41 protein-coding genes (1 of these 41 running past the window's edge) are annotated in these 57,671 nt (G+C 40.8%); 26 read left to right on the forward strand and 15 right to left on the reverse strand.

Features of this window, described 5'->3' with window-relative positions; genetic code table 11:
• Nucleotides 1–184: 184 nt before the first annotated feature.
• Both pncA and BUC07_RS03385 read right to left on the reverse strand, forming a co-directional pair.
• A complete protein-coding gene (gene pncA / locus BUC07_RS03380) occupies nt 185–790 on the reverse strand; it encodes a bifunctional nicotinamidase/pyrazinamidase (protein WP_073166037.1) in 606 nt (201 codons plus the stop codon).
• Nucleotides 791–965: 175 nt separating this feature from the next.
• Nucleotides 966–3,056 (reverse strand): TonB-dependent receptor, encoded by a 2,091-nt coding sequence (locus BUC07_RS03385; RefSeq protein ID WP_073165576.1) that lies wholly within the window; start codon nt 3,054–3,056, stop codon nt 966–968.
• A gap of 196 nt (nt 3,057–3,252) precedes the next feature.
• Between BUC07_RS03385 and BUC07_RS03390 the strand changes: the two genes are divergently transcribed.
• The 3 genes from BUC07_RS03390 (at nt 3,253) to BUC07_RS03400 (ending at nt 8,666) form a co-directional block, all read left to right on the forward strand.
• On the forward strand, nt 3,253–5,862 hold the full coding sequence (locus BUC07_RS03390; RefSeq protein ID WP_175552453.1) for a glycosyl hydrolase: 2,610 nt from the start codon (nt 3,253–3,255) through the stop codon (nt 5,860–5,862).
• 272 nt (nt 5,863–6,134) lie between these two features.
• Nucleotides 6,135–7,121 (forward strand): 3-keto-disaccharide hydrolase, encoded by a 987-nt coding sequence (locus BUC07_RS03395; RefSeq protein ID WP_073165582.1) that lies wholly within the window; start codon nt 6,135–6,137, stop codon nt 7,119–7,121.
• Between the two features lie 237 nt (nt 7,122–7,358).
• On the forward strand, nt 7,359–8,666 hold the full coding sequence (locus BUC07_RS03400) for an SO_0444 family Cu/Zn efflux transporter (RefSeq protein ID WP_073165585.1): 1,308 nt from the start codon (nt 7,359–7,361) through the stop codon (nt 8,664–8,666).
• Between the two features lie 218 nt (nt 8,667–8,884).
• Here BUC07_RS03400 and BUC07_RS03405 read toward each other — a convergent pair whose 3' ends face one another.
• The 5 genes from BUC07_RS03405 to BUC07_RS03425 form a co-directional block, all read right to left on the reverse strand.
• Nucleotides 8,885–9,547, reverse strand: a complete 663-nt coding sequence (locus BUC07_RS03405) for a dual OB domain-containing protein (RefSeq protein ID WP_073165588.1) — start codon at nt 9,545–9,547, stop codon at nt 8,885–8,887.
• Entirely contained in the window at nt 9,547–10,011 is a 465-nt protein-coding gene (locus tag BUC07_RS03410; protein WP_073165591.1) for a DUF488 domain-containing protein, read from the reverse strand. Before BUC07_RS03410 ends, BUC07_RS03405 begins: the two co-directional genes overlap by 1 nt.
• Nucleotides 10,004–10,807: a DUF488 domain-containing protein gene (locus BUC07_RS03415; RefSeq protein ID WP_073165594.1), complete on the reverse strand. Its 804-nt coding sequence runs from the start codon at nt 10,805–10,807 to the stop codon at nt 10,004–10,006. The genes BUC07_RS03410 and BUC07_RS03415 overlap by 8 nt, the downstream gene beginning before the upstream one ends.
• Nucleotide 10,808: 1 nt before the next feature.
• Complete coding sequence (locus BUC07_RS03420) at nt 10,809–12,236, reverse strand: HAD-IIIC family phosphatase (RefSeq protein WP_073165597.1); 1,428 nt, start codon at nt 12,234–12,236, stop codon at nt 10,809–10,811.
• A gap of 371 nt (nt 12,237–12,607) precedes the next feature.
• On the reverse strand, nt 12,608–14,284 hold the full coding sequence (locus BUC07_RS03425; RefSeq protein WP_073166040.1) for an FAD-dependent oxidoreductase: 1,677 nt from the start codon (nt 14,282–14,284) through the stop codon (nt 12,608–12,610).
• A gap of 97 nt (nt 14,285–14,381) precedes the next feature.
• Between BUC07_RS03425 and BUC07_RS03430 the strand changes: the two genes are divergently transcribed.
• The 3 genes from BUC07_RS03430 to BUC07_RS03440 all read left to right on the forward strand — a co-directional run bounded on the left by BUC07_RS03430 (nt 14,382) and on the right by BUC07_RS03440 (nt 17,767).
• On the forward strand, nt 14,382–14,819 hold the full coding sequence (locus BUC07_RS03430) for a response regulator (RefSeq protein WP_073166042.1): 438 nt from the start codon (nt 14,382–14,384) through the stop codon (nt 14,817–14,819).
• Between the two features lie 151 nt (nt 14,820–14,970).
• Nucleotides 14,971–15,423 (forward strand): response regulator, encoded by a 453-nt coding sequence (locus BUC07_RS03435; RefSeq protein ID WP_073165599.1) that lies wholly within the window; start codon nt 14,971–14,973, stop codon nt 15,421–15,423.
• 46 nt (nt 15,424–15,469) lie between these two features.
• Nucleotides 15,470–17,767, forward strand: a complete 2,298-nt coding sequence (locus BUC07_RS03440; protein ID WP_073165602.1) for a PAS domain S-box protein — start codon at nt 15,470–15,472, stop codon at nt 17,765–17,767.
• 5 nt (nt 17,768–17,772) lie between these two features.
• Here the strand turns inward: BUC07_RS03440 and BUC07_RS03445 are convergent, their stop codons facing one another.
• Nucleotides 17,773–20,268, reverse strand: a complete 2,496-nt coding sequence (locus tag BUC07_RS03445) for an endonuclease MutS2 (RefSeq protein ID WP_073165605.1) — start codon at nt 20,266–20,268, stop codon at nt 17,773–17,775.
• Nucleotides 20,269–20,444: 176 nt separating this feature from the next.
• Nucleotides 20,445–22,157: an alanine/glycine:cation symporter family protein gene (locus tag BUC07_RS03450; RefSeq protein WP_073165608.1), complete on the reverse strand. Its 1,713-nt coding sequence runs from the start codon at nt 22,155–22,157 to the stop codon at nt 20,445–20,447.
• Nucleotides 22,158–22,262: 105 nt separating this feature from the next.
• Here BUC07_RS03450 and BUC07_RS03455 point away from each other — a divergent pair, with 105 nt between their 5' ends.
• A complete protein-coding gene (locus BUC07_RS03455; RefSeq protein WP_073165611.1) occupies nt 22,263–22,511 on the forward strand; it encodes a hypothetical protein in 249 nt (82 codons plus the stop codon).
• Nucleotides 22,512–22,566: 55 nt separating this feature from the next.
• Here BUC07_RS03455 and BUC07_RS03460 read toward each other — a convergent pair whose 3' ends face one another.
• Nucleotides 22,567–24,702 carry a Tex family protein gene (locus tag BUC07_RS03460; RefSeq protein WP_073165614.1) on the reverse strand — a complete coding sequence of 712 codons (2,136 nt, stop codon included), beginning with the start codon at nt 24,700–24,702 and terminating at the stop codon, nt 22,567–22,569.
• Between the two features lie 170 nt (nt 24,703–24,872).
• Nucleotides 24,873–25,118 carry a hypothetical protein gene (locus BUC07_RS03465; protein ID WP_073165617.1) on the reverse strand — a complete coding sequence of 82 codons (246 nt, stop codon included), beginning with the start codon at nt 25,116–25,118 and terminating at the stop codon, nt 24,873–24,875.
• 410 nt (nt 25,119–25,528) lie between these two features.
• Here BUC07_RS03465 and BUC07_RS03475 point away from each other — a divergent pair, with 410 nt between their 5' ends.
• The 5 genes from BUC07_RS03475 (at nt 25,529) to BUC07_RS03495 (ending at nt 36,784) form a co-directional block, all read left to right on the forward strand.
• A complete protein-coding gene (locus BUC07_RS03475; protein ID WP_073165623.1) occupies nt 25,529–29,833 on the forward strand; it encodes a CHAP domain-containing protein in 4,305 nt (1,434 codons plus the stop codon).
• 23 nt (nt 29,834–29,856) lie between these two features.
• Nucleotides 29,857–33,534 carry a fibronectin type III domain-containing protein gene (locus BUC07_RS03480; RefSeq protein WP_073165625.1) on the forward strand — a complete coding sequence of 1,226 codons (3,678 nt, stop codon included), beginning with the start codon at nt 29,857–29,859 and terminating at the stop codon, nt 33,532–33,534.
• Between the two features lie 246 nt (nt 33,535–33,780).
• Entirely contained in the window at nt 33,781–35,121 is a 1,341-nt protein-coding gene (ffh, locus tag BUC07_RS03485; RefSeq protein WP_073165628.1) for a signal recognition particle protein, read from the forward strand.
• Between the two features lie 257 nt (nt 35,122–35,378).
• Nucleotides 35,379–36,254 carry a bifunctional methylenetetrahydrofolate dehydrogenase/methenyltetrahydrofolate cyclohydrolase FolD gene (gene folD, locus BUC07_RS03490; RefSeq protein ID WP_073165631.1) on the forward strand — a complete coding sequence of 292 codons (876 nt, stop codon included), beginning with the start codon at nt 35,379–35,381 and terminating at the stop codon, nt 36,252–36,254.
• A gap of 149 nt (nt 36,255–36,403) precedes the next feature.
• Entirely contained in the window at nt 36,404–36,784 is a 381-nt protein-coding gene (locus BUC07_RS03495) for a DUF3276 family protein (RefSeq protein ID WP_073165634.1), read from the forward strand.
• A 23-nt stretch (nt 36,785–36,807) separates the two neighbouring features.
• On the opposite strand, the gene BUC07_RS03500 is transcribed toward BUC07_RS03495, so the two are convergent.
• From BUC07_RS03500 to crcB, 4 genes are all read right to left on the reverse strand, one after another.
• Nucleotides 36,808–37,410 carry a MarC family protein gene (locus BUC07_RS03500; protein ID WP_073165637.1) on the reverse strand — a complete coding sequence of 201 codons (603 nt, stop codon included), beginning with the start codon at nt 37,408–37,410 and terminating at the stop codon, nt 36,808–36,810.
• 219 nt (nt 37,411–37,629) lie between these two features.
• On the reverse strand, nt 37,630–38,931 hold the full coding sequence (gene eno / locus BUC07_RS03505; protein ID WP_073165640.1) for a phosphopyruvate hydratase: 1,302 nt from the start codon (nt 38,929–38,931) through the stop codon (nt 37,630–37,632).
• Between the two features lie 260 nt (nt 38,932–39,191).
• On the reverse strand, nt 39,192–39,551 hold the full coding sequence (locus BUC07_RS03510; RefSeq protein WP_073165643.1) for a DUF190 domain-containing protein: 360 nt from the start codon (nt 39,549–39,551) through the stop codon (nt 39,192–39,194).
• A 10-nt stretch (nt 39,552–39,561) separates the two neighbouring features.
• Complete coding sequence (gene crcB, locus BUC07_RS03515) at nt 39,562–39,942, reverse strand: fluoride efflux transporter CrcB (protein WP_073165645.1); 381 nt, start codon at nt 39,940–39,942, stop codon at nt 39,562–39,564.
• A gap of 118 nt (nt 39,943–40,060) precedes the next feature.
• Between crcB and dacB the strand changes: the two genes are divergently transcribed.
• The 14 genes from dacB to BUC07_RS03580 form a co-directional block, all read left to right on the forward strand.
• On the forward strand, nt 40,061–41,503 hold the full coding sequence (gene dacB / locus BUC07_RS03520) for a D-alanyl-D-alanine carboxypeptidase/D-alanyl-D-alanine endopeptidase (RefSeq protein WP_073165647.1): 1,443 nt from the start codon (nt 40,061–40,063) through the stop codon (nt 41,501–41,503).
• A 303-nt stretch (nt 41,504–41,806) separates the two neighbouring features.
• Nucleotides 41,807–42,406, forward strand: coding sequence for a Pvc16 family protein (locus tag BUC07_RS03525; protein ID WP_073165650.1), 600 nt, complete (start codon nt 41,807–41,809; stop codon nt 42,404–42,406).
• Nucleotides 42,403–43,278: a hypothetical protein gene (locus BUC07_RS03530; protein WP_073165653.1), complete on the forward strand. Its 876-nt coding sequence runs from the start codon at nt 42,403–42,405 to the stop codon at nt 43,276–43,278. Before BUC07_RS03525 ends, BUC07_RS03530 begins: the two co-directional genes overlap by 4 nt.
• Nucleotides 43,279–43,296: 18 nt before the next feature.
• A complete protein-coding gene (locus BUC07_RS03535; protein WP_073165655.1) occupies nt 43,297–45,219 on the forward strand; it encodes a phage tail sheath family protein in 1,923 nt (640 codons plus the stop codon).
• A gap of 32 nt (nt 45,220–45,251) precedes the next feature.
• A complete protein-coding gene (locus BUC07_RS03540) occupies nt 45,252–45,686 on the forward strand; it encodes a phage tail protein (RefSeq protein ID WP_073165657.1) in 435 nt (144 codons plus the stop codon).
• Between the two features lie 2 nt (nt 45,687–45,688).
• Nucleotides 45,689–46,120: a phage tail protein gene (locus tag BUC07_RS03545; protein WP_073165661.1), complete on the forward strand. Its 432-nt coding sequence runs from the start codon at nt 45,689–45,691 to the stop codon at nt 46,118–46,120.
• Between the two features lies 1 nt (nt 46,121).
• Nucleotides 46,122–46,280, forward strand: a complete 159-nt coding sequence (locus BUC07_RS20860) for a DUF5908 family protein (protein ID WP_175552454.1) — start codon at nt 46,122–46,124, stop codon at nt 46,278–46,280.
• Nucleotides 46,281–46,997 (forward strand): CIS tube protein, encoded by a 717-nt coding sequence (locus BUC07_RS03550; protein WP_073165663.1) that lies wholly within the window; start codon nt 46,281–46,283, stop codon nt 46,995–46,997.
• Between the two features lie 2 nt (nt 46,998–46,999).
• Nucleotides 47,000–48,745, forward strand: coding sequence for a type VI secretion system tip protein VgrG (vgrG, locus tag BUC07_RS03555; protein ID WP_073165665.1), 1,746 nt, complete (start codon nt 47,000–47,002; stop codon nt 48,743–48,745).
• A gap of 8 nt (nt 48,746–48,753) precedes the next feature.
• Entirely contained in the window at nt 48,754–49,047 is a 294-nt protein-coding gene (locus tag BUC07_RS03560; protein ID WP_073165668.1) for a PAAR domain-containing protein, read from the forward strand.
• Between the two features lie 49 nt (nt 49,048–49,096).
• Nucleotides 49,097–49,507 (forward strand): GPW/gp25 family protein, encoded by a 411-nt coding sequence (locus BUC07_RS03565; RefSeq protein WP_073165671.1) that lies wholly within the window; start codon nt 49,097–49,099, stop codon nt 49,505–49,507.
• Between the two features lie 11 nt (nt 49,508–49,518).
• On the forward strand, nt 49,519–52,743 hold the full coding sequence (locus BUC07_RS03570) for a baseplate J/gp47 family protein (protein ID WP_073165674.1): 3,225 nt from the start codon (nt 49,519–49,521) through the stop codon (nt 52,741–52,743).
• A complete protein-coding gene (locus tag BUC07_RS03575; RefSeq protein ID WP_073165677.1) occupies nt 52,731–55,460 on the forward strand; it encodes a hypothetical protein in 2,730 nt (909 codons plus the stop codon). Before BUC07_RS03570 ends, BUC07_RS03575 begins: the two co-directional genes overlap by 13 nt.
• Before the next feature lie 11 nt (nt 55,461–55,471).
• Nucleotides 55,472–57,671: the 5' portion of a PKD domain-containing protein gene (locus tag BUC07_RS03580; protein WP_073165680.1), read on the forward strand. Its footprint extends 2,060 nt past the window's final position; the window shows 2,200 of its 4,260 coding nt (coding positions 1–2,200); its start codon is at nt 55,472–55,474; the stop codon falls past the right edge of the window.

Raw genomic sequence — 57,671 nt, forward strand, 5'->3', positions numbered from 1 at the left:
ATAACAAGCTTTTACCTTCTCTGAGGGTAAAGGTATTTTCATCCCCTTCCAGGGGTTATCCCAAAGCCACGTCCTCTGGGCGTGGTTTTTTACTTAAAAATACAGCTTTCACTTTTAAATTTCACTTTTTTGCTTTGTAAAGTTCTCAACAATTACCGTTTAATTATTTTTTTGAGGGGGAGTTTTATAAGTATTTTGCTGAAATCTCTTTCAGTCCTAACCCCTGCAATTCAGCTTTCATTTCAGCAAACTTTTTATTGTCCAGGGCACGTGTGGCATCTTCAATCAAAGTGGCAGAAAACCCTTCTTTCTGCGCATCTTTTATTGAATAGTAAACACACACATCGGCAGCCAGGCCACAGAAATAAAGTTCAGTAGCTCCTTTCTCGCGAAGGTAACCTGCCAGCCCTGTGCTTTTTTTATGGCCGTTGTCGTAAAAACCACTGTAGCTGTCAATTTCCGAATCCATACCTTTTCGGAAAATGGTTTCGATTTTTGTTGTATTCAGTTCGGGGTGAAATTCAGCACCTTTTGAATCCTGAACGCAGTGATCGGGCCACAGAATTTGATCCATACCACCAAGTTCAATCATTTCAAAAGGTTCTTTCCCTTTGTGGTTCGAAGCAAAACTCATGTGGTTTTGCGGGTGCCAGTCCTGGGTAGCCACCACCAGATCGAATTTTTCCTGCAAGTTATTTACAACCGGAATTATTTCATCACCCGAAGGTACCTCCAGTGATCCGCCGGGTATAAAATCGTTTTGAATATCAATAAGAATCAGTGCTTTCATAACGCTTCGCTTTTTTTGTCCTTTGTTACGATCCAACGACATAACTATTAAAATGTTTGGAAATATCCAGGGAGTTTTACCCCACCCGTCAAGCCGCTTTCCGCGGCTCGACGGGTAACTCAAGTAGCAAATTCTCTTGGAAATATCAGTCGAGCGGACCTTCGCCGCTGAACGGTTAACGTTTGCGCCACCCCAACAGCACCGACACAAAATAGTTTCTCGGGTTTCCCGGGTAGTAGTAGCGGGGCAGACTGCCGCCAAACGAAGGCGCATTCACGGCGAGCATGGCAGCGTGGTGAACATCGAAAATATTTTGTACTCCGGCTTTTAATTCCAGCTTTATGCTCCCAAAATTCTTATTGAATGCGGCTTCAAAGTTGGTTAATCCATACGATTCTGTAAAATCTGAATTGGCATCATCCACCGGCATTTTACCGGTGAAGCGGTGCCAGGCTTTCATCTGAATATTTTCCACAGGGCTGAAATTCACTGCCAGCAGCCAGGTATTACGGGTGGTTCCGGGCAACAGGTTGCCGGAATAATCATTATCACCGTCAACAAAATCCTGAAAATGATAATTGGCAATGGTCGCATTTCCGCTCAAAACGAGCGAAGGGTAGGTTGCCGGATTTAACAATTCCCAGCGCAACGCTGCTTCCAGACCGGGGTGAAGCGATTTGCCAGCATTCACGCCCACATAAGCATCTTCTCCGGTACGGCGGGCCACCAGCAGGTTTTTAATGTAAATGCGGTAATAGCTCACCGTGGCCTGCAACCGGTTGTTCCAGTTTGCCCTGATGCCCGCCTCCAGGTTCCAGCCACTTTCCGGTTTTATGTCTGGATTAATCTGTCCTTCGGGCAACAGTGTCTCTTCGAACGAGGGAGTGGAAAATCCATGGCTCGCATTTCCAAAAACTGAAAATGTGCCGGATACTTTGTAATTGGCACCAATGCGGGGCGAGATGACCGGTTTGTAGGAGCGTTCGCCTGATTGGTCTCCATCATCCGGGAAATTATCGGTGTAATCGAAACGTGTGAGGTTGGCATTGGTACCTGCCGACAGAAAAAAACTGTCGCTAAAATTCAGTTCCAATTGCGCAAAAAGGTTTTCGTAAGCTCGTTTTTCGCTGTTGTTGGAAAGGGCATTTTCGGGATTGTCGTTCGACCAGGTGGACCAGTTGTATTTTTCGCGAAACAGTTCAATCCCCGATGTGAAAGTAGTTTTAACCACGTCGGTATTCCATATTTTCTGGTAGTAGCCACGCAATCCCAGGTAATCTGAATTTTCTTTCAATAGATTGAACGGGCGCGGCTCGTCGGCTTCGCGGAAACTTCCGAAACCGGCCAGCGATATTTTGTTGCGATTGCCGGGAAGAACATTTAGCGAAAGCCCCATTTGGCCTTTGGTGTAGGCTTCGTAACCTTCAATGCCTTTCCAGTTGGCAGCTGCTTTTTCAGGATGTTCCTGAAACGTGGGGGAGTCGAGCGAACTGGGAATGTATCCTTTCATTTTTGTGAATTTCAGCAAAGCCCCCAGCGTTATTTTTTCAGAAAAAGAATAGTTGGAATGCAGCAGAAAATTGCCCCTGTTTGTTGAGTTGTTCTCCCTGAAACCCTGGCTGTTCAGTATGGAACCCAGCGCGTAAAGATCGAGGTTGTTGGTTGTGGTTCCCGCTTCCAGCGTATTTTTATAGGTGTCAAACGAAGCAATTGTGGTTTGATGCTGCACGAAATTGTTTTTCAGGCTTTTGGGTTGAAAAAGCAGGGTGCCGCCCAGTCCGGCACCATACAAACTGGAAGAAGGCCCTTTGATAATTTCTACCCGCTGAATGGCTGAATTTTCGAGATCTTCCAGTGCCGTTTCACCATCTCCGCTGGTCAGTGGGATTTCACCAAAATAGGCCTTGATTTTATTGGTGGCATACGGCGTTCGCGAACCAATACCCCTTATGGTAAGCCGGTTGGTTGAGAGTGTGCCGTGGTGCATTAAAACGCCCGGCACCTGGTTCAGGGCTTCAACCGGTGTAAGCGCACTGCCTGTTTGGAGTAGTTCAGGTACAATCAAATTAACGGGGGCAGGCGTGTTTCTCAAATTGTATGGTGCCCTGAAAGCAGTTACCGTAACCGCATCGATTTCGCCTGATAGTGACGTGGTGTCCTGAAAAGTGACTTGCTGTGTTGTGTCACTTAGTGAAAAATGTGTATTCGCGCTTGTGACAGCACTCACTATCAAAAAAATAATAAGACCCGAATTTTTTAATCCCATGGCAATATTTTACCGTTTAATGATTGTTGATTTCTGTTTTTTGTTATTTTAACAAATTCAAATGTAAAATAAGAACAATGAATAAACGGGATATTTTGTTCGCATTTTTATTAATTTTTTCAATCATTGCGAAGGGGCAATTGTTGAACATCCGCTTATTGGCAGGCATTATTAAATAAAACTTTACAAAATGAAAATGAACAGATTATTTTTTCTACTTTCTTTCTTCATTTTAATTTCATGTTCTTCAGATAAACAACAGTTGACATGGCCGGAAGCCACGGCAGAATCGAAACCCTGGACACGTTGGTGGTGGATGGGCAATGCAGTTGATAAAGAAAATATAAGCCGCGAGTTAGACGAAATGGCCGAAATGGGTATCGGCGGTGTGGAAATAACTCCGATTTACGGCGTGCGAGGCGAGGAAGATCGTTTCATTGAATATTTATCTCCGGAGTTTTCCGATATGCTGCAATTCACCATTGAAAAAGCCCACAGCCTGAACATGGGAGTGGATTTGCCTCCGGGCAGCGGCTGGCGTTGCGGCGGGCCGTTTGTCCCCGAAGAAAAAGGATTGTGGTCGCTACGCGTGCACAAGCAGCAAATCCGAAAAGGGAAAACTGCTGAAAAGCCTGATGTTCCTGTAATTGCAATAGCTTCGTTTGTTGATGAAAACAACGAGGCCACTGCTTTTAATCCGGATGAAAATTTTACGGCTCCGGCAAACGGAACAGTATATTTTGCTGAACGCCTGAAAAACCGCGATATGGTAAAACGCGCCTCCGACGGCGGAAAAGGCTGGGCAATAGACACGTTCAACGAAGAAATTACCGACTGGTACCTAAATGAAATATGGGAACGCCTGGAAATTGACAAAGGGTTAATTCGCTGCTTTTTTCACGATTCGTTTGAATATACCGGCGATTTTACCACTCATTTTACAGAGGAATTTAAAACGCGAAGAGGTTACGATTTGGCCGAATACCTGCATGTGCTGGCTGGTGATTCTGAGGAAGAAGAAATTATAGCACGGGTAAAGTCGGATTACCGCGAAACGTTGTCTGACCTCGTGCTGGAATCTTTTATTGACCCAATGACCGAATGGGCCAACAGTCACCAGAGCCTGAACCGCAACCAGGCGCACGGTTCGCCGGGCAATATTCTCGATTTATATGCAGCCTGTGATATTCCTGAAACCGAAATATTCAGGACTGTAGAACCGGGGACCGTGGATGTTTTTGTGAACAAATTTGCTTCTTCGGCGGCGCATGTTACCGGACAAAAACTGGTTTCATCCGAAAGCTACACCTGGCTCGACGAGCACTGGACGGTAACCACTTCCGACATGATGCGGGCTACCAACCGGTTTTTTCTGGCCGGAATCAATCACATGTTTTTTCACGGAACCTGTTATTCGCCCGATGATGCCGAATGGCCGGGCTGGCTGTTTTACGCTTCTACACAGGTAAACAACCGTAATCCGCTGTGGCGCGAAATGCCGGCGCTGTTTAAATACATCGAACGCAGCCAGACGGTTCTGCAAAAGTCAACTGCCAAAAACGATGTGCTGGTGTACTGGCCCTATTATGATGTGGCCGCCGGAAAAGGACGGTTGTTCAACCACCTCGGGGTGAACAAAGATGCCGGCTGGTTTATTACTCATCCCATTAATGAGCTGTCGGAATCGTTAATGGAAGCAGGATACACATTCGATTACATTTCGGATAAACAACTGTTAAATTGTGAAATGATAGATGATGAAATTGTAACCGGAGGTGATGCCAACTATAAAGCTGTTGTGGTTCCAAAAACAAAATACATTCCGCTGGAAACAATGCAGCAACTCAGGCAATTTGTTGATGAGGGCGGAACAGTTTATTTTGATGAATTTCTGCCTGAAAGCGTGCCGGGAATGTTTAATTTGGAAGAAAGGGAACGGCAGTTGAAAACAGTAAAAACTGACCTCAGTGAGCATGCAGGAAATGTGGTCGATTTGCTGAGCAACGCAGGAATTTCAGGCGAGCAATCGCTTGCTGAAAAAGGATTTCATTTTTTGAAAATGAAAAATGAAAACGAAGACTGGTACATGGTTTTTAACTGCAATTCAACAGCGCTCGATGAGTGGGTGGACCTTCAGTCGACTGCGCAGGAATACCTGTTTTATTTTCCTGAAAACGGCGAAATATCAACCGCAGAAAGCAACAACAACTCGGTACGGATTCAGCTGGAACCGGAAAGAACTGTATTCATCCGTTGCCTAAATAAAAAAGTATATGCGCCCGCTTTTACCTATTTTGAACCGGAACAAAACAGCCGCGAAATTGAAGGGATGTGGAAAATCAGTTTTTTGGAAGGCGGACCGGTTTATCCGGGTGACGTTGCCACCGATCAACTGGTTTCGTGGACTGAAATAGGCGATGAGCAAACTCAAAGGTTTGCCGGGACTGCGCGCTACTCCATCGAATTCAACTGGAATGAAAATCAAAGCTCTGCCTTTTTGAATCTTGGTAAAGTGAAAGATTGTGCCCGGGTGAAACTAAACGGGGAACTTGCAGGGGCACTTTTGGGGCCTTCTTATAAAGTGAAAGTGGACAATTTGCAACAGGGCAAAAACCTGCTGGAAGTTGAGGTTACCAACGTGGCGGCCAACCGCATTCGCGACCTAGATATTCGGGGAGTTGACTGGAAAAAATTTCACGACATCAATTTTGTGAACATCGAATACGAACCATTTGATGCTTCCGGCTGGGAAATTAAAGATGCCGGACTACTTGGGCCGGTAACCCTGACTGGTATTGATGAATGAGCAATCGGCGGTAGTTTTGTTTTGCGTGTTCTGGTTTAATGACAACTCGGCACGGCTATGACTCAGTAAAACTTTCTTTTTAACACTTGCCATGTTATTGGTTAGCATAATGATTTTAATTACACCGGCCAAAAACAACCGTTCAGGTAGGCAGATATCTTCAGAATGAATTGTATTTAAAATTTTCTCCCATTACCGTTTTTATGTAGATTTGTCCTGAAAGTTAAAATTTGTCTGCACGGCAGGCGTTGTTACATTTTTAAAATTTTATCATGATGAAAATATTCAAAAACTTCTTTTTACTGTTTGTGCTAACCTTAGGCATCAGTTTTTCCGCGTTGGCACAATCTTCCGATGATGGTATGGGCGTGATTGGCAAGTGGGATCTTACCATTGTTATCGGGGACGATGATATGGAAGAGCTCGGGCTTTTCCGCCATGGATTAATGAGTGATGCCGGATTTCCCGGTTGGCTGGAAGTTAAACTTTCAGGATTTTCCACTCTTGTGGGGCGTTATGTGGGTTACGAAGGAAGCGCCCGCCCCGTTTCAAAAATCAACTATTCTCCGGAAACCGGAAAATACAATTTTACCATCCCCCCGCAGTGGATGGATATTGAAGATCTCTATTTTGAATTTTCGCTGGAAGATAATAAACTGAAGGGCTACATGATGCTCGACGGCCATAAATTGGAGTGGACCGGTGTGCGGGCACCAAGCCTTAAACGCGAAGAACCACCGGTTTGGGGAAATCCCAAAAACCTGCTGGATGACAATATGTCGAGTTGGATTATTCCGGCAAACAACAAATTTCGTATGGTTGACGGCGTTATGGTCAATCAGGAATCAGGTGGTAACCTGGTGACGAAAGAAAAATTCGATGATTTTAAACTGAGCGTTGAATTTCGTTATCCGAAGGGAAGCAACAGCGGAATCTATTTGCGCGGACGTTATGAAATGCAGATTGTGGACAGTTTTGCCGTCAGCAACATAACTACCGGCGGAATCTATGGATTTATTGCACCGGCATTATATGCAGGAGCAAAGCCAGGGGAGTGGCAAACTTTTGAAATTACATTGGTAGGCCGGCACTTAACGTTAGTGCATAATGGAATCGAGGTGATTTCTAACCGGCCAATTCCGGGAATTACCGGTGGCTCGCTCAACAGCAATGAAGGAACACCGGGACCAATTATGATTCAGGGCGACCACGGCTCGGTTGAATTCCGTAAATTTGTAATTACTCCGGCAGTGAACTGATTCGCTTTGTGGTGATTAATATTTAACAAGGGGATATTCATTATTTTGAATATCCCCTTGTTTTTTTGCATCCGCTGAAAATCCAGGTACAAGACAAAAATCTGTTTTCCTGCATTATAAGTTATTTGCCCCTTCTTCAGCGCATAGATTAAAAAATGATGCAGAGTCTTTTTATTTATGTGGATCTAAAACAAGCATTGAATTTGAATTGTTATTTTTGCAGAAAAAAAGATATTTATGTTGATATATATAGAAGAATATTTTTCAGAGTTGTGGTTCCTTGTGCTCGAAATGGCGCCGTGGCTTTTACTGGGGCTGATTTTTGCCGGTTTATTAAAAGTGTATTTTCCGCAGCGGCACATCGATAAGTATTTGGGAAAATCCAATTTTCGGTCGGCTTTTAATGCATCACTGCTTGGAATTCCAATGCCTTTGTGCTCTTGCGGAGTAATTCCAACCGGGATTTCGTTTTTCAGAAATGGTGCCTCCAAAGGCGCGTCCAACTCTTTTCTGATTTCAACACCCCAAACCGGTGTGGATTCAATTTTGGCAACCTATTCCATGCTGGGCTGGCCATTTGCTGTTTTACGCCCGGTAGTTGCCTTTTTTACAGGCATTGTCGGCGGTGTTTTTACCAATATTTTTGTGAAGGACAAACCTGCAGAGCAGTCATCATCCTATTCAAATTTGAAAATTGATACAGCTGCCATCAACAATGAAAAGGATAACTGCAACGATGATTCCTGTAATTGCGATGAGCCGGAAAAGAAAGACAACAGGCATTCGGTTGTGCGAGCGGCCGATTATGCTTTTGTTGAATTGTTGCAGGACATTGCCAAATGGCTGGTTATTGGCTTTTTGCTGGCTGCCTTAATTTCTGTGGCTTTGCCCGAGGATTTTTTTAGCATGTTCAGTGGAATGGGAATTGTTGAGCTGCTGGTTATACTGGCTGCCTCAATACCGCTCTACATTTGCGCCACAGGGTCAATCCCTATTGCAGCAGTTTTATTAATGAAAGGTATTTCGCCGGGGGCGGCACTTGTTTTTCTGATGGCCGGCCCGGCAACTAATGTAGCCACCATAACCGTGCTGGCTAAAACCATGGGACGAAAATCACTCACTGCTTATTTGGCTTCCATCATAGGAGGAGCACTTCTTTTTGGCGTGCTCATTAACTGGCTGATTCCTGCCGATTTTATTCTGAGCAAAGTAGTGCATGTGCATGGCGAACACCAAATGCTGCCCGACTGGCTGATGTGGACCTCTGCCATTGTGTTGATTGTTTCTATGGTAGGCGGATATTTTTATTCAATCTTTAAAAAGAAAAGCAAAATGGAAAAAACAGAAGGAATAACAGTAAAAGTAACCGGAATGACTTGCTCGCATTGCGAAGCCAACGTGAAAAGAAACCTTGAAGCATTGAAAGGAATTACAAATGTAATAGCCGATAACAACAGCGAAACTGTGAAAATTACCGGAGCCGGTTTCGATCTGGCAAAAGTAAAAGAAACCGTCAACGGGCTGGGGTACCAGTATGTGGGGTAGCCTGACTAACAGTTTTGAGATTGAAAAAGAGGGGTTACATTCCGATGTTGGAACTCCGCAACCAAATCAGGCCAAACACGGCCTTGTTTCCTATAACTTAGCGAACTGCGGTATATGATACCCGTATCAGCCAGCTGGCGGATGGTGTGAGAGGAGCATTGGCGGACTTTTAGTCTATCAGCCGTCTACTCGATTGTGTGCTGTGGCTTTATGTCAAATTATATTTCATAAATCTTACTTACAAATTTATATGCTCGTTTTTCACCTGTTTCAGGATGAGTCCAATCATCAATTTCTTTTGGGATTGAAATCACGATATACGCATTATCAAATGTAACGTCACCCTGTTTTATTTTGTCATAAAAATCTTGGTCTGTCATAGAAATTCCCTTAATTCTGTATCGCGCACCGCTCCAATCAAAATCAATTTTTGCCTTATCCCTTTCATTACTATAAATTCTTACATTATCCACTTTCATTATTGATTCTGACGGATTACTTATAGCATCAAATTCATTTTCATTCAGATATGCTTTATAATTGCTCCAAAAACCTTTATAAGCGTATTTTTGATATGCCCAATCAAGAACTTCCTTGTCTGTTCCGTTTCCATTTTTCAAGTGTCCTTTACCTTTATTCTTGCATGAACCATTATCAATAACCCAATTTTCTTGTTGTTTTCCTTGAGGTATTGGTCTGCCATCAAATTCAATAATGTCAAGAGGTTTTGCAAAGTCAATTTCATGCCCTTGGACTGCACCTGCATGACCATCATCTTTAACTATTCTAATCCATTTGCTAGGGTCATCTAAATCAAGTCCTCCTGGACATAAACCGCCCTCTTTACAACTGACTGCTATTAATAATACTTTCTTTTTCATTACAAATTGCCTCCAAATTTTATAGCACTACTAAATTTATTGAGCAAAACTTCGCTAATCACTCTTCTATGGCATTTTTCAGTAGTGGGCTCTGAGCAAAGCAAAACAACATTATGATATTTGTTAAATTGCTCCACAAAATTCTCAATCTTTGATTCCCTTTCCAATTGTTGCTTAAATGCTTTTTCAAACAATTTGTAATCTTTACTCATTGCAGAACCTTTGGTTCTTACCTCTTTTAATAATTCCTTTTTAGGGGCAAAGTCAACTCTGTGGACGTATTTGCATCCGTCAGCTAGTTTGTCTAAAAAATAAGGTAAGTCCTTTTCAAAAGCAAACCTTGATAACTGTCCATTGGGGTTTAATCTCACATCAACAAGACAATCAATTTTATTATTCCTTAAAATACCAAAAAATTCTTCTGCTGTTTTTTGGGTAAAACCAATGTTAAATAAATTAATCATAATTTTCAAAATTATTATAGTTAGTATTTTTTGCTTTTTTCCATCCGTGCATTAAGTTCCAGTATCTGTCAGAGAAATCATTTACTTTTTCTTGTTGGTTATTACCAAAATAATTTTCAATTTTTGCTGGTTCAAAAATCGTAGAATTTAAAATATCTAATTTCTTAATTTCAGATTTATTAAATATTATTTCAGATAACTGGTTGTTTAAATTTGCATTAGAAACAGTGTCAATTTTAGCACTTTTGTTTTGAATGATATGTTCTACATCTAACCATTCTCCATATTTTTGCTCAACCGTTTTACTTACTAAAAAATACCGATGACAGTCAATTGGTTTTTTCTCGCTACAGATAAGGGCGAGAGTGTAATTATTATCATATGCCGTTTCTATTCTTTTTATTCCATCTGCAAAATATTCATCTTTCCTAAATTTCTGAAAATCGACTATCTCTTCATAATCTAATAGTTCAGCATCTTCGGGTCTGTTGCTCTTTGGAATAGGAAATATATCTTCAAAAAAGATATCTGAAGCTTTAGAAAATACATCTTGCATTGGACTTGCTTTTGCTCCCAATTCTGGCATATGACCATATGAAATAGAAAAATGTTTACTTGCAGCTTTTAAATTGTCGGCATTGCATTGTGGATACTGCTTGGAATAAGGCATAGAGCGAACATCAATTAAATGAGTAACATTAAATTCTTTTAACGTTTTGAACATTTTTTCAATGTCAATAACAGCTCCATTTTGAAATAACGTATAGCCCAGTGTGTATAATTTTCGTCTTTCCATTTTATAATTCTCTCAAATTTGTGTTATCGTCCATTTTATCTGCAATTTCTTTTGAAACTATTATTTCAAATTTATCATTTTTGTCGTTATTCATAAATGCATCCGAATATTTAACCAATAGTTCTCTAACTTTTTGATTGTATTCTGTGTTATGATAATTAATGAATATCTTATTAGCATTAGTGTTTTTTTGTATGTACAACAATATAAACTCTTCAAGACCTATTCCAAAATATCTGCAACTTATTCCCCAGTTGTGAATAAGAAAAGTGTCGTTTGAAATGGTGTAAGTGATTGCTGAGCAGATTCCCAAATTTTCACCATTTTCTCTATGTATCTCAAAATATAATGATTTTGCATCACTATCAAAAAAATCATTATTACGTGAGAATTTGAATTGATTTGATTTAGAATATAATTTAATGGATTCTGTATGTTTTTCGTCCTTGATTACTTTGACAGATAATTTAGGCAAAGTGTTTTGAGTACGTTCCGTTTGAATTATTCTATATTGTTTTCTTCTATTTTGTGAATTTAAGGACAACTCATCTCTTTCAAATATACATCCAGCAATTAATTGAGTTACTAATTCACTATGATTTGACCATTCTGGGACAAATACTTCTGGCAATTTAAGTTTCACTTCATCTCTAACGATTTGATTATCGTCAATAAATACGATTGAATTTGGCAAAATCGAGAGTTGTTCTGCTATTAATTTAATATTTTTACTCTTATCGTTATAATTTGCAATAATATAATCAATCTGATTTCTTATCGGAAAAATGTTTTCATCCAATTTATGTATTGCTGATTCTACCATTTTAGAATCATTTCTTGAACATATTGTGATAAAAATGCCTAACTCATTCGCCAGAGTTTTAACAAATTTCATGAAGGTGATAAATGGAGTCCCTTCTTCAGAATGCAAATTTCCATTTATTTTATCTATTCCGACTTCAGAAAGAGTTCCGTTCCATAATGTATCATCCAAATCAAGAACAATTGCTTTGTATAGAATTTTCGATTTGCTAATTATCTGTGCTACAATCTGTATAATGATTATGCCAACTGGAGGTATATCTGTTTTAACTGAAAGGTCAACAATAGTCGGTAAATTTTGGATTTTATATTCAAAGTTACTAAAAGAATCCTTTGTGATATTTTTGCAACAAATTTCTAAGTGATTAATGCTTTCTTCATTTTCTTCAAATTCTATAGTGAATTTGTTCTCTTTGAGTTTATCAAACAAGTTTGTTAAAGCCGTGTCATTTTTTGTAATAAACCCTTTCAGTCCTGAGATTGAAATAATAAATTCGTCATTATTGTAGCTACGAAATTTTTTGACAAAATCATTTATAAAAACACATAGAAATAAATTCTCAGTTTTTTGATAATTAGCATCCTTTATTTTTTTTGACTTAGTCATTTTTTCTAGTCATTGTATTTCGCCCTTTTTTATCTTATTATTGGTTTTATGTTGCACCGCTGTTCTTTTACCATTGCACACAACTCTGTTGTCTGTAATCCATAATTAAACAATATTTCCACCCATCGAAAATATTATCAACCTTTGTATCTCATGATATAATTCGGCTTCCTTCTTATATTGTAAAAAGAAGTTGAGTAAGCAAGGAATGGGGGGTGGAATTTTCGGTTCGGAATTTAACATAGGTTTTGGTTTTTTTACCGGATGACATTATATTTTAAAAGCAAACCTAAGAATTGCGGGAGAAAAAAGCAAGCGGGAACCGGAATTTTGTTCGATTCCGGCGTTGCATGGTTTGCACGTGTAAGCGGTTATTCACCCACCGCATCTTCCATTGTCAGTACCTGTCCCTTCTCCAGCAGTAGGCTTTTCAGTTTTTCATAATCCACATCCTGGAGGGCGATATTTTCATCAATAGCTATGCTGGCAGCTGCTGCCGCCGATTGCCCCAAAATCATAAATACCGGTTCCATACGTATGGAGCCAAAGGCAATGTGGCTGGCCGATGCACAAACCGGAACCAGTAAATTCCGGCACTCTTCTTTTTGCGGGACAATTGAACCGTAGGCAATTTCATAAGGCCCTGGCAGCCCAACACCAATGTCGCCCTCGTTTTGCACATGTCCGTCTTCAGTAACATAGCGCTGCACATTGTGCGAGTCGATGGTGTAAGACCCCATCCCAATTGAGCGCGGGGTGGGCGTGCGTTTCATCAGCTCGTTTTCGGTCATTACAAACTCGCCAATCATGCGGCGGGCTTCGCGCACGTAAATCTGGTGAGGCCAGTTGCCGTTGTCGGTAAATTCATCTTTGGCGAGGCCCCATTTTTGCATTTCGGTTTGAATTTCTTCCGGTACCCGCGGGTCGTTGGCCACAAACCAAAGCAGGCCTTTCTGGTAGGTTTCGTGTTCTTTGATGATTTCTTTCCGGCGTCCATAACTTGCTTCGGGGTAATCGTAATTCATGCCAATATTATCGCTGCTAAACGGGCCGTGGTTGTTGGTGTCGGTTTTACGGTTGGGTATGGCATCGAATTTTTGGAACCACTCGCGCCAGCCGGCATCGAAAATACGCACCAGAAGTTCATATTGGGTTGAGTCGTAACCTTCCGGTTTGGGAAAAGGAATGCGGTTTTCAGGATGATTGGTCATGCATGTCCGGAAACAGTAGGCCTGAATTCGGTGGTCGCCTTCCCCTTTTTTACCCGGAGGATTATTACTGATGCGTGGCAGCAATCCGCTTGAAGGGTCGTCGGAAACCCAATAGGGATCGATGGGAGTATCTAATACACTGAAATTATGCCCGTGCTGAAAAACACCGGTTTGCACTCCGTTCCAGTTCTCATCATATTTGTCGTTCCCTTCGCGTCCTACATGGTAACTCACACCAGCAGCGGCCATTAAATCGCCCTCGTAGGTGGCATCCAAAAATATTTTTCCCTCGTATGTTTTCCCTGAAAGGGTTGTGATGGATTTAATTTTCCCGTTGGATTTATCCACACCGTTTTTCCGGTCGAGCCATTCATCGCGGAAAACAGTTATGCCGAATTCTTCAATATAATTTTCAAATACCTGTTCGGCCACATGTGGTTCAAAAATCCACATGGTACGCATGTCGCCGTCAATAGCGGGAGTGCCTTGTCCGGTGTTTCCGTATTCGTCTTTTTCCATCCATTTCCAGGCATCGTTTGTTTGGTAATGATTGTAAATGCGGTGGTAAAAATCGCGCGCGAGCCCGCCAATCACTTCTTTTCTGCCTGTATCGGTAAACCCCAGTCCACCCGATGTGAGCCCACCCAGGTGTTTGTCGGGTGAAACCATAATTACCGATTTCCCGGTTTGTGCCACTTCAACAGCAGCAATTACTGCAGCCGATGTGCCTCCATAAATTATAACATCACCGGTATAGTTTTCAGTTGAATTATTGATTGATTTACAGCTGGTAAGAAGAATAGCGGTCAGTAAAAATGTTGTCAGTAATAGTTTCATTTCATTTAGATTTGCCTTAAATATAAAAATAATTTGTCTCTGGATATTCATTAAATTATTCATAACTTTGAAATTAACCATAAAACATAATTTGAACATGAATTACAACGAAATTGAAATTTTGATTGTTGAAGATAACCCAAACGATGCTGAAATGGCATTGCGGGCCCTCAAAAAAAATAACCTCACCAATAAAGTGCTTATTGTTGGCGATGGGGAAGAGGCCCTCGATTTTGTTTTTGCCAAAGGGAAATTCTCGGGGCGCGAACAAACCCACCGGCCAAAAATAATTCTGCTCGATTTAAAATTACCCAAAATTGACGGACTTGAAGTATTGGAGGCGATAAAAAGTAATCCCAAAACCCAGGCTATTCCCGTAATTATTTTAACGTCGTCAAAAGAAGAGAAAGATATGGTTGAAAGCTATCGCCTGGGCGTAAATAGCTATATTGTTAAACCGGTTGATTTCGATAAATTTGTTGATGCTGTTAGAGATTTGGGCCTGTACTGGCTTTTGCTCAACCAGCAGCCATAATCGTATTCAAACTTATTATCTTTTTTGATTTTTTTATATTCTAAAAGTTCAGATTTTAAGAGGTGACGGGCAATTTAGCCCACTTTACAAAAGAATACAATTGTTACATTTGATTTGAAATAAATATTTATAATTTGCAACAAAAACAGCAATGGGAGATTATAACCAAATTGAAATACTGTTGGTTGAAGACAACCCGCACGATGCAGAAATGGCATTGAGAGCCTTAAAAAAGAATAATCTTTCGAATAAAGTACTTGTGGTAACCGATGGGGAGGAAGCACTCGATTTTATATTCGCCAGGGGGAAATTCTCTGGCAGGGACAAAGATTTTAACCACCTCCCCAAAATGATTTTACTCGATTTAAAGTTGCCTAAAGTAAATGGAATTGAAGTTTTAAAAGAGATAAAGAGTAATCCTGAAACACAAGTAATTCCGGTAATTGTGCTCACTTCATCGCAGGAAGATAAGGATATTGTGGAGAGTTACAAACTTGGCGTGAACAGTTACATTGTGAAGCCGGTGGATTTTGACAAATTTGTGGAAGCCGTCCGTCATCTTGGTTTTTATTGGTTATTATTAAATAAACAGCCACAATTGTAAAATCCCTTAATTTAATATATTTGATGCCGAATTAATTGTTTGAAAAATGAGCCTGGAGAATCAGCCCATACGAATCCTGTTTGCAGAAGACCTGCCTGCCGATGCAGAAATGGCACGGCGTGAAATAAAAAAAGGAGGCCTTGAGTTTATTTACAAAGTGGTGGACACAGAACCCGATTTCAGAAAACAACTGGATGGATTCAATCCGCATGTTGTGGTATCTGATTATTCCATGCCCACATTTGATGGAATGACCGCCCTGAAAATTACCCTTGCCCACTCAGCTTTTCTTCCTATTATCATTCTTACCGGCTCAATGAATGAAGAAACAGCGGTTGCCTGCATGAAAGCCGGCGCAACCGACTATGTAATAAAAGAACAGATTAAGCGCCTGCCGTACGCGGTAAAGGATGCCATTGAAAAGAGCCGCGACAAACAGGAAAAAGACAGAATTGAAAAACAACTCCACGATAGCCTTGCTGAATTCAAAGATTTGATTAACGGGATGAACGAAACGGTTTGGATTATTCATCCCGACGGAACGCTTTTAGACGTTAACGAAAGGGCCGGTAAAGTAACGGGATACTCCAGGGAAGAGCTTCTTCAGAGAGGCATTTTCAGAATTGACAACAACCTGAGTGAAGCGGATATTAAACAACTGGCCCGAAACCTACAAACCGAAAAGACACAGTTTTTCCACACTGTTCACACAACTAAAGAAGGGAAGAAAATACCGGTTGAAATCAACTCGAGCCTGATAAAATACAGGGGACAGAACGTTATTCTCAGCGTGGCCAGGGATATTTCGGACCGAATCCGGATTGAAGACAAACTCCGGCTGCTCAGCCGCTCGGTGGATCAAAGTCCGGTAAGCATTGTAATTACCGATGTGGAAGGACACATTGAATATGTAAATGCTGCTTTTACAAAAATTACCGGTTATAGCTTTGAAGAAGTGGAAGGTAGGACCCCGCGAATATTTAAATCGGGCAAACAATTGGGACCGTTTTACGAACAACTGTGGAATACGCTGCTTTCAGGCCATGAATGGCACGGAGAGCTTATAAACAAAAAGAAGAACGGTGAAGATTTTTGGGAAGACATTTCCATTTCACCGATTATGGATAATAAAGGAAAAATCACTCATTTTGTTTCGGTTAGGGAAGATATTACCGAGAAGAAAAAGATGATTGAAGACCTGATGGTTGCCAAAGAACGCGCCGAAGAAAGCGACCGGTTAAAATCAGCTTTTCTTGCCAACATGAGCCACGAAATCCGCACTCCGATGAACGGAATTCTCGGTTTTACCGAATTGCTGAAAGAACCTAAATTAGCAGGAGAAGAAAAAGTTCAGTATGTGGAAATTATTCAGAAAAGCGGTAAGCGCATGCTCGATACCATTAACGATTTAATCGATATTTCAACCATTGAATCGGGTACTTTGGAAGTCAATTATTCAAAGGTGAATGTAAATGAACAATTAAATTATTTCTATAACTTTTTTAAACCGGAAGCTGAAAGCAGGGGCCTGCAAATTTTCTGTCATTCTCCGCTTACTGACGATGAAGCTGATATTGTTACAGATGCTGAAAAATTGAATGCAGCACTTTCGAACCTGATAAAGAATGCCATAAAATACACCAACGAAGGGAAGATTGAATTTGGGTATAAAAAAGAATCAACCCATCAGTTGGAATTTTTTGTAAAGGATACAGGAATTGGTATTGAAAGAGAAAGGCAAAGCTCTGTTTTTAAGCGGTTTGTTCAGGCTGATAACAGCTTGTCGAAACCCTACGAGGGAGCCGGTTTGGGACTTTCGATAGCCAAAGGGTACATTGAAAAACTGGGCGGGAAAATATGGCTGGATTCTGAAAAGGGAAAAGGCTCAAGTTTTTATTTTACTGTGCCTTGCCGTGAAACACCGAATACAAAAATTTCAGAAAAAGCTACGGTAGAAGATTTGCCAATTGATGTCACTTTAAAAGATCTTACCATTTTGGTTGCCGAAGATGAAGAAGTGGGGCGGATGTACCTCGCCGAGATATTGGATGATAAATGTAAAAAACTGTTGTTTGCCGAAAATGGACAGGAGGCCGTTGCGCTTTATAAACAACACCCTGAAACCGACCTGGTGCTGATGGATATTAAAATGCCGGTGATGGACGGTTACACAGCTACAATGAAAATAAAAGAAATTGACAGCGATGCACTGATTATTGCACAAACGGCTTATGCTCTTGCAGGCGATAAAGAGAAAGCCCTGGCAGCAGGTTGCCGCGACTACCTCACAAAACCATTGAAAAAATTGCACATGGAGGCGGTCATTCAAAAATATTTTGGGTAAAAAAATTACAATGCCAGATTTACCACGGTAATTCCGGCACCGCCAAAATCCACATGTTCGTCTTTAAATGTGCGTACCATCGGTTCCGAGCGAAGGTAATTCCGGATGGTTTCTTTCAAAATGCCTGTGCCTTTCCCATGAAGAATGCGCAGTTGCGAAACTTCAAGCATGATGGCTTCGTCGATAAACTCCTGAATGTTTTGAATCGCTTCATCTGCTCGCTGCCCGCGAATATCGATTTCGGGTTTGAAACTCAGCCGCCGTTCCATCAGGTTACTTCCGGCTAAGTGCGAACCTCCCTGTTTTTGTCCTTTCTCCAGTTTCTTTGCCTCATTGCTACTCAGTCGTTCCACCTGTTTGCGGGGAAGTGTGGTAATCATCTGCCCGAATGCTACCACTGCGTTCTTCTCATTCAGCTCAATCAGTTCGCCGGCAGTCTCTTGTCCTTTTATCTTGACTTTGTCGCCGGGTTTTAATTCTATCTGCTTTTCAGGTTCTTTTTTTGGAACCTTATTTTTAGATTCTTGTGGCCGGCGTTGATTTCGTTTTTCTTCCCTGCGGCGGAGTTTTTCCATTTTTGTAGCAATCCGGCTGTCGGTTTCATCCGATTTTTTGGCAACTTCATTTTTTAGCTTGCCCAGTTTTTCGCGTGCCTGTTTGGTTTTTTCTTTGTCGGCTTGTGCTTTTTTTATTTCCTGAATGGTATTTTCAATTCGTTTGTTTACGCTTGCCAGCAGCGCGTCGGCTTCTTCACGCGCTTTTTTCATGATTTCCTTGCGCTGATTCTGGATTTCTTTTAGCTCTTCCGCGTAATTGACTGCTGTATCGTCGAGGATTTTTTCCACCTTCCTGATTTTTTGCCGCTTGGTTTCCCAGTAGCGTTTGTCGCGGTTTATTTTGCGCAGGTTCCGATCAAAATCGATGTGTTTTTTGCCGACTTTGTTGGTGGCGGTTTCCAGAATTTCCTCCGGCAGCCCGATTTTCCGGGCAATTTCAAAAGCAAACGAACTGCCCGGTTTCCCAATTTCAAGTTTGAAAAGCGGGTTCATGTGCTGCGAATCGTATAACATGGCACCGTTTATAATTCCATCGGTGGCTGAAGCAAAGTGTTTCAGGTTGGTGTAGTGCGTAGTAATTACGCCAAAAGTGCGCAGGCGGTTTAGTTCGCCAAGGATCGATTCGGCTATGGCACCGCCCAACATCGGTTCAGTTCCTGAGCCAAATTCATCAATCAGAATTAATGTTCTTTCGTTGCAGTTCTTCACAAAATATTTCATGTTCATCAGGTGCGAACTGTAGGTGCTCAAATCGTTTTCCAGCGACTGCTCATCGCCGATGTCGATAAAAAGCTGGCTGAAAATTCCGGTTTTGCTCCCTTCCTGCAGCGGAATTAACAAACCACACTGCAGCATGTATTGCAACAATCCCACTGTTTTCAGGCAAACCGATTTACCTCCCGCATTCGGTCCTGAAATCAACAGGATATGATTTTGCGTGTCGAGCTGGATATCAAGTGGTACAATTTTGCGGTTCTCTTTTTTTAGCGCTTTTTGCAAAAGCGGATGCACTGCCTGCTGCCACTGAATAGTAGTAGTGTCATCTATTTCAGGGCGAATGCCGTCGAACTCAACTCCCAGCAGTCCTTTGGCACGTATAAAATCTATTTCGCCGAGAAATTCGTAGGAGTAAAACAGATCTTCTAAGTAGGGACGGATGTCGTTTGAAAAATCGGTGAGGATGCGCACCACCTCGCGGCGTTCGGCATATTCCAGTTCGCGGATTTCGTTGTTCATCTCCACAATTTCGTTGGGTTCCACATACGACGTTTTGCCGGTGCCCGACTCGTCGTAAACAATGCCTTTTATTTTGCGTTTGTTCGATGCCAGAACCGGAATCACCGCCCGGCCGTCGCGGATGGAAACCGATGCCTCTTCATCCACCAGCCCGTCTTTCTGGGCCTGTTTCAAAATGGCGTGCAGTCGTTTCGACATGTTTGAATTCAGCGATAAAATACTTTTCCGTATTTGCGCCAGTTCGGGCGATGCATTGTCGCGGATTTTTCCAAACTTGTTGATGATGGTGTCGATGCGATCGTAAATGTACGGAAAAACTTGCACCCGTTCAGTTTTCTTTTTCAGCAGCGGGAATACTTCTTCTTCCTGTTTTTGAAAAAATTGCACGATGGCACGCACTGCCTCCAGCGAGCGTTTCAGGTCGAACAGTTCGGCGGGCTCCAGGAAACGGCCTTCAATCTTAATTTTCTGAAGTGCCGGGCGCAAATCGTAAAAATGGTTGGCCGGAAAATTTTCAAACTCGCGAATGATACGGCAGAATTCGGTTACCTCGCTTAACTGGTTCGTGACAACTTCAAACTTATCCTGAAACTGCATGTCATCCACCCATTCGTTTCCCATGGTACTGATGCACTTGTTGCGCAACATCTCACGGATGCGGTCGAACCCAATCTTTTCCTCAAAATGTTCAGGATAAATTTTTTGCATGGCTATAAATTTCAGCGCAAAAATAGGGAATTTTTAGTATTCAGTCACAGTCGCAGTTTTCAGAAAGAAAAACAGGTTAAAAATTTGCTTATAAATTCAAAAATCAATTGTAAAGATGAAAGGCCGTTCATCTCTTTTACTGTTAAACTGAGACTGAGACTGAGACTGCCAACTTCCTAAAGTCCCCCCGAATTTTTCCCCGGAAAATGCTCGTGCCACTCTTGCCAGAAAAGTTTCACTTCCGATTTCATCTCTTTGTGCAGCGACAGAATACCAATCAGGTTGGGAATGGTCATCAGCGCAATGGTAATTCCCGAAAGTGTCCAAACAATGGTAGTATCAGTAAACGATGCGAGGAAAAACCCGATAACATAAATAATTCGGTAATAAATAACGCCTTTTATTCCGAACAAATAGGTGACCGCCCGGCCACCGTAATATGACCAGCTGATGGCTGTGGAAAATGCAAACATCAGCAACCCGATGGATACAATGTATTTCCCGTATTCGCCAAACCAACTACGGGTGAAGGCCACAGTGGTTAATGGCGCACTGTGCATCAACGATTTTCCGGAGAGTGTTACATTCTGTCCCGGTGTGAGGTTTCCATCAGCCAGTTCAATCGTTCCTGAATAAGGTTCATCATTCATCCAAACTTTCACATCTTCAGCCACTGAACGGGCATGAAGAATAGTTGGCTGGTTTTGAATTTCCCCATCAGAAACATTCAGCGTACCTGTAAATAGCGGCAAATCTTCTCTTTCCAGCAGGAAGTCGGCCAGTTGTTGTTTTTCCGTTTCATTGGTTTCCGAATAGTTTCCTTTGAGAACAATCATATCTACCGATTGGAACTGGTTCTCAATTTTTTCAGACCACACGCCCGATGATAAAATTACCAGTCCGGTGAGCGTGCAAATAATAATGGTATCGATAAACGGTTCGAGCAGTGCCACCAGTCCTTCCGAAACCGGTTCGTGGGCGCGTGCCGCGGCGTGGGCAATGGGCGCCGATCCCTGGCCAGCCTCGTTGGAAAACAACCCGCGGTTGACGCCCCGGTTAAATGCAAAGGCAATGCTGCCGCCCAGAAACCCTCCGGCTGCTGCTGACCCTGTAAATACATCGCCGATGATGGCAGAAATAGAAGGGATTATGTTATCATAATTGTAGGCGATTACTGCTATGGCCCCGATGAAATAAACCACAGCCATAATCGGCACCAGTCGGGAGGTAACTTTTGCAATGCGCTTGATTCCGCCCAGGATTACCATGGCCAGAAAAACCGAAAGTACCGCGCCGGTAAGGATGTGGTTCAGCCCGAATGTTTCGAACATGGAGTTGGCGATGCTGTTGATTTGCGGCAGGTTGCCGGTGCCAAACGACGAAAGTATGGTAGCCACGGCAAAAATAGCCCCCAGCCATTTTCCTGTGTTGATTACCTTTTTGTTTTTAAGTTGAATGTTGAGCCGCTTCCGCATGTAATACATCGGGCCGCCGGCAATTGAACCGTCTTCCGCTTTTTCGCGGTATTTGTGCGAGAGGGTGACTTCCACAAATTTGGTGGTCATACCTACGGCTGCGGTCACCAGCATCCAGAAAAGCGCTGCCGGTCCGCCCAGGTGAATGGCCAGTGCCACCCCGGCAATGTTTCCGGTGCCAACTGTTCCCGAGAGTGCAGTGGTAAGTGCCTGAAAATGTGAGGTGTCTCCTTCATCTCCTTCTTTGTCGAATTTTCCACGGACAATGCGCAGTGAGTGACGCAGGTAGCGGAATTGCGGGAATTTTAAATAAATGGTGAAAAACAGTCCGGTTCCGAGCAATAAAAAAACGAACCATTGCGATCCGCCGATAAATCCGTCAATAACTGAGAGAAAATCGTTGATTTGATTCATATCAGGCTAAGTTTTGTTTGCGCTAAAATAGCAATTGATCTAAAGAATAATTCTGATTGATAAAAAGATTTTTCATAAATTAGCTTCAAATTTAAAAAACAAGCCATGTTACCAAGATTTTTATTAGCCGACAATTCACTGGAAACACCCGACACTATTTTCGTTGTACACACCGAATCGCCCCGTTTTATTATTGAAGCCGACATTGATGATTTTTGGAGCAACCAGGTCATTCACTGGATTGACGGAGAGCCCGGAGACGAAGACACCGTGGGACAACTGATTGAGGAAGCTGAAGAGTTCCTGGAAAAAGAGTTTGAAAACGAAGAGTTTCTCGACGAGGAAGAAGATTAGTTTGTATTTATACCTTAAGTCATAGTTTCACTCAAAGTGAGGCTATGACTGTCCTTTAATCCTGCTCCACCCCTTTTAGTGAAAGCTGAATCCGTTTCCGTTCCACATCCACCTCTTTCACCCGCACTTTTACATGCTGGTGCAGTTTCACAATTTCATTCGGGTCGGAAATAAACCGGTCGGCCATTTCCGAAATGTGTATCAGCCCCGATTGTTTCACACCCACATCCACAAAAGCGCCAAATTTGGTGATGTTGTTCACAATTCCCGGCACTTCCATGCCTTCGCGCAAATCGTCAATGGAGAAAATACCGTCGGCAAATTCAAATACTTTTATCGGTTTCCGCGGGTCGCGACCGGGTTTGAGCAGTTCGTCTTTAATGTCGTTCAACGTGGGCAGCCCGGTTTCTTCAGTCACATATTTTTGAAGATCGATTTGATTTACCAGCTCTTCATTCTGAATTAAATCGCTGATGTTGCATTTCAAATCCGCTGCCATTTTTTTGACGATTAAATACGATTCGGGGTGCACTGCCGAGTTATCCAGCGGATTTTTGCCATCCGGAATTCGCAGGAATCCGGCAGCCTGTTCATAAGCTTTTGGTCCCATCCGGGAGACTTTTTTCAGTTCGTCGCGCGAGGCAAACAATCCATTTTCTTTCCGGGTTTCCACAATGTTTTCTGCCAGTTGCGGCCCGAGCCCTGAAATGTAATTCAGTAGGTGCTGACTGGCGGTGTTCAGGTTTACGCCCACTGCATTCACGCTTAGCTCGACTACTGAATCGAGGCTGTTTTTTAGTTTCTTCTGATCTACATCGTGCTGGTATTGGCCCACACCAATGCTTTTCGGATCGATTTTCACAAGTTCTGCTAGTGGATCCATCAAACGCCGACCGATGGAAACTGCGCCACGTACCGTTACATCATATTGTGGAAATTCCTTGCGCGCTACCGAGGAGGCAGAATACACCGAAGCGCCGTCTTCGTTCACCACATAAACGCGGATGTCGCGGTTGTAGCGCAACCGTTTTATAAATGCTTCGGTTTCTCTGCCGGCGGTTCCGTTGCCAATAGCAATCGCCTCAATCTGGTACATCTCCACCATTGTCGTGATTTTCTTGGCGGCCAGCTTTTTTTCTTCCTGTGGTTTATGTGGGTAAATATTTTCGTTGTGCAACAAGTTGCCTTGTTCGTCGAGGCAAACCACCTTGCAGCCGGTGCGGTAACCGGGATCGATAGCCAGTGTTCGTTTTTGTCCGAGTGGCGGTGCCAGCAACAATTGGCGCAAATTTTCCGCAAAAACACCAATTGCATCCTCGTCGGCTTTTTCTTTGGAAAGCTGCGAAAATTCGGTTTCTATGGAAGGTTCAATCAAACGTTTGTAGCTGTCTTTCACTGCCATTTCCACGTGGCGCGAACTTTCATTTTGTCCTTTTACAAAAAAGCGGGTGAGGTTTTCCAGCGGGCGGGTTTCATCGGGTTTTACCGAAACACGCAAAAATCCTTCCTTTTCGCCGCGGCGCATGGCCAGCAACCTGTGCGAAGGGCATTTCTTCAGCGGTTCGTTCCAGTCGAAATAATCGCGGTACTTGGCAGCTTCCTCCTCTTTTCCTTTGATCACTTTTGAAGTGATTACGGCCTCTTTTTCAAAGGCCCGCCGCACGATGTTTCGGGCTTTTTCGTTTTCGCTGATCCACTCCGCAATAATGTCGCGTGCCCCGGCCAGAGCATCTTCCGGGGTTTGAATGTCTTCGTTCAAGAACAACTGTGCTCTTGATTCCGGATCGCGTTCAAATTGTTTCATTACAATTTTTGCCAGCGGCTCCAATCCGCGCTCCCGGGCGATGGTAGCTTTGGTGCGCCGCTTGGGTTTGTAGGGGAGGTAAATATCTTCCAATTCAACCGGATCGTAGCAGTTTTGAATCCGGGTTTTCAGTTCGGGTGTCAGTTGTTCCTGTTCATCAATGGTTTTCAGAACGGTTTCCTTGCGTTTTTCCAGCTCCGTAAATTTTTCGTCTTGCTCTTTTATTTGCAAAACCTGCATTTCATCGAGGCTGCCGGTGCGCTCTTTCCGGTAGCGAGAGATAAACGGAACGGTTGCTCCTTCGTTCAATAATTCAATGGTGTTGGTAACCTGTTTTTCGCGGATGCCCAGTTGCCGGGCTATGATTTCGATAATTGTCTGATTCATTTAAATGCTGTTTTGTGCAAAGGTAGGAAAGATTTTTTGGAGCTGGTTTTTCTTTTATAGCAGTTACAGCGGGGCATGAATTCCTAAGTCATTTTTTTTGAAAATGAAAGTGAAAGTTTATTTTGATTGACGGAATTTTCTTATCCTGGAGCTTTTGCGACTGCTTTGAATTATGCTAAGAACAGTAATTTTTTTTGATTTTCCCATCGTTCTTTTGCCTGGTAAATGTCGGTTGTCGGAGACTCTTCAGCATATTCAATCCAGTTTTTAAAGTCATTCTCAGAAATAGCTTCGCCGGGCAAAGAATATGAATTGATATCCGGTTCATTCAGAATACGGATTAACTTATTTTTCTCCAGTTTTTTGAGTTCTTCCAATGAATCTTCACCTGTTATTTCTATTCTTATTGTTTGCATGATTACTCTATGTTTTGATTATCAGGAATTAGATGAAACTAATTCTGTTATTTACAATAATAATCTATTTTTTGAATATCAGAAAATCATTTATTGGTGAAACTTAGGAACAGCTAATTTTAAAAAAAAGGTAATGTCAGAATAATCCAATCATTTGTTTTTTAAGCTGAATCATTTTTTCTATTTTTATAAATTGATAATAAACACGAAACCAATACAAACCAAAACCGGTATGAAAAATCTTTTATTCTTCTTTTTTTTGTTTCCACAACTTCTGTTTGCCCAAAAAGTTATTGTCCTTTCCGTTAATCAGCCGCCCGAATTTGGTTTTTCGGTGAATAAAACCGATATCACTATTTTTTAAAGGTGTTTAATGAAACTATGTTTAATCTTCTATTGCATTTATATTCATGAAAAAGACTAAAACAAACCGATCTAAAAGAGTTTTGCTTGTTATTATTTTAATAATATTTTCAGTTAATTTGTCCTCACAAACTAAAGATTTTGCATATACAATAGGAACTTCAGACGATCAAATTCAACCAGGAACATCAAAATTGTTCTATGTTCAGGTTACAGGAATACCAAGTGGAGCGATAATTACAGATGTTCAAGCAAAATTTGACTACATAGCATATGGTGTCGTTCAGAATTATGTAAGTTGTAGATTTAATAAAGGAACTGACCCCGGTACTTATGGAGGTGTAAGCCTTGTTTCACAAGGAGATTTACCCGAAGGAAATCCTGGGTCATATGGTTATGTCTCAATGACTAATTGGAATAATCAAACCTCTATTAATACGAATTATTACTTTCGGTTTTTTCTTGAGTCTGGTTCAGAATATACTTGTACAATTAAAAAGGTTTATTTAAGAATTACTTATGCGCAACCTGACATAACAGTTATTTCTCCAAATGGTAATGAACTATTATATACCGGTTCAAATTATACAATTCAATGGAACAGTTCTAATGTTACTGGTAGTATTCAAATCGATTTATATAAAAGCAATACTAATATTCAACGACTTGCATCTAGTGCTTCAAATACAGGAACATATCCTTTCAATCCATCATCTTCATTGACAAATGGTAATGACTACAGAATAGGAATTAGTGCCATGAATGGCAGTGTTTGGGATTTTAGTGATTCATATTTTTCTATTATATCAATTAATCCACAAGTTGCGGTTTCACCCACAAGCGGGAGTGACGGGACCACGTTTACCCAGACAGGTTCGGGCTTTACCCCTGGCGGGACAGCCACGTTGTATTTTGACGGACCTGACGGTGCCACGAGCTTAACGAAGAGCGTCAACAGCAGCGGGGAGTACACCAACACCTGGACATGCGATGCCTGCCCAGACGGGGATTATAGTTACTATGCCAAGGACAACAGCAGCAATAAGACCAGCAACACCGTTCCCTTCAGTGTTTTCACAGCCAGCCCCCAGGTTGCGGTTTCACCCACAAGCGGGAGCGACGGGACCACGTTTACCCAGACAGGTTCGGGCTTTACCCCTGGCGGGACAGCCACGTTGTATTTTGACGGACCTGACGGTGCCACGAGCTTAACGAAGAGCGTCAACAGCAGCGGGGAGTACACCAACACCTGGACATGCGATGCCTGCCCAGACGGGGATTATAGTTACTATGCCAAGGACAACAGCAGCAATAAGACCAGCAACACCTTTACCTTCAGTGTTTTCACAGATGACAGCTTTCCTGAGTTTATTGATGTTGTTTTATCATCAGATGCAACTTTACCTGAAAAAATATATTTTAGTGGAACGGTAAAAGATGATTATGGACTGAAAAGCATAACAATAACCGTGAGCGGCCCTAATGTAACCGATTATGAAGCTTTTAGTGATCCCCTATCTGAAGAAACGGCACTGGATTTATCAAGTTATTATTTTGACAGCGGCAACCCGTACTATGCGAACACGGCGGGCAGCTATACTGTAACCCTGACCATTACCGACACCAAGGGGCAGACCCAATCACAAAGTTTTAATATTAACGTATCACAGGATAACCCACCGTCATTTTCGGGTGCAAGCCTTGCTTCAAGTGTGCAGTATCCCGATACGGTTTATTTTGAAGGTAGTGCAACGGACGATCATGGCCTGGAAAGCATAACAATGACCATAAGCGGGCCTAATGTAACCGATTATGAAGCTTTTAGTGAAACATTATCAGGTGAAAAAACACTTGATTTATCAAATTATTACTTTGACAGTAGCAATCCTGACTATGCAAACACCGCAGGGAGTTATACTGTAACCCTATCATTGAAAAATATAAATAATAAAACCACATCAAAAAATTTTAATGTTCAAGTTTTCCAGGAAACGACGCCTAATCTACCTGATTTAACAATTGAAGCATTTAACATTTCAGGTAATTTAGATAAAGGTCGTTCTTATCAAATACCTGTGCAGATTGAACTTAAAAACGGGTATTTATCAGAAGGAAGCTATGTTGATGCTAAATTGTTTTTATCAACCATAAATTATTTAGACAGCGATAAAACACTGTTATGGTCTAGTAATAACGAAAAACCTGATTTCCCAAATTCTGAATTAAATACATCTGGGAATGAAAATGTTAATGCGACAATAAAAGTTTCTGGTGATATAACTGTTGGAAACTATTTTATAATTGCGATTGTGGATGAAGTCAACTATCATCCCGAAAACAATGAAACAAACAATACAAGTGTTTATCCCATTTCAGTCAATGATCCGAATCAACCAATTGATGAACCAATTGATGATTATCCCGAAGTATATAAAAATTCAACCAGTTGCAGTGATGGTGATGATAAGTGTGTTGCAGATATCTGGGCTTTTTATCGCAGAGAATGTACATCATTTGTTTGCTGGCGGATTAACCGTGATTTAGGGCATACTCAATTGCAATCAACAGATCCTTTTAGAAATTATAGTGTTTTTGGAGAAAGCACACATTTAAGCCATGCAAAGAATTGGGCAGGCATATTGGAAGATTTAGGTTACAGAGTTGACGAAATGCCTCAAAAAGGTGCAATCGCACACTGGGATTATGGAACTTATGGACATGTCGCATATGTTCATTCAGTCAATGCTGATAATACAGTAAATATTGAAGAGTATAATTATAGTCTTACTGGTGAATATTCATATCGTAAAAATGTTAATGATGTACAACAATACATTCATATTTTAGAAGGCAAAATCGATGTAGACAATCCACCAACGTTTATTAATGCTTCTTTGCCCTACGAATATGAGATTCCTCAAAAAGAGTATTTTTCGGGTACTGTTAATGACGACAATGGCCTCCAAAGCATAACCATGCTGGTAAACGGGAAAAAAATTTTTACAAATGATCTTTCTGGTGCTACATCGCATGATTTATCAGGTTATTACTTTTCAAGTGGCGATAATAATTATGCAAACGAACCGGGTACTTACATGATTCAGTTAATGGTGACTGACACCAATAATCAAACAACCACTAAGGATTTTGATGCTGAGGTTATAGATTCTCCAAGTTTAGTTACTCAGCGAATTCCATTATATAAAGGTTGGAACTGGATTTCATTCAATGTTGAAAATTCGGATATGTCTGTTCAGTCAGTTATAAATTCTACAAAAACAAATAGTGATCAATTAAAATCTCAAACTGAAGCAACAACATTCTCAGGAAGCAATTGGTATGGAGTTCTGGATATGATTGATTGCGGTAAAATGTACATGCTAAATAGTCATTCCAGCGAACCAGGTGAAATAGTACTTTCTGGAAATGCTGCCGAATGTGGAACAATTGAGCTAACCGAAGGTGCAAATTGGATTGGTTTCTGCCCACAACGATCATTGAATATAAATAATGCACTTTCAGGATTAATATTCAATGACAATGATTACATCATGACTGAACCAAGTAAAGGAAAAACAGCAATATTTAGCGGTGGTACATGGTATCCTGAAAACTATACGATGTATCCTGGTTTTGGTTATAAACTAGTTGTCTCTCATTCGAATAGTTTCAATTATAATAATGAAGGAACCAAGTCCATAGTTTCCCTTAACGATGAAGGTTCAAGTGGTTGGAGTAATCCAACGGGATCGCAATATGTAATGGCCATTAATGCACAGGTAATGATCGACTCTCAGCTTATGGTTACGCCTAGCAGTTTATTAGGTGCGTTCAAAGATGATCAATGCCTTGGTTATAGTGAGATTTTTGATGGTCCTATTGGTAAACAGTTCATTGTAACTATTGGAACAAAAGAAAATAATCTAAATGATATTCAATTAAGATTATATGAACCTGAATTAAAAAGGGAGTTTATTTTGACCGATACGATTAAAATGGTTCCTGACAAAGTTATTGGTAGCATTACATCACCATTAATTTACAATTACGTAAATCCGACTAAAGCAAATCTGCTAAAAGTGGAGGATAAAATTTTAGTTTATCCAAATCCATTCGTCAAAGATATAAATCTGCAATTATATCTTACAATGCAAAGCAATGTGGTAATTCAACTGTATGATGTTGCTGGAAACCTTCATGCTTACATTAAGTTATATCTAAATCCAGGATTGAATACTGTAAATCTTAGCCAAAAAGGAATTTCAGCAGATGAGCTGAATCCGGGTATATATTTTATGAACGTTAACATCAATGGACAATATCAAGTCAAAAAGATTATTAAAACTCGCTAACTGTAATACTAAATAATACCGAGATGAGAAAAAGTACAATCGTCATAATATTATCCTTAACTGCATCTTTGGCATATCCACAACAACCGGGATGGTATGTGGATAAAGGATACCTCAACACAATGGTTGTGCATGCTGTAGTTAAACATCAGGATGCTGTACTTGATTCTGAAGGTAGTATGCTGGGGGCTTTTAAAAATGGTGTTTGTCGAGGATATACCAGTATTTTTGATGGACCGAATAACCGTCAGTTTCAATTAAGTATAGGTTCTGATTTAGCAACCGAGGATGATATTGAATTAAAGGTGTATGATAAAGAATCTAATCAAACCTACAATGTTGAAAGTAGAATTCAATTTGAAAAGGATGTAACGCTCGGAACAATCGAATCACCGCTTGTTTATTTCACATTCGCAAATTCTCCAAATCTTGATTTTATAGAGATCGGAAAATATAAATTTTATGGTGATAAAATAACTGAAATAACCAATTCAGAATATACTATTAAAGGGAATGTCCAAATTAATAATCATTTAAAAATCGACAGTGATATAACAGTTAAGACTGATGAATTAACAATAACAGGAAATGGAATTATATTTCTTGATAATATACCAATTTTTGAGACTGTTGACATATATGATGGAATTTTTGAATTAAAGCTTGCCGAGGGTTTAAGTTTTTCAAAATTCACACCTGAAAATATGGGCATAAAATTAAGTAAATTGCCAGTAATAGTGGAAAGCATCTACTTAATTGAGGAAGGGGTTTTAATAAATGGTGATTTAAAACTTCCGAAACTTTTTAACACGGTTGATGCGGAGATTACGACGCTTGAAGTAACCCGGCAGTATGGATTAAGGTTAATTGGTACTGTTTCACTGAAGGACATTAAAATTCACAGTGTTAAACTTGATACATTAGGATTAACATTTAATACCATAGATGATTATTTTTCTGCATCAGCTTATTTATCCACTCCTTTTTTTGGAATTGGAGCAACTTCAGAAATAATAGGTGGTAAAATGAACTATGTTCAAATAAATGCTGCTCTTCCTTATCCAATACCTTTTGCAACAACTGGTTTTTCAATTTCTGAGATTAACGGTGGAGTGGATGATCTTATTAATCCTCCGATAACTTTACTTGTAGGTATTGATCTTGTTCCAACAGTTCAAGGAAATTTCGAAATCGTCAAATTAAATGACTTATCACTTAGCTACACTTGGGGAAAAGAATTTTACGGTTCAGGAAGTTTGCAACTGTTTGATAAAGACATGGCGAATGTTGATTTAAGTATTCAACGAAATAAGGTTGCTTTTGGAGGAGATGTTTCATTATTTAATGTTTTTAATGGTAGTCTGGTTGCTTCAATTTTTAAAGAAAATAATTTGATTCTTGTAAATGGAAATCTTTGGGCTACTTTAAGTATACCGGCATTAGAAGGATTTCCATTTGATATTTTAAGCGGATTAGTTGGTCTTCCTCATGTTGTGGCCGAAACTGACAATTATCTTATAAATAATATTATAGCAGGTAATACAAAAATTCGCTGGTTCAATTTGAATTATAAAGCAGAATGGTCAGATAGAAAACTTAGTGTTGACTATGGAAGAGGATATGAAAATTGGAATGAAATTTTGTTTGGAGATGAAAATTTACTAAAACTTAAAAATGCTTCTTTGAATCGTTTTGAAGGCCAAAGCCTTATTTTAAACTCTCGCACAGTTCAAAAAGGTTTAAAAAGTTCATCTACTAAATTTGAACAGGTGTATTCGCTGCAACAAAATTCACCAACCATGATTATTCGATTTGAACAACAAGGCCAAATGCCTGATTGTAGTATCAAACTGCCAGATGGATCGGTGGTTTCAAAATCTACGGTAAATAACACAAATCAATTTTATACAGAAAATGAAACAGAAAATAAGATTTTCTTTCAATTTGATGATCCTCCAACTGGAGAGTGGACAATAATTGCAGAAAATATGAATGAAGATATCTTTGTTGATGTAATAGGAGCTGAAATGAATTCTTCCCTGATGCTTGATTCTATTGAGAAAAGTCAAAATGAGATAATTATTCCTTATCGTGGCATTTCAAAAAACAATGCACAATTATCTCTATACTATGACGATGATAACATTGGTTTTAACGGGATTAAAATAGATGAAATAAATTTGGAACAGGAAATAGATAAATACCAATGGAATACTTCAAAAATCTCAAATGGTGCGTATTTTATTTATGGAGTACTTGATGATAATGTAAATGCACCTATCAAAGTTTATGCACCCAATTCGATTCGAATAGAAAGTGAAAATGCACCTAGTCCACCATATGATTTAAATTATATTCTACAAAATGACACCCTAAAACTGCAGTGGAAATATTCTCAAAACGAGGATGTAAATTTTAATGTATATTATAGTGAAAATGATCAGTTTTTAAATACAACAAATTCATTTAATGCAGGAAAAAAGAACCATCTTTTATTGTCAGAACTGATTTCGGGGAAAATATATCATTTTTCAGTTTCAGCAATTAATGAGAATAATGTGGAAAGTAAACTTTCAACAAGTATCAAAGTGACATATCATAAAAAGAATCAGAATAATCCGCCAAATATTAATGAAGTAATCACTCCAGGTTTTGTTTATGTTGACTCAATATTTTTAGGTCAAATTTATGCCAATGATGCAGATGGAGATCAGCTAATCTTTTACACGTATGAAGCCCCTGAAAATTTAAAAATTGATAATTATGGAGTTATAAATTGGCAGCCGACGAAAGAAGATATTGGATTTCATACTTTTTATGTTTTTGTTTCCGATGAGCACAACACTCAAGACAGTGCCAAAATAACAATTACCGTTAAAGACAATATAGTAAGTCTGCCCGAAATTGGGATAAATAAATCTCATTTCACAAGTAATTGTGATTTACCAGTAATAAGTCTTTATGATCTAATGTTGAATAACAATGAAACAGCAGTAGATAGTGTATTCATTAAAATAAAATCAGGTAAAAAATCATACCAACATTTATTATACGAAGAGAGTATGCACTCACAGAATTTTCGAGGAATATTAAAACTGAAAGAAATTAGGGAAAAGCTCAATTTGAATTCCGTAGATACAATAATGATTTCCTATACAAATTATGACTACGCAACTTCCGATTCAGTATTAATTTCAATTTCCAACAAATTTGACGACGATTTAATTGATATAAGTGGAAGCTTTGTCTTAAATTCAGAAGAAGACCTAAAAGTAAGTGCAAAAGATGGGTTTTATTCATACACTTGGTTTAAGGATAGTATGGAGGTTTCCACTGAAAGGGAATATTATATTACCTCGACAGGGACTTACTTTGTTAAAATTGAAGATCAGTATGGTTGTAGTGCTTATTCTGAATCCATAACAGTTACATATACTGGCACCAATAGTTTAGATGAAACCAATGATTTTTTAATCCATTTTAATCAAGCTATAAAACAATTAACTATTGAAAACCATTCAAGATATCAAAATAATGCTTATGTTATTATAAGCAATAGTAACGGACAAATATTGGTTCAAGAAGAAATGTTAAAATTCAATTATATTAATTTGAAAAAGTATTCAACAGGATTTTACAATATCTCTATATTTTTGAAAAATAGGGTATTATTTCAAAAGTCATTAATTATAGTTAGATAAATAAATTAACGTCAATGTCATTTATTCATAAATTCATAAAAAAGGAAGTTTCCTAAATTGAGCAGGATAATATGGAATATTCTGCTCGTATCCCATCTTTATCCTGCAAAATGTTTCGAATTCTTTAGCACTTCCGGATATTCTTCAGTCAAAATGCAATTTCCAAAAAGTTTCCCTGCAACCTTTTACATTCAACTTTAAACTTGTATTTTTGGGACTCATTTTCAAATAGAAAAATTATAACAGATGTTTGACAATTTAACTGACAGGCTGGAGCAATCGTTTAAGATGCTGAAAGGGCAGGGGATGATTACCGAAATCAATGTGGCGGAAACATTGAAAGATATCCGCCGCGCTTTGCTCGATGCCGATGTTAACTTTAAAATAGCAAAGCAATTTACCGATGATGTAAAAGAAAAGGCGCTTGGTCAGCAGGTACTTACTGCGGTGAAGCCGGGCCAGCTGATGGTAAAAATTGTAAAGGATGAGCTGACCCAACTGATGGGAGGCGAAACTGCCGAAATCGAACTGACCGGCTCGCCTTCAGTTATTTTGATGGCCGGTTTGCAGGGGTCTGGTAAAACAACATTTTCCGGGAAACTGGCGAACATGCTCAAACGCAAAAAAGGTCGCCATCCGTTGCTGGTTGCAGGCGACGTTTACCGTCCGGCAGCGATTGACCAGTTGAAAGTAGTGGGCGAACAAATTGATGTGCCGGTTTACACCGAAGACGGAAATAAAGATCCGGTGAAAATAGCCAAAGCGGCCATTAAAGAAGCCAAAACCAAAGGCCACGACGTGGTGATTATTGACACCGCCGGTCGTTTGGCTATTGATGAGCAGATGATGAAAGAAATTTCATCGATTAAAAATGCGGTGGAACCCGACGAGATTTTGTTTGTGGTGGATGCCATGACCGGCCAGGACGCGGTAAACACAGCCAAGGAATTTAACGACACGCTCGATTTTGACGGCGTGGTACTTACTAAACTCGATGGTGATACCCGCGGAGGTGCAGCGCTTTCAATTCGTTCGGTGGTAGAAAAGCCCATCAAATTTGTAGGTACCGGCGAAAAAATGGATGCCGTGGATGTATTTCATCCTACACGTATGGCCGATCGTATTCTTGGGATGGGCGACGTTGTTTCGCTGGTAGAAAAAGCCCAGGAACAGTTCGACGAAGGCGAAGCCCGGAAACTGCAAAAAAAGCTGGCGAAAAACACTTTTAATTTCGACGATTTCCTGAAACAAATCAACCAGATTAAGAAAATGGGCGATTTGAAAGATGTGGTTTCCATGATTCCGGGAATGGGGAAAGCCATGAAAAACATGGACCTCGACGATGATGCATTTAAACATATTGAAGCCATCATCCACTCAATGACACCCGAAGAACGTGAAAATCCGGCAGTGATTAACGGCAGCCGTCGCAAACGAATTGCCAATGGTTCGGGAACTAACATACAGGAAGTAAACCGCTTGCTGAAACAATTTGCGGAAACCCGAAAAATGATGAAAGCCGTTTCGCAGGGCAAAAATGTGCAGCGCATGATGGGAGGAATGAAGCAGCCGGGAAGACGTTTTTAGTTGAGCGAAAATTAAATTGTAAGTTTTGAATTTTATTAAAATACCAATAGACAAAAAACAAATATCAAATAAATTACAATGTTCAATTTTTAAAATTCCAAAATTTTTGAAATAGTTGTGTTTTTGAAATTGATTTTTGGTGTTTGATTATTATTTGTGTTTTGTGATTTGCTTAATTGTTATTTTGCATTTTGCTTAAATAGTCTAATTTTAAAATACAACTTTGTTATTTGCAGGGTTGTTTCAAAATAAAAACTATGGAACTGATTGACGGGAAAAAAGTGGCAGCAGAAATGAAGCAGGAAATTGCTGCGAAGGTTGCCAAACTTAAGGAACAAGGCGGAAAAACACCTCACCTCGCTGCTGTTTTGGTTGGCCACGATGGCGGCAGCGAAACCTACGTTGCTTACAAAATTAAAGATTGTGAGGCGGTGGGGTTTAAATCGTCGCTCGTTCGGTTTGAAGATGACGTGACCGAAGAAGAGCTGCTTGCCAAAGTTGATGAACTGAACAACGATGACGACATCGACGGTTTTATTGTTCAACTGCCACTTCCCGCGCATATCAATGACCAGAAAGTAATTGAGGCCATCAACCCCAAAAAAGATGTAGATGGCTTTCATCCGGAAAATTTAGGTCGCATGGTAATTGGAATGCCCGCGTTTGTTTCTGCCACACCGTTTGGAATTGTTGAACTGTTGAACCGCTACAATGTTGAAACCAGCGGAAAAAACTGCGTGATTGTTGGCCGCAGTAACATTGTTGGTCGCCCGCTGAGTATCCTGATGTCGCAGAAAGCCAATAACTGCACGGTTACGGTTGCCCACAGCCGCACCAAAAACCTGGAAGAACTATGCCGAAGCGCCGATATTCTGGTGGCTGCCATCGGTTCGCCCGAATTTGTGAAGGGCAACATGGTAAAAGAGGGGGCCGTAGTTGTTGACGTGGGAACCACCCGCGTAAAATCAGACAAAACAAAATCGGGCTGGAAACTGAAAGGAGATGTTTTGTTCGACGAGGTTGCTCCACGGTGTTCATTTATTACTCCTGTTCCAGGTGGAGTTGGCCCTATGACAAGGGTTTCGCTTTTGCACAACACCCTGCTCGCTGCAACTAATCAAATTTACCGGTAAATTCTCAGAAATTAGAATCAGTATAAATTAGTTTTCAAATGAACATAATCCCTGGAAATGGAACCCGATTATTGATTTTCAACCGGAATAATTGAATTATTTTTCTATTTTTGAATAACTAACTTGAATAAAATCGAAAATTAAGAAGAATGGAAAGGGTTGACAGTAAGGAAGAAAAGCAAAAGACTGACGAAAAATTCAGGCAGGAAATTTATTCAAATGTGATTAGGGCAGGAAAAAGAACTTATTTTTTCGATGTAAAAAGTACCCGAAACGATGAGTATTATTTAACCATTACCGAAAGTAAAAGAAGGTATTCCGAAAACGGTAAATTTCACTACGAAAAACACAAAGTATTTCTTTATCAGGAAGATTTCGACAAGTTTACCGATAGTTTGACTGACGTAATTAAGTTCATAAAAGAGAACCAGCCCGGAGAGAAAATAGAGAGCCGTGAAACCGAAGAGGTAACCGTTGACAGTGAAGAAAAGGGGAAAGATTTTACCGATGTCGATTTTGAAGATATTTAGTTAATTCTTTCTGTATTTACCTATCACAGAACAAACATGTTCTGGATTCCTGTTAAAACCATATTGATCCCAATTGCACCAATGAAAAATCCGTTTAACCGGAGTAAAACTTCCATGTTTTTATCGAAAGCGGTTTTGAACTTTCTGCCGTCAATGGAATCGCGAAACCTTTTTAACGTATAAAGGGTAAGAAAATTTACCCCAAAAATGATAACCAGGGAAAGAGCTCCAATTACAATCGAGTGTTTCTGCGATAGCAAAATACTGAGTGAAATTGTCCCGGCGCCAACCATAAACGGAAGCGCAATTTCGGAGGCCAGATCGTCGAGGTTTTCCTTGATCATGATCAAGGCTTTCTGGCCGCGAACAATGAAAAAGTAGGCATAAGAAAAAATTATAATCCCGCCGAAAATGCGAAACGATTCAAAGTCAATCTGAAACACTTTTCTGAAAATTGAATCGCCCAGAAAAAAGAACGCCAGGCATATTGCAAATGAAATAAGCGTGGCTTTAAATATTACCCGCATAAAACTTTTATGTGGCAAATCTTTTCGGATTGGTTCCAGGTATAGAAACAATGCAAAGGGGTTGAGCATAACCAGTATTTCAATAATCGACGAAATCATAAAGCGGTCTGTTTTCTTTTTATACTTCTTTTAACCGGCATTCAAATTACATTTATAAACCGGTTTTAATTTTTGCAAATGTAAATTGAAATTTCAGCTTTACAAGCAAGTTTTTCATTCTGTTAAAAAAAACACAAAAAAATCCCTGAGGAAATTTTGAAACCCTCAGGGATAATTAGTTATTCGGTTAAAAGAGAGCGGCTGAAAACCGCATTACTTTTATTTTTTGTAGATTTTTTTGTAACCGTAAATTGCGCTTTCGCCCAGTTCTTCTTCAATGCGAAGCAACTGGTTGTATTTTGCCATACGGTCGGAGCGGCTCAGTGAACCGGTTTTAATCTGACCAGAGTTGGTAGCCACAGCAATGTCGGCAATGGTTGCATCTTCTGTTTCGCCCGAGCGGTGCGATGTAACTGAAGTGTAACCTGCGCGGTGCGCCATTTCAATGGCATCCAGAGTCTCGGTCAATGTACCAATCTGGTTTACTTTAATCAGGATGGAGTTGGCAGCGCCCATTTCAATACCTTTTTGCAGGTATTCCACGTTGGTTACAAACAGGTCGTCGCCAACCAGCTGGCACTTGTCGCCAATAGCCGCGTTCAGTTTTACCCAGCCGTCCCAGTCGCCTTCGTCCATTCCGTCTTCAATAGAGTCTATCGGGAATTTTTCTACCAATTCCGCAAGGTAAGCAGCTTGTTCTTCCTGGTTACGTTTTGCACCATCTTCGCCTTCAAATTTAGCGTAGTTGTACACGCCGTTTTCGAAGAATTCAGAAGCAGCACAGTCCAGTGCAATTGAAACGTCGCCACCATCTTCGGCTCTGCCTGGTTTGTAGCCGGCATTTTTAATGGCTTCGATGATGCTGTTCAGTGCATCTTCGGTTCCTTCCAGTTCTGGAGCAAAGCCACCTTCGTCGCCAACTGCAGTGCTCAGATTGCGACCTTTCAATACTTTTTTCAGGCTGTGGAATACTTCGGCACCCATTCGCAATCCTTCGCGGAAAGAAGAAGCGCCAATGGGGCGAATCATAAATTCCTGGAATGCAATCGGTGCGTCGGAATGTGAACCGCCGTTAATGATGTTCATCATCGGAACCGGCAAAGTTTTTGCGTTGGTTCCGCCAATGTAGTGGTACAACGGAACACCGGCAAATTCAGCAGCAGCTTTTGCAACAGCGAGTGAAACACCCAAAAGTGCGTTGGCTCCCAATTTCGATTTTGTTTTGGTACCGTCGAGTTCCAGCAGTTTGTTGTCAACTGCAACCTGGTCGGTGGCATCCATGCCCACCAATTCTTTGGCTATAATTTCGTTTACATTGTCAACCGCTTTCAGTACACCTTTTCCAAGGTAACGGTTTTTATCGCCGTCGCGTAGTTCCAGCGCTTCGTTTTCGCCGGTTGATGCTCCTGATGGTACAGCAGCACGGCCAAAGGCGCCGCTTTCGAGAAGTACTTCTACTTCTATGGTTGGATTACCGCGAGAATCCAGAATTTCTCTTGCTCTAATGTCGCTAATTAACATGGTGAATTGTTTTTATTGTTTAACTTATTATTTGTTTTTGTCAGAAAACCAGAAAGTTAATTCTGATTCGCAAAATGCAGTTCAAAGATAGTAAAATGTTTGCTTTGGTGTAAAAGAGCGGTTCAACGGATTTTCAATATTTCATATAGTGTTAACCTGATGCGGGCGCAGTGGTTTCTGTTCCGCTGATTTAAAATCCCTAAGTAGAGAATTGTTCTAACAAAAAAGTTTACGGTTCCATATACTTACCGCCAATCTGCTCATTTCCTGTATTTATCCCCAACCTCGTAACGCAACACATCCACTTCCTGGTAGGTTACTAAACCACCCCGTTTGCTTTGTTTCATCAGGTTTGAAACAGTTTCAGCAAACTCGTCAAGGTTTTCTTTAGTGTCCACAATTTCAATTGAAACCGGCATGTCTTCCGACAAAGCAAATATTTTTAGGGTGTGAATGGAATGACTGGCACCAAACGACATGATTCCTTTAAAAACTGTGGCACCTGCCAGTCCGGCTTTCCGTGCTTCAAAAACAATCTCTTCATACAACGGGCGACTGTGGATTTTATCCGATTCGCCCACGTAAACTTTCAGCATTCCTGCTTTACCTGAAATTTCCATGATATTTGATTTAAAATATTACCCGTACCAGTAATACGCCTAAATACACTGCAAGGATTCCTAAAAACAGACTTCCGAAAACATTCAGAAAAAAAGGACCGAAAGTGTTTTCTTTCAGCATGGTGAAATTGTTGTAGGCAAACGATGAAAAAGTAGTGAACCCGCCGCAAATTCCCACTGCCAGAAACATACGCCATTCGGCACTCATCAGGTTTCCTTTTCCGGCAAGGGCGAAGACAACTCCAATAATAAAACTACCAACAATATTCGCGACCAGTGTTCCGTAAGGAAATGTACTGCTCATATCTCTTTCCACAAAAATCTGAACCAGGTAGCGCATGACGCTTCCGATAAAACCTCCGGTGCCAACCAGTAATATAGTACGTAACATTTGCTTGTAATTTCAGATTGCAAAAATAACAGGCCTGTAAATTTTATGTCAGAATACTTTTTTAATGTGCCGTTATCTTTTACAATCTGTTATTTTTAAAGAATCAAACTTACAAAAAATGAAGTTACGAATAATTATTTTTGTTGCAGTACTTTTTTTCAGAAATTGGTCAACAGCTCAACCAGGTTTTGAAGAGTTGATTCAGAACCTGATGGCGCAGGAAAATTACAAGCATGCTACTGCCGGCATTCATATTGTAGATTTAAGTTCGGGCGAAGAAGTGTATGCTTTAAACAGTGACAAACTGATGATTCCTGCCTCTACCATGAAACTGGTTACCTCAGCCGCAGCTCTTCAGATACTTGGCCCTGATTACCGGTTTCAGACAAAAATTGGATATACCGGTGAAATTGTTGATGCCACTTTGCAAGGAGACTTGGTTGTTATCGGAGGAGGAGATCCGGCATTAGGTTCGGAATATTTTACGACGCATTACTATCAGCCAAATTTTTTGCAATCGTGGGCTGAGCAGGTTAATGCAGCCGGAATAAAAAGAGTGGAAGGCAATCTGGTTTTGGACGGTTCGCTGTATGATTCTGAAAAAATCCCTCCCAAATGGATTTGGGAAGACATAGCCAACTATTACGGGGCAGGAGCCAGCGCTTTGACTGCTTATGACAATCTTTTCCGGATAACGTTTCGTTCACCACGAAAAGCAAATCAGCCAACCGAGATTGTTGCTGTTTATCCCAAAGTTGGGGGGCTTACATTCAAAAATGAAGTGCTTTCATCGAATATCAATCGCGATCGTGCCTTTGTTTTTGGCAGTCCGCTCGACGGGAAAAGGGTTATCCGGGGCACCATTCCCAAAAACAGGTCGGCTTTTACCATAAAGGCTTCCAATCCGTTTCCTGAACAAATGCTGGCCGACAACCTTTGGCAACAACTGAATAATGCGGGTATTTTTATAAGCGGCAATGTTGTTTTCAAAAAAGTGAGCGCACATAAATTTCAGAATATTTACATTCAGGAATCCCCGCAACTGGCTGAAATAGTCCGGGTTTTAAATATTGAGAGTGTTAATTTATTTACAGAACATTTGGTAAAACAAATTGCCGTAGAAACCAACGAAATTGGCAACCGGGAAGATGGATTGCAGCAGATAACCGACTTTTACCGCAAAAATAATTTCGATACCAACCAAATTGTGATGGAAGATGGTAGCGGATTATCGCATTTCAACCTGGTAACCCCGCAGTTTTTTACCCATTTGCTAAGTTATATGGCCAATTCAGAACAAATTTTTCCGGTATTCGAGAATTCATTGCCTTCAGCAGGAGAGGGAACACTCTACCAGTTTGACCCTGAAAATTTTTCAGAAGAATCATTACTTGCCAAAAGTGGATCGATGACCCGTGTGCGTTGCTATGCCGGTTATTTAACTGCAAACAGTGGAAAAAAACTTGCCTTTTCTTTTATGTTCAATCATTTTTCAGGCAGCCATTCTGAACTCATAAATTTACTGGGTGATATTTTTATCGCACTGAAAAAGGAATATTGACTGAATTTTAAAAATTAATATTGTTTGATACAAATCCTTGTATGTGAATGCTTTGTGGATAAATTTAATATTTTTTCATGTAAAACATTGACTTTCTGTTTTTCTTGCCGTAAATTGTTTGGCGAAACCGTTAAATCGTGCAGAACGATCATTTGTGTTCTGCTGAGCTCAAAAATCAAGTTGTAAAAATTCCTGAGAGAAATTAAGAAAGAGGAATTGAAACGTGTTGGTTTAATACAATAAGGTCTTTAAGTGTTCTTGTTGTATTTTATTTATTTGAAGCTCATTAAAACTGAAAATATAATGATTTACGAAACCTTACAGATTTTAAAAGAACAGCTTGAAAAATATTTTACTGAAATAGGATTAGAAAAAATTATTGCGCTGGATAATATTGCCTTGTGGGGCTCGGGAGATAATAATGACGAAAAGAAAGTGGAAGGTAAGGTGGTGCTTTCGCTGTTGAAAATTGAGGAAGAAACCACGCTGAAAAACACACCGCATTTCGAGGTAAAAGACAACAAAACAGCGTATAAAAATCAACCGGTAAATTTAAACCTGTATCTTTTAATTAGCGCAAACTGCGACACTTACGACAAATCGCTGCGCAGTATTTCCAAAATAATTGAATACTTTCAGGGGAAAAAGGTATTTACCTCCACCAACACTGTTTACAACCGTAACAATGTTGCATTTGAAGAGCTTAATTATTTCAGGTTTAACCTTGAATTATTTTCTCCTTCGTTCGAAGAACAAAATCATATTTGGGGCACGCTGGGCGGTAGGCAGTTACCATCGGTGATTTACAAAATACAACTTGTACAAATTGATAAAGATAAAAAACTGGCATCATCTGAAGTGATTACTCATATTGGCGGAAACCTAAACGATTTGCAGCAATGAGTTTTTCAGTGAAATACAAGGAACTTTTCAGGGTTGAAATACAGCACAGGTATTTTTTGAATAAAGGAAAAGTGGAGTTTGACGATATGTCAGAAGAGAATAAGGCTAAACAGTTGAAAATGTACAACTTTAACCGGTTTTTTAATATAACGCCTGTCACCGCTGACCTGCAAAAATTGAGTGGTCGGAAGATGGTTTTTTCACAATTTAATTCAGGCTTTGGAATTTGGGCAGAAGAGGATGCCAATAACCCGCAAAAACCGTTTATTCCCATTGAAGACAATTTTAATCTCACCTTTGTTATTCAGCTATCTGATAACAATTTTTTGAACTACACCAATTTGGAGCTGGAAAATGCCCGTAAGCTTCACTATTTTTCCAACCAGCGGTTAAGCTCCGAAAATCCCGGATTTCCGCTCATTCCTTTAAAAAATTCAAATGAAGTTGCTGACGACTCATTTGTTTTATCCGCGGACTCACAAGTCGAAGAATTGCAGCAACTTTCGGCTGAACAGCAAAAAAATCTCTTCGGCATCATTCGCATATACATGAAAGGCCAAAACGCATCGCATGATATAACAGATGCTCAGGGAGATTTCCAGGCGGACATCCCCGTCTTTAAGCTTGAATTTTTGAACAGGAGTACGCTGTGGCGGTATGTTTTTGACACCGACCAATCAGTAAAACCACATGATAATGTAAAAGTTGAAAACGGTGATCCCAGGGTGCTGGTCACTAAATCGGAACAACCGTTAACCCAAAACGGGTTTATAATAGTTGAACTGGATGGTGAAGAGCTGCCCAATCCGGATGTAAAGCTTATCAAACCAGATTCAGCAAACAATAAAATATATTCAGAAATAATCATGTAAAACTAAAAAGAAGTAATTATGGCAACATCTTACAAAACACCAGGCGTTTACATTGAGGAGATTTCCAAATTTCCGCCGTCTGTAGCGCAAGTTGAAACGGCCATTCCCGCATTTGTGGGATATACTGAACAGGCTGTTGTTGACGGAGAAGATTATCACGATGCTACTCCCGAAAAAATTATCAGGCCTGTGAAAATCAGGTCACTGCCCGAATTTGAATTCTATTTTGGCGGTGCTCCCGATCCTACCAATATTGAGGTTGAACTTAAAGCTGATAATTCAGTGAAATCGGCAAAAGTAAACAGCATCAATTTGTTGTTCGACTCTGTTCGTATGTTTTATGCCAACGGCGGGGGCGAGTGTTTTATCGTTTCGGTTGGAGGTTATAATTCAAAACCCGGAGATGTAAAAAAAGAAGATTTGCTTGCTGGCCTGGCCGCATTGGAAAAAGAAGATTTACCAACATTGCTGGTAATTCCTGAAACAGTTCATTTAAGTGAAGCCCAGGCCGGTGAAGTTCACGCTGCTATGCTTGCCCAGTGTAATAAGCTGCAAGACCGTTTTGCCGTGCTTGATTTGGTTGGCGGCCAAAAGGAAATTACACCATCAGACGATCCGGTGGCTGAATTCAGGAATAATGTGGGAATGAATTACCTGAAATATGGTGCGGCCTACTATCCCTGGATTAAAACTACTTTGCCCTTTAAAATTGATTACGATGCCATTTTGGCTGGAACATTTAAAAAAGAAGGTTCAAATATTGATGTTAAAACACTGTTCAACAGCGATGTGGTGGGAGCCATTAAAAATATTGATGATGATATTTCCAGTCAGCAACCATTAACTGCTGATACAAGTGTAACCCTCGATAATAAAACATCGCTTGAAGATTTTGCAGCAAAACTTTATGCTGATTTTTCCGCTTTTTATTCGCTTTCTCCGGCTGATAACGATCCGGATGACAGCAATTCAGCTTTCAGCATTCATGAAAAGTTTAAAAAGGAGGATTCCAATTTTCACGGGCTCGTAAAAAAGTTGTATGAATACAATCATTTTAGCGAGACTGCAAACAGTGATTCTCCCTGGGCCTCGCCACTTTTGGATAATACTTTCGATTTTGCAGGAGATTTTTCCGATTATACGCTTGATCCGCCTTCAACTGACAAAAATGATATCTACACAGCTTCATCAACAGCTGCCAATGCAGCACCCTATTTTAAAGCACTGGCAGACAAGCTTGCAAAGCTGATTGATAATTTCTACACCGAGCTGAAGGCATCGCGAAAAAGTCGTACAGAGCTGCTCAGGGAAGTAGATCCGGTGTATAGTGGTATTGTTAATGCCATCAGCTCAAAAGGAGTTGTGTTGCCACCCAGCGGGGCTGTTGTGGGGAAATATGCTTCTGTGGACCGCGAACGTGGCGTGTGGAAATCGCCTGCAAATGTCAGCATAACAGCTGTGAAAGGCCCATCCGTAAATGTTACACACGAAGAACAGGAAGGACTTAATGTGGATGCTGAAGCCGGAAAATCAGTAAATGCCATTCGCGCCTTCACCGGAAAAGGTACACTCATTTGGGGAGCCCGCACACTGGCCGGCAACGATAATGAATGGCGATACATTGCCGTTAGAAGATTCTTTAACATGGTGGAAGAGTCGGTTAAAAAAGCTACTTCCCAGTTTGTTTTCGAACCCAACGATGCCAACACCTGGGTAAAAGTAAGGGCGATGATCGAAAATTTCCTGACACTTCAGTGGCGTGCCGGCGCTTTGACCGGAGCCAAACAGGATCAGGCATTTTATGTGCGCGTTGGACTGGGACAAACAATGACCGCCCAGGATATTCTGAATGGATATATGCATGTTGAAATTGGCATGGCAGTAGTTCGTCCGGCCGAGTTCATTGTACTTAAATTTTCTCACAAAATGCAGGAATCGTAAATAAATTATAAAACAATTAAAATCAAATAATTATGGCAACTACATATCCATTGGTAAAGTTTCATTTCCAGGTAGAGTGGGGTGGAACAAAAATAGGATTTACCGAAGTTTCGGGGCTGGATGTTGAATCGGAGGTAGTGGAATACCGCGAAGGGGCAAGTCCGGAGTTCTCAAAAATTAAAATGCCCGGGATGCAGAAATTCAGCAACATCACCTTAAAGCGGGGTACTTTTGCAACCGATAACGAATATTTCAACTGGTGGAATACCGTGAAACTCAATACTATAGAGCGTCGCGACATCACCATCAGCCTGCTCAACGAAGAGCACGAACCGGTGGTGACCTGGAAGGTGAAAAACGCCTGGCCGGCAAAAATCCAGTCCACCGATTTGAAAGCTGACGGTAACGAAGTGGCCATCGAGTCAATGGAAATAGTGCACGAAGGTTTAACCATTCAAAATGAATAAAAATGGCAAACTATTATCCTCCTTTGGGATTTCATTTTAAGGTGGAATTTTCCCACATCGAAGGCGAATTCCAGTTTCAGTCGGTTTCGGGTTTAACTGTTGAACTCGAAACCGAACAAATTGCCGAAGGAGGTGAAAACAGGTTTAAACACCAGTTGCCGGTTCGCACAAAATTTCCCAACCTGGTGCTGAAAAGAGGAGTGCTGGTAAATTCGGGGCTCGTTAAATGGTGCAGAGATGCTGTGGAAGATTACGACATCAAACCAGTTGATTTAACCATCAGCCTGCTGAATGAAGAGCACGAGCCTCTCATGACCTGGAATGTGGTGCACGCCTATCCGGTAAAGTGGGCCATGGCTGATTTCAATGCCGAAGAGAGCAAAATTGTAATTGAAACCATTGAGCTGGCTTATAACTATTTCAATATAAAATAATATGCCCATAGAAATTAAGGAACTGCACATTAAAATAAATGTGGACGATAATCAGAATAACGGTGGTTCAGCCAAAATGGAACACAAAGAGAAAGAACTGCTTATTGCTGCATGCGTGGAGCAGGTGATGGAAATTCTTTCAAAAAAGGAGGAAAGATAAATGAGCGGTGAACTGATAAAACTGAGTATTAAGGCTTTTTGCGATGAGCAATTTTCGGAAGAAGTGGCCGATGGCGAATTCAGAACATTGCTGAATCCTGAGAAATACACATACAAATATCAAATTGAGCAGAACGAAGAACAGGCGCCGGGAACAAGTGGGGGAGCTCCCCGTTTTAACAAAATTCCTCCCGAAGGGCTCGAACTGGAATTTGTTTTCGATCGCACGGGGGTTATTACCGATTATGGCACTTCCGGAACTGCCGATGATAAAACATTCAGGGATGAAGGCGGCGGAGTAATCGACGATGTGGAACATTTTAAAAAAGTGGTGTTCGATTACAATGGTGATGAGCACCGCCCCAATTATCTCATCATCTCATGGGGCACCCTTCTTTTTAAAGGCACGCTTTCCGAAATGGATCTCACATTCAAGCTGTTCAAGTCTGATGGGACACCGCTCAGGGCTGTTGCCAACGCAAAATTTAAAGGCTTTGTGGAAGACAACCTGCGGGTGGCCATGGAAAACAACAGTTCGCCCGACCTGACTCACGTGCGTGAGGTTAAGGAAGGAGATACCCTTCCGCTTATGACTTACCGGATTTACGGTGACTCGAAATATTATGCAGAAGTTGCAAAAGCAAACAACATTCTGAATTTCAGAAAACTAAAAGTGGGACAAAAGATATTTTTTCCACCACTTGAAAAAAGTTCATAATTATGCCCGAAGAAAGAGTAATCAGCACATCGCGTTCGGCCGATTTAATTACGCACAAAATCCTGGTTGACGGCGAAGAAATTTCCGGTTCAATCCAGGTGATGAATATCGCTGTGGAAAAGGAAATTAACCGCATTCCCACCGCAAAAATTGTTCTGCTCGATGGCGATCCGGCTGCGCAGGATTTTGCCCTGAGTAACAAGGATCTGTTTATTCCCGGGAAAAAAATTGAAATTAAAGCAGGTTACCATTCTGATGAAGAAACTGTTTTTAAAGGCATGGTAATCAAGCACAATCTAAAAATAAGGAATAACCAGTCGTTTTTGATTGTTGAATGCAAAGATGAAGCAGTGAAAATGACGGTTGGCCGTAAAAGTAAATATTTTTACGAGAGTACCGATAGTGATATTATCAGTGAAATTATTGAAACTTACGGCCTGGAAAATGAGGTAGAATCTTCAAATGTCACTCACAAGGAGCTGGTTCAGTATAATGTTACTGATTGGGATTTTTGCATCACCCGGGCACAGGCAAATGGCAAAGTGTGCATTGTGGATAATGGCAAATTGATATTTCAAAAACCGGATGTATCGCAGGCAGAAACGGAAACTGTTTCTTACGGAGCTACTTTACTCGATTTTGATGCCGAAATAGATGCACGCAACCAGTTTCAAAAAGTTACCTCTTTCGGGTGGAACGCTGCTGATCAGGAGTTGCTTGAAATGGAAGCCAATGACCCTGGAATTTCGCTTAATGGCAATATCAGTGCAAACGAATTATCGGAAGTGACAGGACTCCAAAACCTTGAACTGAAAGCAGGCATCGGAGCCAACAACACTGCGCTGCAGGAATGGGCTGATGCCAAATGGCTGTTTAATCAAATGGCAAAGATAAGGGGCCGCATGAAATTTCAGGGTATTCCGGGCGTAAAACCTGGAACTCTTATTAAGTTGCAGGGAGTGGGCGAACGATTCAGTGGGAAGGTTTATATTTCAGCTGTTCGCCACCAGATTACAGAAGGAAACTGGACTGTTGATGCCGAATTCGGAATTAACCCCAAATGGTTTACCGAATCGCATTCAATCAATGATTTACCGGCAGCAGGCTTGATGGCAGCTGTAAATGGATTGCAAATTGGTATTGTTACGCAACTGGAAAACGATCCTGATGGCGAAGACCGCATTCTGGTTCGGTTACCTGTAATCGACGGCCAGGACCAGGGCATATGGGCACGAATTGCTTCGCTCGATGCAGGCGAAAACCGCGGAGCTTTTTTCCGGCCCGAAATCGACGATGAAGTTATTGTGGGGTTCATTAACGAAGACCCCAACGACGCAGTGGTGTTGGGAATGATGAACAGCAGCGCCAAACCCGCACCGCTGACTGCCTCGGATGATAATCATGAAAAAGGATTTGTTACACGCAGCGGAATGAAATTCATTTTTAACGACGACAAAAAATCAGTTGTGCTGGAAACTCCCGGCGGGAAAAAGGTGGTTATTGATGATGATGCCGGAATCATTGAATTGGAGGACGAAAATTCCAATAAAATTACGCTCGACTCAGGCGGAATTGTTTTCGACAGTCCTGCTGATATTTCAATAAAATCAACCGGCGATGTAAATATTGAAGGCACAAATGTAACGGTAACAGCAAATGCCCAATTTAAAGCCGAAGGTACCGCAGGAGCAGAAGTTTCATCGAGTGCTACGGCAGTAATAAAAGGCTCAGTTGTACAAATTAATTAATAAATATTATGGGAAAACCAGCAGCAAGAATAACAGATATGCATACCTGCCCGATGGTGACAGGCACCGTTCCACATGTGGGGGGACCAGTTCTGCCACCCGGCGAACCAACGGTTTTAATTGGTGGGATGCCGGCAGCAAGAGTAGGCGATATGGCTACCTGCTCAGGACCACCCGATTCCATTGTAGTTGGCTCAGCCACGGTATTGATTGGCGGGATGCCCGCTGCACGAATGGGGGATCTTACAGCACATGGCGGCTCAATTGTGGCCGGTAGCCCAACTGTTTTAATAGGCGGATAAGACCAGTGGTAAAAGTGATTGGAAATTTTGATTGGGAAATAACTTGGATATGAATACAGAGAAATCATTTTTGGGAAGAGGATGGAGTTTTCCTCCTGAATTTCAGAAGGAGACAGGTGCGGTAAAAATGCTTGAAGATGAAGCAGATATTAAAAGCAGTCTCGAAATTCTACTGGCTACCCGGCCGGGCGAACGCATAATGCTGCCTGAATACGGTTGCAACCTCGAAGAATTGCTGTTCAAGCCGATGAATCTCACCCTGAAAACTTACGTCATCGATTTAATTAAAACGTCCATTCTTTACCATGAACCACGAATTGATGTCAACAAAATTGATATTGATGCAGCAGACGAGCTTAATGGTGTGCTGATGATTAACATTGATTATACGATACGAACCACGAATTCGCGAAAAAACATGGTATTTCCTTTTTATAAAGAAGAAGGGAATGAACTGTAAACTGAATTTATATGTCTGACTGCGGCAAAAATATAACGTTAAAAAGAGAAGGCACCGACCAATACAGTCGTTTTGTTGAATCGCTCGATCCCGGTTCTGTAAAACTGAATGATTTTAGTCTGGAAGAATGGATGCGCTTTGCATATCGCTTTGCGCAGCATGTAAACTATTTCAATACCAGCGATTTTGAAAACCCGGCCGGCGACTGGACAAAATTTTTTGTTGCTGAAGAGGAATTTAAGGATTTTTTATCGCGTGTTGAAACCGGGAAAACATTAAATCCTCATCTGGCGCTTTATGTGAGTTTCATAAAATTACTTGAATTCTCAAAAAAGCGGTTTAACCAGTTAACAAAGCGGCACCTCGATTTTTATTACAAAAATATTCTGCAAATTGAAAAGCTCCCGGCCACACCCGATAAGGTACATCTGATTTTTGAGCTGGCAAAAAATGTGACCAGTGAGAAGATATCTGAAGAAACAGAATTAGATGGAGGAAAGGACACTGCAGGTGTAAAACGAATTTATAAAACTACCGAAGAGTTTGTTGCCAATAAGAGCACTGTTGCCTCGTTAAAAAGCGTTTACAACACCCATTCCGGTAAAAAACTGAAAGCCGCGGAAAAAGCAAATTCGTATGATGGAATGGGAGCTGACTTCCCTGAAAATGAAATAAAATGGTGGCCTTTTGGTTATTACGATGATGCAAAGTACCCGGAACTACCGGATGCAAAAGTGGGATTCGCCCTGGCAACCGAAGTGCTCGAAATGCAGGAAGGCGAACGAAATGTTTTTATAACAGCCGAATTTTCAAAAGCTCCCGGTGCAGTATCAGCCGAAATTCTTCGTAACAATCTGGAAATATACTGCTCGGGCGAAAAAGGATGGCTGGGGCCTTTCGAAATAATGCCCGGTTTTGAGGTCGAAGAAGGAAATGAATTCACCTCAGAAATTAATCCGGGCCAGAAAAAATTGAAAATCGCTTTTCAGGTTCCAAAAGATGAAAAGCCGGTTGTTCCGTATAATTCAGAGGTCTTGGGTGAGAATTTCAAAACCAACCTTCCGGTATGCAGGGTACTTTTTAAAACCGAAAACGAAGCCGGTTTTGACCTTTACCGGAATTTGGTAGAAAATGAACTCGAAAACCTGAATGTGGAAGTGGATGTGCGCGGGGTAAAAAGCCTTTTGCTCGAAAGCGATATTGGCAAACTGAATGCCGAAAAACCCTTTTATCCGTTTGGCACCCAGCCCGTAAAACGTTCGAATTTTTACATCGACTGCCCTGAGCTTTTCAAAAAACGCTGGACACAGCTGGATGTGGAAATGGATTGGAAAAACACGCCTGAAAAATTGGAAAACAGCAGCAGAGATGCCTTTATTGATTTGTATTTTGCTTACCGTAAGGATCATCTCGCTCAAACAAGTCCTTCCACCTATTCATTTGGCATGCTGGATATTGAAGCGATGAGCCAAACACTTCGATCAAAAATTCCTAAAAACGAACGGACTTCATTGCAAGCACAAATGAACGTTTTTCCATGGTTTAAAAACCCCGATAATTTAATTGTAAACAGCAACAACTATTTCACTGCTAAAATTGATATTCTGAACAAAGAGGAGTGGGATACCGTTGACGGAGGCAATGCAAAACCACTTTTTAGTCCAAAGGGAGTCGGATTTCAAACAAAGTTCCAGGTTTCCAACACATCGCAAATTTTTGAGGAAGATAAAAACGGGCCGGTAAGATTATCCTTAAACCAGTCGTTTTTGCACGAACTGTTTCCCAAAATTTATGCGCTGGCTTTTAAAAGCGAGGATGAAAATGTGCTGATTCCTAACGAACCATACACGCCAATGGTTGAAAAAATTTCGCTTGATTATAAGGCAGCAAACAGCATCAACCTAAATGCCAATGAAGAAGGATATGCAACCAACAAACTCACGCTGTTTCACGAACATCCGTTTGGGCAGTCGGAAGAACATCCGTGGCTGAAGCATCAGCTTAATTTTTTAAATACTGAAGACAAAAAAGTAAATCTTCTGCCTGTTTACTGCAAAGGTGGCGAGCTGTACATTGGCCTCGAAAATGCAAAACCACAACAAACGGTGTCGTTGCTGGTGCAGGTACTGGAAGGCAGCGAAAATCCGCTGGCCGGCTCATTCACCGGCGATCAAAAGGCCGAGTGGTTTGTGATGTGCCGGAACGAGTGGAAAAATATCGATTCTAATTATATGATTTCCAACGAAACCGATAATTTTTTGAAATCGGGAATAGTGCGGTTTTCCATTCCGAAAGAAGTAACGGAAAATAATACAAAATTGCCGGCTGGCCTGGTTTGGGTGAAAGTTAAAATCCATAAAAATTACGATGCGGTTTGCAAGGTAATTTCAATACAGGCACAAGCCGTTCAGGCAGAATTCAGAGATAATGGAAACGAATTGTCGCACCTTGAAAAAGGACTTCCTGCAGAATCCGTTACAAAGATGGTAAAACGGAGTGCTGCTGTAAAAGGTGTTTCCCAGCCGTTTTCGTCATTCGGAGGAATGCCTGAAGAATCGGACACAGCCTATTACCGGCGCATCAGCGAACGACTGCGCCATAAAAACCGAGCTGTAACTGTTTGGGATTATGAACACCTGGTATTGCAAAAATTCCCGGAAATTTTTAAGGTGAAATGCCTGAACCACACGTATAAAAACGCTTTTCTTTCGCCGGGAAATGTGGTGTTGATTGTAATTCCTGACATAGCCAACAAAAATGTTTTCGACATTTATCAGCCACGGGTTAGTCAGGCCAAACTTAATGAAATCAGCCAATTCATTAACCGGCACAATTCACTTCACGTCAAAGCAGTTATTGCCAATCCTGATTACGAGGAAGTAAAAGTTGAACTGAAAGCAAAATTCCACGCAGGCTTCGACGAAAATTTCTATCAGAAAAAATTAAATGAAGACATCACCCGGTTGCTTTCTCCCTGGGCTTTTGAACGCACCGGACGCATCGATTTTGGAGTTTCGCTGCACCGGAGTTTGGTTGTCAATTACATTGAAAAACTGAGCTATGTGGATTATGTGGAAGATGTAAAACTGGTGAAAGGAACTGAAGTCAGCACAAAAGCGGTGGCACCTTCAAGCCCGAGGGCCATCCTGGTATCGTCCAAACAGCACTCTATCAGCACAAAAAGCAAAAGTTGTAACGAGGAAACTACTGAAACACAAGAAAAATGTCAGAGCTAAAAAAACATATTACCCTGCCTAAAAACGTTGAAACGGGTGACGACCTCGATTTTTCGTTCCTGCGAAAAAAAGGACAGGAATATATCGAACAACTGGCCGGCAACGTGTGGACCGACTTTAATTCCCATGACCCGGGAATTACTATGCTTGAAATGCTGTGTTACGCCATTACCGACCTTGGCACGCGGCTCCAAATGCCTGTTGAAAATATTCTTTCGCCCGAAAACGACAGCTCAGCAAAAATAGAAGACCAGTTTTTTAAAGCTTCACAGATTTTACCGTCAAAGCCTGTTACCGAAAATGATTACCGAAAATTGTTTATTGATATCGATGGGGTGAAAAACTGCTGGTTGAAACCGTATAAAAAAAGTGTCTGGGTGGATTGTAAAAATGGACAATTGTCCTATAATTCTGCTGATTTTGAAGAAATTCATAAAAATTATAAACAACAATTCGATTTACAGGGGCTCTATTCTATTATTGTTGATTTTGATGAATTGGACGAAGAAAAATTTCCGACTGATGAATTGAAAGATGCTGAAATAGAGCGGATAAAAGAAGAAATCCGAACCATTTACCATGCCAACCGCAACCTTTGCGAAGATTTGGTTGAAGTTACCGAAGTTGAAAACCATCCTATTTCGGTTTGTGCAAAAATTGAGGTGCTGCCTGATACCGATGAAGAATTGGTTCATGCAAAGGTTTTGCGGGCTATTGACGACTATTTCTCGCCTTCGCTGAAATTTTATTCACTGCAGCAGATGCTCAGCAAAGGGTACACAACCGATGAGATTTTTGAAGGCCCGCTGCTTTCAAAAGGGTTTGTCGATCCCCGGGAGCTGGAATCAGCCGGATTGCGCACTGAGGTTCGTTTATCGGATATCATGCAGTTGATTTCGGATATTGAAGGCGTAAAGGTTATAAAAGAAATTTCAATTAATGATTGCAAATACCCTGAAAACGAGGAAGATGAATGGTTGATTTGTGTGCAGGACGGGAAAAAGCCCGTTCGTTGCGACCAAAGTGTTTTCAGTTATTATAAAAGTGTTTTGCCGGTTAACGTGAATAACAAAAAGGTAAAAGCCTATCTGAAAGAGCTCGGGGAAGCTGAAAAAGAAGAACAGGCCCAGGCAACTGTAAATATGGAACCCAAAATTCCCGCGGGTGAAAATTTTGGAACGAATGAAACCACAACCATTCAAAATGATTTCCCGGATACCTATGGAATTGGGCCAAACGGTTTGCCTAAGCGGGCAAAAACAGCCCGGAAATCCCAGGCCAAACAGCTAAAAGGTTATTTGCTGTTTTTCGACCAGGTGTTTGCCACCTATTTTGCTCACCTGGGGAAAGTGAAAGATGTCTTGTCGGTTGACAATCAGTTGAAAAGAACGTATTTCACCCAGGCAGTTGAAGACATAAAAGATTTTGAAGAGCTGGTTAGAAATTATCCGGCAGAAGACCCGGAGGCTCTGACAGAACAACTATTAGCAGATTTGGATAACAATGTGGAGCGCAAAAACAAATTGCTCGATCACCTGATTGCACGGTTTTCCGAAAAATTCAGCGATTATGCATTTTTGATGAAACAACTTTACGGCAGTTACGCCGACAAAGCTGTGCTGCTTTCAAAAGATTCATTCTTAAAAGATTATGATGTCACCAGCCGGCAGCGGGGAAGTGCTTTCAATTATTTCAGGCAACCCGAAACTGAACTCTGGAATACCGACAATGTAGCGGGCGTTCAAAAACGAATTGCCCGGTTAATTGGAATGAAAAATTTCAACCGGCGCAACCTTTCCGATTCTTTTGTGGAGATTTATGAACTGGAAGATTCCGATGGGGAAACTGTTTTCCGCTGGAGGATTCATAACACCGACGATGAAATTATTTTATCGGCCACCGAAAATTATCCCACCATTCAGCTGGCTGAAAACGAACTGTACCTCTCTGTTTTGAAAATAGTTGAGTCTTCATCGGAAGAAATAGAAAAAGCATTTGAAAATGAGATTTTTGATGAAGCCGAAGTGGAAAACTTCGAAATCCAGAAAGCGGAATCCGGAAAATATTCATTCGATGTAATCGATTTGGAGGCTCCGCCCACAAGCACCAAAAGAATTATTGCCCGGCAGTTTACTTATTACGACACTCAGGATGAATTGAAAAATGCCCTGCTGGAAATCATTGATTTTATGGCGAATGAGTTTAGCGAAGAAGGAATGTTTTTAGTCGAACACATCTTGCTTCGCCCTGACGTGACAGCGAATTCTTCTCCATTGGAATCCTTTATCCCGGTTTGTGCCGACGATTGCAACGGATGTAATCCGGTTGACCCGTATTCATTCCGTGTAACAGTAGTTTTGCCCGGTTGGGTTTACCGGTTTGCCAGCGAAGAATTCAGAAACTATTTGGAAGACCTCATACGAAAAGAAATTCCGGCTCACATTCTTGCCCGCATTTGCTGGGTAGGCGATCGAAAAAATAAAGTACCGAACAATAAAAATGACATGCTCAATTTTGAAAAAGCCTTCCGCGAATTTTTGGTTTCCAAAACCAATCTGGAGCAGGCTCAAAATAATTTAAAATTGAAAAATCTGATAAAAGCGCTAAATGAGTTGAATTCGGTTTATCCAACAGGTAAACTTATTGATTGTGATGATGAAGACGATGAATTGAAAGGCAGAATTATCCTTGGACGCACCAACATTGGAAACCTTTAAATGAAAGAATTATGGCACAGAAATTAAACGAAATCAGCACGCAATACCATTCTTTTGTCGAAAACCAGGTTTTAACGGAAAGCCAGCTCAACGGGGTTATCAGTTATTTTGAAGACCAGGATCGGTTATCACGTGTTATTTTAAGCGGCGTGGGAATTGTCTGCGGGTTCAAAATAAAATACAATCCTTCCAACCCTTCTGTTATCATTTCACAGGGCGCCGGAGTAACCACTGATGGCGACCTGTTACTTTTAAGAGAAAATATCCCTGAATCAGCTCTGAAAAGTGTTGATTTGAAACAGATTGAATATTCATGGGTGAGAAAGTTTGAGGATAATTTTGCCAACTACCACTTTTTTAAACGCTTTGAAAGTGAAGGCGATAACTTAAAGGAAGTTCCGCTTGACATGTGGGAAATTCTGCCACAGGAATCCGAAAATGCCGATCCGCTAGGTTCGCTCGAAAACCTGGAAGACAAAGTAGTGGTGCTCTACCTCGAATCGTTTGCCAAAGAAGGTGATTTGTGTACGGCCGTTGACTGCGATAATCAGGGAGTGGAACAGGTGGCCAGGCTCAGGGTTTTGCTGGTTTCAAAAACCGATGCCAGTTACATTTTGGGGCTCGATTCCATTTTCTCGAAACACAATATTGCCGATTCTGTGTTTAAATTGCCCGACGTGGCTGTTCGCAGGGTCGTGCTAAACCCCTCAAATTCGGCTGATTACAATGAACTGAAACGGGCATATTTTCTGGCGCTCAACAAAGATGATTCGTTACTTTCAGGCTTGACTAAAGGGATAAAAACGATTGCACAGAAGTTTGAACCCATTCTAAAGATGGAAATTTCAGACAATGAACTGAATGCATCGCTTAAAAAATTGCAATCGATTTTACAATTCGGTGCCTATAATGTTCCGTTCAACATTCAATACCGTTACGATTTTATAAAAGATATTGTTGATACTTACAACGAAATAAAAAGTTTGCTTTTGTCGTTGAAATATGAGTGTTGCCCTGATATCAACAGTTTTCCCAAACATTTAATGCTGGGTAGCATCGATGAAGCAGACACGAAAATTAAAAATTACCGGCACGAGTTTTATAAATCCCCAATTCTGAATAATGAGAACAATAAAATTGAACAATGCCACAGCCTTGTTTCCCGGTTGTTTCAAATGATTGCGCAGTTCAAAACTTTTGTCGGCGAAACCAAAATCACACCTTCCGGAAAGCTTTCAGTGTTAAGCCGTCGTGCCATTCCATTTTATTTCAATTTGAATGAAAAACTTTTAAAGAACTGGAATCACCTTAAAGCTGAAAAACACAAATCAGATACCAATTTGAGTTATCATACCAATCTGTTATCGGAGGCACCACATATCCGGGAACCTTTACTGTATAATACTGATGGTTTTGATTTTTACAGAATTGAAGGTCATCAGGGGAAAAATTACAAAACGGTTCTGGAAGAAATTGATAAACTTAAAAATAGTTACGGCCTCGCGTTCGATGTAAAAGCATTGTCGGTTAACATTAACCGGAAAAACCTGAACATTGACGATTATGAATGTGAGTTTGAAGATTTGAAGGTTTTGCTGCGTGCCTGGACCAAAGAGCAGGAGTGCGTTCTTGCCGAAGTTTCGGAATTCTTTTCCGGTTTCAGCATGAACGAACCCGGAACAAACCTGAAAGATATATCAGGAGTAAAAGCGATGTCTGAAGCCCGGCTTGGTGTTGATACCTTCACTTCTGCCAATACCGAAAAAGCCACGAGGGAGGCCTCAAAACTTGAAGGTACTACCCAGCCCAAAGACACTTATTACAAAGCAGTTTATTCAAAAAGCAATATTGTTTCCGACCATTTAATTACCGATGAAAACGCTTTGGGCAGTGTAATGTTACCAATACTTGAGCAATACAAAGACGGGTCGGTGAACGATTTAATTGTTCAGGCTGAAAATCTGGCCAATCAAAAAATTGATACCGATGCCTGGAGCAACCAGCCCGAAGTAAAAGCATTTGTAATCGATCAATCTATCGAGCTAATGGCGTATTCCCATGTTTTGTCCCGAAAAATGCCGGGAATACTGGTTGATGTAAGCGATGTAAATATTGCCAATTACAAATTAACGCTGAAGGAGTTGTGCAACCGCGTCGATAAAATGAAAACTTCCTATCAAAACATTGAACTTTCGGCTCAGCTGAAAGCGT

Origin of the sequence: Tangfeifania diversioriginum (genome assembly GCF_900141875.1) — a bacterium.
Classification (GTDB): Bacteria; Bacteroidota; Bacteroidia; order Bacteroidales; family Prolixibacteraceae; genus Tangfeifania; species Tangfeifania diversioriginum.

Bases quoted from the DNA above. Each gene is read 5' to 3' on its own strand.
- BUC07_RS03435 (WP_073165599.1), top strand. From the start codon at position 14,971: ATGGGAGATTATAACCAAATTGAAATACTGTTGGTTGAAGACAACCCG.
- BUC07_RS03385 (WP_073165576.1), bottom strand. From the start codon at position 3,056: ATGGGATTAAAAAATTCGGGTCTTATTATTTTTTTGATAGTGAGTGCT.
- dacB (WP_073165647.1), top strand. From the start codon at position 40,061: ATGAAGTTACGAATAATTATTTTTGTTGCAGTACTTTTTTTCAGAAAT.
- BUC07_RS03495 (WP_073165634.1), top strand. From the start codon at position 36,404: ATGGAAAGGGTTGACAGTAAGGAAGAAAAGCAAAAGACTGACGAAAAA.
- BUC07_RS03425 (WP_073166040.1), bottom strand. From the start codon at position 14,284: ATGAAACTATTACTGACAACATTTTTACTGACCGCTATTCTTCTTACC.
- BUC07_RS03390 (WP_175552453.1), top strand. From the start codon at position 3,253: ATGAACAGATTATTTTTTCTACTTTCTTTCTTCATTTTAATTTCATGT.
- BUC07_RS03510 (WP_073165643.1), bottom strand. From the start codon at position 39,551: ATGGAAATTTCAGGTAAAGCAGGAATGCTGAAAGTTTACGTGGGCGAA.
- folD (WP_073165631.1), top strand. From the start codon at position 35,379: ATGGAACTGATTGACGGGAAAAAAGTGGCAGCAGAAATGAAGCAGGAA.
- BUC07_RS03540 (WP_073165657.1), top strand. From the start codon at position 45,252: ATGGCAACTACATATCCATTGGTAAAGTTTCATTTCCAGGTAGAGTGG.
- BUC07_RS03480 (WP_073165625.1), top strand. From the start codon at position 29,857: ATGAGAAAAAGTACAATCGTCATAATATTATCCTTAACTGCATCTTTG.
- BUC07_RS03460 (WP_073165614.1), bottom strand. From the start codon at position 24,702: ATGAATCAGACAATTATCGAAATCATAGCCCGGCAACTGGGCATCCGC.
- BUC07_RS03475 (WP_073165623.1), top strand. From the start codon at position 25,529: ATGAAAAAGACTAAAACAAACCGATCTAAAAGAGTTTTGCTTGTTATT.
- BUC07_RS03525 (WP_073165650.1), top strand. From the start codon at position 41,807: ATGATTTACGAAACCTTACAGATTTTAAAAGAACAGCTTGAAAAATAT.
- BUC07_RS03410 (WP_073165591.1), bottom strand. From the start codon at position 10,011: ATGATTAATTTATTTAACATTGGTTTTACCCAAAAAACAGCAGAAGAA.
- crcB (WP_073165645.1), bottom strand. From the start codon at position 39,942: ATGTTACGTACTATATTACTGGTTGGCACCGGAGGTTTTATCGGAAGC.
- BUC07_RS03440 (WP_073165602.1), top strand. From the start codon at position 15,470: ATGAGCCTGGAGAATCAGCCCATACGAATCCTGTTTGCAGAAGACCTG.
- BUC07_RS03530 (WP_073165653.1), top strand. From the start codon at position 42,403: ATGAGTTTTTCAGTGAAATACAAGGAACTTTTCAGGGTTGAAATACAG.
- BUC07_RS03455 (WP_073165611.1), top strand. From the start codon at position 22,263: ATGTTACCAAGATTTTTATTAGCCGACAATTCACTGGAAACACCCGAC.
- BUC07_RS03400 (WP_073165585.1), top strand. From the start codon at position 7,359: ATGTTGATATATATAGAAGAATATTTTTCAGAGTTGTGGTTCCTTGTG.
- BUC07_RS03420 (WP_073165597.1), bottom strand. From the start codon at position 12,236: ATGACTAAGTCAAAAAAAATAAAGGATGCTAATTATCAAAAAACTGAG.
- BUC07_RS03575 (WP_073165677.1), top strand. From the start codon at position 52,731: ATGTCAGAGCTAAAAAAACATATTACCCTGCCTAAAAACGTTGAAACG.
- BUC07_RS03550 (WP_073165663.1), top strand. From the start codon at position 46,281: ATGAGCGGTGAACTGATAAAACTGAGTATTAAGGCTTTTTGCGATGAG.
- BUC07_RS03570 (WP_073165674.1), top strand. From the start codon at position 49,519: ATGTCTGACTGCGGCAAAAATATAACGTTAAAAAGAGAAGGCACCGAC.
- BUC07_RS03500 (WP_073165637.1), bottom strand. From the start codon at position 37,410: ATGATTTCGTCGATTATTGAAATACTGGTTATGCTCAACCCCTTTGCA.
- BUC07_RS03465 (WP_073165617.1), bottom strand. From the start codon at position 25,118: ATGCAAACAATAAGAATAGAAATAACAGGTGAAGATTCATTGGAAGAA.
- ffh (WP_073165628.1), top strand. From the start codon at position 33,781: ATGTTTGACAATTTAACTGACAGGCTGGAGCAATCGTTTAAGATGCTG.
- BUC07_RS03430 (WP_073166042.1), top strand. From the start codon at position 14,382: ATGAATTACAACGAAATTGAAATTTTGATTGTTGAAGATAACCCAAAC.
- BUC07_RS03545 (WP_073165661.1), top strand. From the start codon at position 45,689: ATGGCAAACTATTATCCTCCTTTGGGATTTCATTTTAAGGTGGAATTT.
- BUC07_RS03415 (WP_073165594.1), bottom strand. From the start codon at position 10,807: ATGGAAAGACGAAAATTATACACACTGGGCTATACGTTATTTCAAAAT.
- eno (WP_073165640.1), bottom strand. From the start codon at position 38,931: ATGTTAATTAGCGACATTAGAGCAAGAGAAATTCTGGATTCTCGCGGT.
- BUC07_RS03405 (WP_073165588.1), bottom strand. From the start codon at position 9,547: ATGAAAAAGAAAGTATTATTAATAGCAGTCAGTTGTAAAGAGGGCGGT.
- BUC07_RS03395 (WP_073165582.1), top strand. From the start codon at position 6,135: ATGATGAAAATATTCAAAAACTTCTTTTTACTGTTTGTGCTAACCTTA.
- BUC07_RS03445 (WP_073165605.1), bottom strand. From the start codon at position 20,268: ATGCAAAAAATTTATCCTGAACATTTTGAGGAAAAGATTGGGTTCGAC.
- pncA (WP_073166037.1), bottom strand. From the start codon at position 790: ATGAAAGCACTGATTCTTATTGATATTCAAAACGATTTTATACCCGGC.
- BUC07_RS03450 (WP_073165608.1), bottom strand. From the start codon at position 22,157: ATGAATCAAATCAACGATTTTCTCTCAGTTATTGACGGATTTATCGGC.
- BUC07_RS03560 (WP_073165668.1), top strand. From the start codon at position 48,754: ATGGGAAAACCAGCAGCAAGAATAACAGATATGCATACCTGCCCGATG.
- BUC07_RS03565 (WP_073165671.1), top strand. From the start codon at position 49,097: ATGAATACAGAGAAATCATTTTTGGGAAGAGGATGGAGTTTTCCTCCT.
- BUC07_RS03535 (WP_073165655.1), top strand. From the start codon at position 43,297: ATGGCAACATCTTACAAAACACCAGGCGTTTACATTGAGGAGATTTCC.
- BUC07_RS20860 (WP_175552454.1), top strand. From the start codon at position 46,122: ATGCCCATAGAAATTAAGGAACTGCACATTAAAATAAATGTGGACGAT.
- vgrG (WP_073165665.1), top strand. From the start codon at position 47,000: ATGCCCGAAGAAAGAGTAATCAGCACATCGCGTTCGGCCGATTTAATT.